This window comes from Streptomyces sp. NPDC048255 (assembly GCF_040652415.1).
Lineage (GTDB): Bacteria > Actinomycetota > Actinomycetes > Streptomycetales > Streptomycetaceae > Streptomyces.
This window is the reverse complement of the sequence record NZ_JBEZMA010000037.1, coordinates 1-55251: the sequence shown is the minus strand read 5'-3', so window position 1 is coordinate 55251 and position 55251 is coordinate 1. Positions and strand designations below refer to the sequence as shown.

Below are 55251 nucleotides of genomic sequence, written 5' to 3'. Positions count from 1 at the left end.
AAGTCCACCGGCTCGGGCAACACGGCCTCCACCCCGGCCAAGGAGAGCGGCAACTACGTCTCCGCCCCGGCCACCGGCTCCGCCGCCGCCATCGTGAACTTCGCCCGCGCCCAGGTCGGCAAGGCGTACGTCATGGGCGGCACCGGCCCGTCCTCGTACGACTGCTCCGGGCTCGTGCAGGCCGCCTACCGCCAGGCGGGCATCAGCCTGCCGCGCGTCTCGGGCGCCCAGTCCTCGATGGGCACCTCCGTCTCGCTGAGCAACCTCCAGCCGGGCGACATCCTGTACTGGGGCAGCCGCAGCAACTCGTACCACGTCGCCATCTACGCAGGCGGCGGCAAGTTCATCGGCGCGCAGAACCCCAGCACCGGCATCGTCGAGCGCACCATGGACTACGACAAGCCGTCGGGCGCCGTCCGCATCCTCTGAGCCCCGCTCGGACCCCAGCACGGCCAAGGGCCGGTACTCCCCCGCTCGGGGGTGGAGTACCGGCCCTTCGGCCTGCCGTGCGCGAGCCGCCGCGGCCCTGCGAAGATGGCCGCGGCGCGCGTTGACCGTTCGACACCTGGAGGTGGTGGTCCATGAGCGCAAGGCCGTACGAGGACCACGGCGCCGGCGACCGCGCGGCCGACCCCACCGCCGCCCCGGCCGCTCTCGGCCTGGGCCTGCTGGCCGCAGGAGGCTGGCTGCTGACCACCGCCCGCCCCTGGCGCGGGCCGGGCCACCCGCTGACCCTGGCGCTCGGCTGGACCGCCTCGGGGGCCCTGCTGCTGTGCGGGCTGCTGCTCGTGGCCCGCTGCGTGCGGGCCGTACACGCCGGGCACCCCGGGGAAACACCCGAAGCGGACGAAGCAGACGAAGCGCACTGCTGACACCGGCCGCCCGCTCCGGCCGACCCGGACGCCGGGCAGCCCGAACCGGCGCGGGCCGGCCGGAGTGGCCCGCCCGCGCCATACACAGCGGGTCGATCAGGCCTTCGGGGCCACCTTGGAGAGGCCGTTGATGATGCGGTCCATCGCGTCGCCGCCCGTCGGGTCGGTCAGGTTCGCCAGCATCTTCAGCGTGAACTTCATCAGCACCGGGTGCGTCAGGCCGCGCTGCGTGGCGACCTTCATGACCTTCGGGTTGCCGATCAGCTTCACGAAGGCGCGGCCCAGCGTGTAGTAGCCGCCGTACGTCTCCTTGAGCACCTTCGGGTAGCTGTGCAGCGCCAGTTCGCGCTGGGCCGGGGTGGACCGGGCGTGGGCCTGCACGATGACCTCGGCCGCGATCTGGCCCGACTCCATGGCGTAGGCGATGCCTTCGCCGTTGAACGGGTTGACGAGGCCGCCCGCGTCGCCGACCAGCAGCAGGCCCTTGGTGTAGTGCGGCTGCCGGTTGAAGGCCATCGGCAGGGCCGCGCCGCGGATCGGCTGCGTCATGTTCTCGGGGGTGTAGCCCCAGTCCTCCGGCATGGACGCGCACCAGGCCTTGAGGACCTCGCGCCAGTCCAGCTCCTTGAAGGCGGAGGAGGAGTTGAGGATGCCCAGGCCGACGTTGGACGTGCCGTCGCCCATGCCGAAGATCCAGCCGTAGCCGGGCAGCAGCCGGTCCTCGGCGCCCCGCCGGTCCCACAGCTCCAGCCAGGACTCCAGGTAGTCGTCGTCGTGCCGGGGCGAGGTGAAGTACGTACGGACGGCGACGCCCATCGGACGGTCCTCGCGCCGGTGCAGGCCCATCGCGAGGGACAGCCGGGAGGAGTTGCCGTCGGCCGCGACGACCAGCGGGGCGCTGAAGGTGACCGGGACCTTCTCCTCGCCCAGCTTCGCGTGCACGCCGGTGATGTGCCCGGTGCGCGGGTCGCGGACGGGCTCGCCGACGTTGCAGCGCTCGTACAGCCGCGCGCCGGCCTTCTGCGCCTGCCGGGCCAGGGTCTCGTCGAAGTCGTCGCGCTTGCGCACGAGTCCGTAGTCCGGGAAGGAGGCGAGTTCGGGCCAGTCCAGCTGGAGCCGCTGCCCGCCGCCGATGATCCGCAAGCCCTTGTTGCGCAGCCAGCCGGCCTCTTCGGAGATGTCGATGCCCATCGCCACCAACTGCTTGGTGGCGCGCGGGGTCAGTCCGTCACCGCAGACCTTCTCGCGCGGGAACGCCGTCTTCTCCAGCAGCAGTACGTCGAGTCCGGCCTTGGCGAGGTAGTACGCGGTGGTCGCTCCGGCGGGCCCGGCACCGACGACGATCACGTCCGCGGAGTGTTCGGAGAGGGGCTCGGTCACGGCTGGGTCTCCCGAAGGCTCGATATAGGGTGCCAGGCGGCACCGGACATGTGCAGTCTATGCAGCGAGAGAGATCGCGATCAGAAGGGTGTCCCCCGTTGACCAGCCCGCCCAGCCCGCCCAGCTCGCCCCCGCCCGCGCCCGGCTCTCCGACCCGGCCGCTCCCCGCCGTTCAGCTCCGCGTGCCCACGGACGAGGACGCGCACGCCTGGCACAGCGTCTTCGACGACCCCGGCGTCATGGAGTTCCTGGGCGGGCCGGCGGAGCTGTCCGCGTACGAGGAGATCACCGCGCGCCAGCGCATGCACGACGCGCAGCTCGGCTACTGCCTGTGGACCCTGCTCGACGCGCAAGGCGAGGTCATCGGCTTCACCGGGGCCCAGCCCTGGCCCCGGGACAAGGACTGGGGTCCCGTCGGGGAGATCGAGATCGGCTGGCGGCTGGGCCGCGAGCACTGGGGCCAGGGGTACGCGTACGCGGCCGCCCTCGCCACCGTCGAGCGGGTCCGGGAGGCGGGCGTACCGCACGTCGTCGCGGTGATCGACGCCCGCAACGCCCGCTCGGTGGCGGTCGCCGAACGCCTCGGGATGGACCTGGCTGAGGAGTTCACGACCCCGCGCGGCAGCCCGGGCCTCTGCTACCGCCTGGACCTCGCCGCGGACCCGGCCGGGGCCGGGACCGAGGTGGGGGCCGGGGCCGGGGTCGAGGTCTAGAAGACGGAGAGGCCGGTGAGGGTCGTGAACCGGTCCAGGGCAGCCACACCCGCGACGGAGTTCCCCTGGGCGTCCAGCCCCGGGCTCCACACCGCGAGCGCGCACTGGCCCGGGACGACCGCGACGATCCCGCCGCCCACTCCGCTCTTGCCGGGAAGCCCGACGCGGTAGGCGAACTCGCCCGCCGCGTCGTACGTCCCGCAGGTCAGCATGACCGCGTTGATCTGCTTGGCCTCGCTGCGCGTCAGCAGCCGCGAGCCGTCGGCCCGCAGCCCGTGCCGGGCCAGGAAGCGTCCGGCACGGGCCAGGTCGGCGCAGCTCATCTCGATGGAGCACTGCCAGAAGTAGTGCTCCAGCAGGGCCGGCACCGGGTTGTCGATGTTCCCGTACGAGGCCATGAAGTGCGCGACGGCGGCGTTGCGGTCCCCGTGCTCCTGCTCGGAGGCGGCCACCTCGGCGTCGAAGGACAGCTCCGGGTTCTGGCTCTCCTCCCGCAGGAAGCCGAGGAGTTCGCTGCTGGCGTCGCCGGTCAGGGTCTGGAGCCGGTCGGTGACCACGAGCGCGCCCGCGTTGATGAACGGATTGCGCGGGATGCCGTTCTCGTACTCCAGCTGCACGAGCGAGTTGAAGGGGTTGCCCGACGGCTCCCGGCCGACCCGCTCCCACAGGCTGTCCCCGCCCTCGGCCAGGGCCAGCGCGAGCGCGAAGACCTTGGTGACCGACTGGGCGGAGAAGGGGACCTGCCAGTCCCCCACCCCGAAGACGTTGCCGTCGAGGTCCGCGAGCGCCATGCCGAACTGGCGCGGGTCCACGGACGCGAGCGCCGGAATGTACTCGGCCGGGGTGCCGCTGCCCACCAGCGGGGCCACGTCGGCCGCGATGCGCTCCAGCAGGGCCACGTAGTTCATCGGCGCAGCGTCCATGGGCGCAGCGTCCCAGGCCCCGGCATCGGGGACGGGATCTGGCACGGGGACGGGGTCCGGGACGGTGTCGGGCACGGCGGTCAGGCCTTGGTGCCCCGGTGCAGCGCGACGATGCCGCCGCTCAGGTTGCGCCAGGCGACCTTGGACCAGCCGGCCTTCGCCAGCAGTCCGGCGAGCGCGGGCTGGTCGGGCCACTCGCGGATGGACTCGGCGAGGTAGACGTACGCGTCGGGGTTGGAGGAGACCGCGCGGGCCACGGGCGGCAGGGCCCGCATCAGGTACTCCGTGTACACGGTGCGGAACGGCGCCCAGGTGGGCTGCGAGAACTCGCAGATGACGACCTGGCCGCCGGGCTTCGTCACCCGGTACAGCTCGCGCAGGGCGGCGTCGGTGTCCTGGACGTTGCGCAGCCCGAAGGAGATCGTCACGGTGTCGAAGACCTCGTCCTTGAACGGCAGCTTCGTCGCGTCGCCGGCGGTCAGCGGCAGCCACGGGTTGCGCTTCTTGCCCTCGCGGAGCATCCCGAGGGAGAAGTCGCAGGGCACGACGTACGCGCCGGTCGCGGCGAAGGGCAGCGAGGAGGTCGCGGTCCCGGCGGCCAGGTCGAGGACCTGCTGGCCGGGGCGGGCGGCGACCGCCTTGGCGACCTCCTTGCGCCAGAGCCGGGCCTGGCCGAGGGAGAGGACGTCGTTGGTGAGGTCGTAGTTCGCCGCCACCCCGTCGAACATGGAGGCGACTTCGTGCGGCTGCTTGTCCAGGGAAGCGCGGGTCACTGGCGTTGGCCCCTCGGGTTGCGGTGCGGATCGTCGGGTACGTCCCCATCCTCTCAGGCCGGACCCCCGCGCCCGCCGGGGGCTCCACCCCGCCGGTCCGCGGGCCCGCACGGCCCCGGATACGGCACGGGGCCACCGCACAACTGGCCCGAAGGACAGTTACGCGCGCCCGGTGGAACCACGTTGACTGGCGGGCGTGCGGCCCGGTGAGGGTCACCCGCCGGGTCCCGCAGGCTCATGGTCCGGCTGCGGCCGCCACGAACAGAGGGCTTCACGATGCCGGCAGGCCATACCACCGGTCGCTCCCGCCTCAGTCCGCGCGCCAGACGCCGGGCGCAGCGGCGCAGGCGGCTGCGGCGGACGATCCTGGGCTCGGCGGCGCTGCTCGCGGTCTCCGCGACCGGCTACGCCCTGGTGCCTTCGCAGGAGACCGCCGCCGTCGCGGGCGGCCGTCCGGGTGCCCCGGCGGAGCCACAGGACGGCAAGGACGCGCCGGACGGCGGCGCGGACGCGGCCCCGCAGGGCGGCAAGCGGTCCCCCGAGCCGGCCCGATCCTCCACCGCCCCCTCCGCGCGCCCGTCGGCCCCGGCCCCGGCCTCGTCCTCGCCCGCCGCCCCCGGTTCCTCCGCGCCCGCCGGGCCGGGCACCTTCACGGCCTCCGGCGCCTCCGGCCAGCCGCAGGGCAAGGGGACCGCGCGGCGCTGGCGGATCGAGGTCGAGGAGGGCAGCGGGGTCGACCCGGACAGCGCCGCGCGGGAGGTGGAGAAGATCCTGGGCGATCCGCGCGGCTGGACCAGGGACCCGGACTACGGGTTCCAGCTCGTCGGGGCCGGACAGCCGGTGGACTTCACCGTCAAGATCGCGACGCCCACGACCACCGACCGGCTCTGCGAGGTGGTCACCCCCGAGCTCATCGGCGAGACCAACTGCCGGGCCGGACACACGGTCGTGGTGAACCTCAAGCGCTGGAAGGAAGGATCGCCGCAGTTCAGCGGCAGCGTGGAGGAGTACCGGGCGCTGATCGTCAACCACGAGGTCGGCCACGAACTGGGCCGCGAGCACGAGACCTGCCCGGGCCCCGGCAAGCCCGCGCCCGCGATGATGCAGCAGATCAAGGGACTGCTCGGCTGCAAGTCCAACGCCTGGCCGTTCGACGGGAACGGAACCTATCTGTCGGGCCCGCGCGTCCCTTAGACAGGGAGAGCCGGGCCGCCAGTGGCCCGGCAGGGGGCGAGGAGTGGTACACCGTGCGCGTCGTCAGCTTCAGCGTCCCGGCGTGGTTCCCGCCCGACGGGGAGCCGGCCCGGCCGCAGGCTCCGCGCACGGCCCAGCTCACCGAGCAGGAGTCGGCCGTCTTCCTGTGCCTGGCCACCGGCGCCTCGAACGCGGAACTCGCCGACGAGCTCCAACTGTCCGTCAGCACGGTCAAGTTCCACGTGGTCAACATCCGGGCCAAGCTGGGCGGGATCAGCCGTCTGCAGGCCTGCCTGCTGGCGGCCCTCGCCCGGGAGTCCGCGGCCGGAGCGGCGCCCCTCAGCGACGGCGGTGGAGCAGCCGGCCCCCGATGACGGTGGCCACGCAGGTGGTCGCGCCCTGCTCCAGCAGCTCCGCCTCGTCCGCCACCGCGAAGACCGCGAAACGGGCCGGCACGCCCGGCTCCAGGACCCCGTGGAAGGCCTGCCCGGCGGTCTCCCGCCCGGCGAACGGGTCCAGCGAGGGCAGCCCCTCGTAGGGGACGGGCGGCAGGACCGTGAGGCCCGAGCGGGTCACCGCCGTCCGCACCGCCGCCACCGTGAAGCGGCCGGTGAGCGCCACCACCCCGCGGGCGAGCAGCTTCTGCGTGCCGCGCCGGGCGCTGTTGCCCCAGCGCGACTCGGTCATCTTCAGCGCGTCCAGCTCGGCCTCCCCGCTGATCGGGTCGGCGCCGAGCTCGGTGACCTCGTAGGGGTCGTCCGGGTAGTACGTCCGCTCCAGCAGCGCGTCCGCCCCCCGCACGAGCAGTCCCGGGGTGAGGACCCCGGGCCAGCGGCGGGCCCGGGCGTGCGGGTAGGCCGCGCCGAGGGACTCGTAGGGCCCCACGCGGGCGATCCGGTCGCCCTCGACGAGCACCGCACCGCCGGGCAGCGGTGCGGACCCCGGCCCGGGGACGAGGAGTTCGGCGGTGTGAAGCGTCAGCACGGCAGGGTCAGTTCGTGGAGATGAGCTTCAGTTCGGGGTGCGCGGTGCCGCCTTCGATGGCGGTGGAGGAGATGTGCGAGACCACGCGGTCGTCGGCCGGGTCGTCCGCCGGGTCCTCGTGGACCAGCAGGTGCTCGTACGTCGTCGCGCGCTGCGCCGGGACCCGGCCCGCCTTGCGGATCAGGTCGATGATCTCCTGACGGTTGGAGCGGTGCTTGGCACCGGCCGAGGAGACCACGTTCTCCTCCAGCATGATCGAACCCAGGTCGTCCGCACCGAAGTGCAGCGAGAGCTGGCCCGCTTCCTTGCCCACCGTCAGCCAGGAACCCTGGATGTGCGCGATGTTGTCCAGGAACAGCCGCGCCACCGCGATCATCCGCAGGTACTCGAAGATCGTCGCCTGCGTACGGCCCTTGAGGTGGTTGTTCTCCGGCTGGTACGTGTACGGGATGAACGCGCGGAAGCCGCCCGTACGGTCCTGGGTGTCCCGGATCATCGCGATGTGCTCGATGCGCTCCGCGTTCGTCTCACCGGTGCCCATCAGCATCGTGGACGTGGACTCCACGCCCAGCTCGTGGGCGATCTCCATGATCTCCAGCCAGCGCTCGCCGGACTCCTTGAGCGGGGCGATCGCCTTCCGCGGCCGCTCCGGCAGCAGTTCGGCGCCCGCGCCCGCGAACGAGTCCAGACCCGCCGCGTGGATCCGGCGGATGGCCTCCTCGGCCGAGACGCCCGAGATCTTCGCCATGTGCTCGACCTCGGACGCGCCCAGGGAGTGGATCACCAGCTGCGGGAAGGCCTTCTTGATCGCGGAGAAGTGGTGCTCGTAGTACTCCACCCCGTAGTCCGGGTGGTGCCCGCCCTGGAACATGATCTGCGTGCCGCCCAGCTCAACGGTCTCCGCGCAGCGGCGCAGGATGTCGTCGAGGTCCCGGGACCAGCCCTTCTTCGTGTCCTTCGGAGCCGCGTAGAACGCGCAGAACTTGCACGCCGTCACACACACGTTGGTGTAGTTGATGTTCCGCTCGATGATGTACGTCGCGATGTGCTCCGTACCCGCGTAGCGGCGCCGGCGCACCGCGTCGGCCGCCTGGCCGAGCGCGTGCAACGGCGCATGACGGTAGAGGTCGAGCGCCTCTTCCTTGGTGATCCGGCCCCCAGCGGCGGCGCGGTCGAGGACAGACTGGAGATCGGCCTGGTCGGTCACCGGTGCGTCACCTTTCGGCGGTGTGTCAAGAGGTCCGGACCGATCCAGCCTACGCCAGGGCCCGGCGGAAGACTTCAGGGGCTGCGGGTCAGATCGCCCTCGGGGTTCCCTGCCGGGCCGTCACCCGACTTGTAGTGCAGGGTCCCGTTCTCGTTGAGGGTGAACCGCTCGTCCGCGGAGCCGTTGGAGCAGATGCCGGGGGCCGGGTTGGGGCCGCCCGCGGTGTCCAGGACGAGCGAACGGTCGGTGGCCGAGGTGAGCTTCCAGTCGCCGCTGCAGTCGGTGCCCAGGACGGGCAGGACCGACTTGTCCCGGGCGACGACCTCGCCGACCTTGCCACCCTTGATGGTGATCTCGAACTCGCTGGAGACCCCCATCCGGGCGGTGGTGACCGTGCCCTTCCAGGTGCCGGTGAGCTCCTTGGGGACGTCCTGCCGGGTCCCCTTCGGGGCATCGCCGCTCGCGCTGCCGCTCGGGGCGCCGCTCGGGGTGGCGGACGGCGGTGTCGCCCCGGGCGCCGGAGCCGAAGTGGAGGGCCGCGCACCGCTGTCGGCCAGGTCCCGCCCCTCCTCCCCCGTCCCGGGCAGCAGGCCCAACCCGTACAGCCCGCCGGACAGCACCGCCAGCACGGCCGCCGACGCGAGGACGAGGGTGCAGCTGAACCTCCGCCCGGCGGCGGTCAGGCTGACCCTGCGTCCGTCGGCCGGAGGCCGCTGCCCGGGCACGCGCCCGTCGGCCGTCTCCGTGGGCACGCCGGGCGGGCCGGCCGGCGTGCCGTACGGCCCCGCCGGCGCGGACGGCGCGCCGCCCGCGCCGGAGGGCGGCCCGTACGGCCCGTAGGTGCCGTAGCTGCCGCCACCCGTCCCGAACGAGGGGTCCGGGGCCCCGAACCCCGGTACGGCCGCTCCCTCACCGGGGGCGGCCCGGCCCCCGTACGAGGGAGTGGTGAAGGGCACCGGGCCCGAAGGGCTCTCCGCGGCCACCGCGTCCAGGTCGAGCAGGGCCACCGCGGCCCGGCTGGCCTCCTCCACCAGGGCCGCGGGCAGCCATCCCGGGGTGAGCAGGGCCCCGTCGAGGGCCGCCGCGACCGCCTCCGGGGCGGGCCGGTCCGCGGCCGACTTGGCCAGGCAGGCCTCGATCAGCGCGCGCAGCGGACCGGCCGGGACGGCGTCGAGCTCGGGCGGTTCGTGGACCACCTTGTAGAGGAGGGTCGCCGAGTTGTCCCCGGTGAACGGCGGCCGCCCGGTCGCCGCGAAGGCGAGCACCGCGCCGAGCGAGAACACGTCGGCGGCCCCGGTGATCCCCTTGCCGAGGATCTGCTCGGGCGACATGTAGCCCGGCGAGCCCACCGAGACCCCGGTGGAGGTGAGCGAGGCGGTGCCGTCCGTGGCCCGCGCGATGCCGAAGTCGATCAGGCGGGGCCCGTCCAGGGTGAGCATCACGTTCGACGGCTTCACGTCCCGGTGTACGAGGCCCAGCCCGTGCACCGCCACCAGGGCCCGGGCCAGCCCCGCGCCGATGGCCCGTACGGAGACCTCGGGCAGCGGCCCGTGCCCGGCCAGCGCCCGGTCGAGGGAGGGGCCCGCCACGTAACCGGTGGCCACCCACGGCACCGGAGCCTCGGGATCCGCGTCCAGCACGGGCGCGGTCCACTCCCCGCCGACCCGCCGGGCGGCCTCCACCTCGCGGCGGAACCGGGCCCGGAACTCCTCGTCGGCGGCGAAGTGCGGGTGCACGACCTTGACGGCGACGGTCCGGCCGCCCTCGCTGCGCCCCAGGTAGACCCGGCCCATACCGCCCGCGCCGAGCCGGCCGAGCAGCCGGTACGCGCCGATGGTCCTCGGTTCGCCCGCTTCGAGCGGCTGCATCGTGTCCCCCATCCCCGGGATACCGGGCCCCGTGCGGCCCGGCCAAGCAGCACCTTAGGGGGTGGCGGGAGGGATCAGTGGTGGATCATGGACGGACGTCATTCCATTCCGCATTCCCGCCAGGCGAACGGAATACGAAAAGGAAGGGAATTGCCAGGAAAGGGCATATCCCTCAAAGCAGTCAGCGTTCCGGAACGGCCACGGGCAGGAGCTCCACCGCGACGTCCGCCGCGTATCCCGTCGTGGCTCCCGTACGGCGTGCGAATTCCCTTACGCCGGCCAGCTGATCGGGACCGAAGCGGAAGTCGAGCGTCGTGAAGTACCGCTCCAGCAGCTCGGCGTCGAATGCCTCCCAGCGGGCCGCCTGCTCGGCCACCTTGGCGACCTCTTCGAGGGAGAGGTCACGGGAGGCGAGGAAGGCCTCGTGGACCTTCTGCACGACGACCGGCTCGCGGGCGAGGTAGTCCTTGCGGGCGGCCCAGACGGCGAAGACGAACGGCAGCCCGGTCCACTCCTTCCACATCTGCCCGAGGTCGTGCACGGCCAGGCCCAGGCGCGGGGCGTCGTGCAGGGCGGCCCGCAGCGCGGCGTCGCCGATCAGCACGGCCGCGTCGGCCTCCTGCATCATCACCCCCAGGTCAGGGGGGCAGGTGTAGTAGTCGGGCCGGACCCCGTACTGCTCGGAGAGCAGCAGCTGGGCGAGGCGTACGGAGGTACGGGACGTCGAACCGAGGGCGACGCGGGCGCCGTCGAGCCGGTCCAGGGGGACCTGCGAGACGATCACGCAGGACATCACCGGGCCGTCGCAGCCGACCGCGAGGTCGGGGAAGGCGACGAGCTGGTCGGCGTTGCGGAGGAACTCGACGAGGGTGATCGGGGCGATGTCGAGCTCGCCCTCGACCAGGCGCTCGCTGAGCTTCTCGGGGGTGTCCTTGGTCAGCTCCAGGTCCAGCAGCGTGCCGGTTCTGGCGAGCCCCCAGTAGAGGGGCAGGCAGTTCAGGAACTGGATGTGGCCGACGCGGGGCCGGCTGCGATAGACGTCCACATCGCGAGACTAGCCCTCGGATCTCCGTACGCCTTCCAGCGGGTCTCACGTCAGCGTTCCGGCGTGGCTCAAACGTCCGGGTGACGTGATCTTTCCCTCTGGTCTCGTCCGCAGGGTGCGTGCTAGGCTCGTCCGCAAGTTGCAGTTTGGTTTCCCTTGCAGTACGAGGCCTGCGGAGAATGTGACCCGCAGGCTTTTGTAGTTTTCAGACTTCTTAGCAGGTTCTGGAGCAGGGCGACCCTTTGGCCCATAGGAGGGCTCATGGCTACCGGAACCGTGAAGTGGTTCAACGCTGAAAAGGGCTTCGGCTTCATCGCCCAGGACGGCGGCGGCCCGGATGTCTTCGTCCACTACTCCGCGATCAACGCCTCTGGTTTCCGCTCCCTTGAGGAGAACCAGCAGGTGAACTTCGACGTCACGCAGGGTCCGAAGGGCCCCCAGGCGGAGAACGTCACCCCGGTCTAACCGCCTGGGCCAACTCTCGCGGTTGGATATGCAGTACCCAAGGAGCCCTGTCACCTTCTGCGCAAGCAGAGCGGCAGGGCTCCTGCCTTTTCCCTCCCGGGTGGGGGGACGGTACGACGAAGCCGCCCCCGGCACCGTTTCCACGGCGCCGGGGGCGGCTTGCTGCGTCGTCGTCCCGCGGACGGGCTACTTCGCCGGGTCCGTGGCGGGGGCCTTGGCGGGGTCCTTCGCCGGGTCCGTCGCGGGGTCCGTCGCAGGGGCCGTGATCTTGAGTTCCAGGATCAGGGTCACGTTCTGCGGGGTGGTCAGACGCAGGAAGTACGTACCCGGGGCCACGTCCTTGGTGAGGAGCTCCGGCACGGCGATCTTGCCGTCGGCGCCGGTCTCGGGCAGCTTCAGGGTGAAGAGCTTCTTGCCGGCCTCGCCCTGGAAGTACGGGCCCTTCGCGGTCGCCGGGTCCACCGGGACCCACTTGCCGGCCGCGTCCTTCTCGACCAGGCCCGCGGTGGTCTCCGTACCGGCGACGGGCTTGCCCTCGGCCGTGGCCAGGACCTCGATGCCCTGGAAGCTCTTGCCGGCGGCCGCCTCCAGCGGCTTCGTGCCGTCGGTACGGACCAGCAGGTCCGCGAAGGGCAGGGGCTTCGGGGTGACCGTGCCGGCGAACTTCACCGTACGCACGCCCACGCGGCCGTAGGCCGAGGCCCGCAGGGTGAAGGTGCCGGCCTTGGTGCCCGCCGTGAGACCGGGCGCGGCCGCGACGCCGTCGGCGTCCGTCTTGACCACCACCGAGTCCTCGGACTTGGCGAAGGCGGTGCCGCCGGTGGTGTCCTCCTCGACCGCGAAGACGACCTCCTGGCCGGCGGCGGGCTTGCCGTCGCTGAGCAGCGCCCTGACCTTGGCCTCCCGCGCGAAGGCCGACCCGGCCTCCGCCGTGAGCCCGGGACTTCCGAGCAGCTCCAGCGCGGCCAGGTGCGGGGCGGGCTTCTCCGGCTCGGTCGGCGGGGTGGTCGGGGGTGTGGTGGGCGGGGTGGTCGGGGGCGTCGTCGGCGGGGTGGTGGGCGCCGTCGGCTTGACCGGCTGCGTCGGCGTGACCGGGGGCCGCGTGGTGACCGGCGGCTGCGGCGTCGGCAGGGTGCCCGGCGGCGGGGTCGGGTAGTTCCCGACGGGCGGGTTCGGCACCTCGGCGGCGCCGCCCTCCTGGTACTGCCGCATGTAGCCGAGCACCGTGTTCACGTACTCGCGCGAGTTGTTGTAGCTGAGGATCGCCGCGTCCAGCCTGGCCGGGTTGCTGAGGTCCTTGTCGCCCGCGCACAGGTAGAGGCCCGCGCCCAGCGCCGCGTCGTAGATGTTGTTGGCGTCGCGCTTGCCGTCCCCGTTGCCGTCGGCCTTCCAGGTGGCCCAGGTGGAGGGGATGAACTGCATCGGGCCGAACGCCCGGTCGTACTCGGTGTCCGCGTCCCACTCGCCCTTGTCCGTGTCCAGGATCTTGGCGAAGCCGTTGCCGTCGAGGCGCGGGCCGCGGATGGGCCTCTCGGTGGAGCCGTCGGCCTTGAGCCCGTAGCCCGAGGCGTGCACCGACTCGACCCGGCCGATGCCGGCGAGCAGCTGCCAGGGCAGCTTGCAGCCGGGGAGCGCGGCCGCCACCGACAGCTCGGCGCGGCGGTAGGCGTCGAGGGCGGTCCCGGGTATCCCGCTGGCCCCCTCGGTCGTGGGTGTCGTGGGAGGCACCTGCGGGTCGGCGACCTCCGCGGGCAGGTCCAGCCGGGCGTCTCCGCGGTCGGTGGCCTGCGGACTGTCCGGGGTGGGCCCGGACTCGCCCGCGTCCGCGGTCGACGGACTGGTCACCACCGCGGCCGTGGTCAGGCTGGCCGCGAGGGCAGCCGTGCACAGGACTTTGCGCGAGGTGCTGACGAGGTGACGGTGAAGCGGCTTCACAGTGCGGCGATCCCCCCAAGGCGGCCATCGACGTCGACAGCCGGACGAGCCGTGAATATCCCCTGTCTATCAGGTATTCGGATACGACTCGCCGTCCCCCCGGGAGATGTGACGCACCATTCGTCTCGGCTTCACCGGGTCCTCACGACCTGACGGACGGAGACCTTCCGCGCATGCCCGAATCACCCCAAAGTCCGCCGCTTTCTTCCTGCTTCACTCCTTCACGCCGCCGCCGGGCGGCCCGCACGCACGCACGTACGCCGAATCTCACAGGACGGCGCACCGGTCGGCCGGACACAATGCGGCCATGCCCGATCATGATCGAACCCCTCCGGCGACCGACTTCCTCACCAAGCCCACCCTCAACGGCGAACTGGTCCTGCTCCGGCCGATCACGGTGAAGGACGTGCCCGCGCTGATGCCGATGTTCCGGGACGCCGAAGCCATGCGGCTGACCGGCGACCACGACTACGCCGAGCCCGACGAGGCGGAGATACGGGCCTGGTACGCCACCCGGCACGACCAGGACGGCCGGCTGGACCTGGCGGTGGTCGACCGGGCCACGGGGGCGGTCATCGGCGAGGTTGTCCTCAACGAGTGGGACAGCGGCAACGAGAGCTGCAGCTTCCGCATCTGCCTCGTACCCGGCACCTCCGGACGCGGCCTGGGAACGGAAGCGACGAGACTGATCGTCGGCTACGGCTTCGAACAGCTGGGCCTGCACCGCATCTCGCTGGAGGTCTACGCCTTCAACCCCCGCGCCCGCCACGTCTACACGAAGGTCGGCTTCGTACCCGAGGGCGTGCTGCGTGACGCGCTGCTGTGGGAGGGCGAGCGGGTGGACGCCCTGACGATGTCCATCCTCGCGCCGGAATGGTCCCACCACCGCGGCCACCCGACGGGGGGCGGGGCGGCGGGGGCGTGACGGGCCGGGAGCCGAGGCGGCGCCGGTCGCCGGACCTGCACGGGCTGCCGGGGCGGCATCGGCTGCCGGACCGGCTGCTAATTTCGGCGCCATGAGAGCACTGGTGTACGACACGGCTTTCCGCGGACGAGCACGGCGCAGGCAGACCTGGGGCTTCGGCCTGCTCGCCTTCTCCGCCGGGATCTGGCTGTGGATCGCTTCCCAGCTGCTGCTCCCCTTCACGGGATCGGGCCGCCACGACGACCTGGACTGCGAATCCCGCGTCTTCTACACCGCCCACGATGACAGGGACCGCCCCTACGACGACTACGCCGACGCCGAGGGCACCCGCTGCTCCGCCGAGCGCGACTGGGCCGGACTCCTCGCCCTGCTGCTGCTCTCCCTGCCGACGGCCGTGGTCGGCACGATCCTCTACACCTCGGGCAGCACCGCCCACCGCCTCAGCGAACACGCGGCCGAGGTGAACCGCCTGACGGAATTCCCGCAGGGCTGAGGGGGGTCGATTCAGCCGGTCGATTCAGCCCGACTGCGCCTTGATGTAGTCGATCACTTCGCCGAACTCCCTCGTCGGCGAGAAGTCCATGTACTCACAGTCCTCAAGCGCTTCCGGAACGTGACCCGGGGGCCAGTAGAACGCCTCGCCGGCCTCGTAGACCTCGTCCCCGTGCTTCGTCCGCATCTTCAGCCGGCCCTTGAAGAGGTACCCCCAATGGGGGCACTGGCACATGTCGTCGGGCAGCCCCTTGACCGCGGGCGCCATGTCCGTGCCCTTGGGAAACCGCACGAACGCGACGGTCATGTCTCCCCCGACCTCCTTCATGCGCAGCTCCACGCCATTGCCTTCGATCGCGACAGGAGCACCGTCGCGCGTCGTCGCCACCATGACTCCTCCGCATCCGGTCCTCCGAGAACCCGGGGACCTGGGGATACTCACCACCTCCAGCCTGTCCCCGAAACCACCGCCCCGCGACCGGGGCGGGGCGGGGCGGGGCGGTGGCTTCGGAGGCCTGTGCCACGACCCACCACCACCGCCCGCCGCCCCCGACTGAGTCGGGGGCGGCGGGCGGCGGGTAGCAGGCAGCAGGCAGCAGGCGGAACAGACGAGAGGAGCCGGAGCTGGAGCAGGAGCGAGCCCGCTCAGTTGCGCGTCACCAGCATCTGGGCGTCGCCGTTGGGCATGCCCGCCAGGGCCACCTTCTGGGAGCCCTGGCCCGTGTTGCCCCAGCCCTGCCAGGAACCGCTCGCGAAGCGGGCGTTGTGGAGGGTGGCGCCGCCCTGGGCCGTGGCGAGGATCTGGGTGTCGCCGTTGGGCATTCCGGTGATCGCGACGCTGCTCGGGGAGGTGATGCCCTCGACGGCGCCCCAGCCCTGCCAGGAACCGCTCGCGAAGCGGATGTTGTGGTAGGCCTTGCCGTCGTTGCCGACCGCCAGGAGCTGGCTGTCGCCGTTCGGCAGGCCGGCGATGGCGATGCTGCCCGCCTGGAACGTGGTGGCGGTGCCCGTACCCGCGACGGCGTTCCAGCCCTGCCAGGCACCGGCGACGGTACGGAGGTTGTGGTAGAGGTTGCCGTCGTTTCCGACGATCAGCACCTGCATGTCACCGTTCGGGAGGGCGGCGGCGGCGATCCGCTGGGCGCCCCAGTTGCCGATCGGGCTCCAGCCCTGCCAGGAGCCGTTCTGGAAGCGGGCGTTGTGGTAGATCTTGCCGTCGTTGCCGATCGCCATGATCTGGGCGTCGCCGTTGGGCATGCCCGCGATGGCCTCGCCCTTCGCGCCGAAGTGGGACGCGCCGTCGTAGCCGGACAGGGCCTCCCAGCCCGTCCACGAGCCGTTCGAGAAGCGGGCCTGGTGGTACAGGTTGCCGTCGTTGCCGGCGCCGAGCACCTGGGCCGAGCCGTCCGGCGTGGCGGTGATGGCTTCCTGTGATCCGTTGAAGAACGGTGCGCCGTCGAAGCCGCCGACCGGCTTGAAGCCCGTCCACGTACCGCTGACCTGGCGGATCGAGTGGTAGAAGTCCCCGGCCTGGCTGACGGGGGTGGTGTCGGCGGGGTACGGGTCCGCGTGGTCCGCGGCCAGGTTGGCCTTGATGGCGCAGCCGCCCCAGGCTCCGGCGCCCTGTCCGGCGAGGATCTTCTCGGCGACGAGGATCTGCTGCTTCTTGGTGGCCTGGTGGGGGTAGGCCGCGTACTGCTTGCCCCCGAAGGCGTCCCAGGTGCTCTTGAGTATCTGGAGGCCGCCGTAGTAGCCGTTACCGGTGTTGATGCTCCAGTTGTTGGTGCTCTCGCACTGCGCCACCTTGTCCCAGGTGGCGACGGAAGCGGCCTGGGCCGAGCCGACGGAGAGGGCGGAGAGGCTGAGGGTGACGGCAGCGGTGGCGATGGCGGCGGCGAGACGCGGGCGGCGCGGGGTGCGGGACATCGGAGGTCTCTTCTCTGGATCTCTGGACACGGGGGAGGGCGGCGGCGTACGGGGCCGGCCCGCCTGAGCGGCGGGCCGGCCCGGGGGCGCTGAGGGCTAGTTGCGGGTGGCGAGCATCTGCGTCTCGCCGTTGGTCAGACCCGCGATGGCGACCTTCTGGGCGCCCATGCCCGTGTTCCACCAGCCCTGCCACTGGCCGTTGGAGTAGCGGGCCGAGTGGTACGCCTTGCCGTCGTTGCCGACCGCAAGCATCTGGGTGTCGCCGTTCGGCATGCCGGTGATGGCGATGCTGCTCGCCGCGAAGCTCGCGGCCCCGCCGAAGCCGGCCACCTTGCCCCAGCCCTGCCAGTGGCCGGCGACGGTGCGGATGTTGTGGTGGACGGTCCCGTCGGCGGTGGTGGCCAGGAACTGGGCGTCCCCGTTCGGCATTCCCGCGACCGAGATGTTGCTCGCCTGGAGGGTCGCGTCCGTGCCGATGCCGGACACCGCGTTCCAGGCCTGCCATTCACCGTGCACGGAACGGATGCTGTGGTAGACGTTGCCGTCGTTGCCGACGATGAGCACCTGCATGCTGCCGTCGGGCATCGGAGCGGCCGCGATCTTCTTGGCGGACCAGGTGCCGACCGGGGCCCAGCCCTGCCAGGAACCGTTCTGGAAGCGGGCGTTGTGGTAGATCTTGCTGTCGTTGCCGATCGCCATGACCTGGGCGTCGCCGTTGGGCATGCCGGCCATCGTCTGGCCCTTGGCCCCGAACTGCGCCGCGCCGTCGTAGCCGGGCAGCGCCCCCCAGCCGGTCCACGAGCCGTCCGGGTAGCGGGCCGTGTGGTAGAGGTTGCCGTCGTTGCCCGTGGCGAGCGTCTGGGTCGAGCCGTCCGGCGTGGCGGCGATGGACTCCTGCGAGGCGTTGAAGTAGGTCGCACCGCCGAAGCCGTTCAGCGGCTGGAAGCCCTCCCAGTTGCCGTCGGGCAGACGGGTGGCGTGGAAGATGTCGCCGGCCTTGCTGACCTGCGGCGCGGGGGTCTCGCTCAGACCGGCCGGGCCGATGAAGGCGAGGGCGCGGCCGGCGCCGACCGGGGAGGAGTTGGTGCGCCAGTTGAACCAGCCGCGGAAGCGCACGCCGCCGCTCTCGTTTCCGCCGACGGTCTGGATCTGGTCACCGGAGACGGCGACCACGATGTTGACGTGGTTGGCCTCGCCGTCGTTCAGGTTGCCGTCGTTGTCGTAGAGGACCGCGTCACCGACCTGCGGGGTGCTGTGGAGCGTTCCCTTGTTCTTGCCGTACTCGTAGAGGCTGACGGCTCTGGCGTCGATGCCGGAGACGTTCGCGCCGGCCTTGTTCCAGACCCAGCGGGTGAACTCGGCGCACCAGGCGCTCGGGTGCTGGCAGTTGTAGTCGCCGCAGGTGTTGCCGACCTGAGCTCGGGCGATGGACGCCACGGCCTGGGATTCGGCGTTCGCCAGCCCGGCGGGCAGGACGGCCATCAGGGGTGCGGCGACGAAGGCGGCGAGGGCGATGGACAGGGTGCGGGTACGGCGTGCGGACATGATGCTCTCCAGAGGCATGGTGGCCCTGGGCATCAGGGCCGAGACGGTGTGGCGGGAAGGTGTTGCGAAGCTGGGATCCGCCCGTTGGCAGGTGGGCGGGGAAAGGCGGGCGGCGCGGTGGCCGTGCCCGGCGGTGTGACGGCTCTACGGCGGGTCACTCCGTGATGGACAGCTGCCCTGCAGGAGCAGCGGTCGGCGACGGGTGAGCGGCGGGCCGGTCGAACGGGTGGAGCGGGTACGGCTGTTGGTGCGGGTACGACTGCCGGTGCAGGTCGTGCAGGTCTTGTAGGTGGTGCGAGTGGCTCAGGTGTGGTGGAGGGAAGCGTCGGGCCGTGTTTCACCGTGGCCCTCCCCTCACCGCGGGGGCGAGGCAGTACCCACGGGCGGCGCCCGATCCGAGTGCGGCCGCGAGCAGGCTGCGGGCCTTGGTCCTGGCGGCGGCGAGGTCGTCGGCCCGGACGAAGAGGGCGACGTTCATGCCGTGCTCGACGGGGCGGACCCTGATGTGTTCCAGAGCGTGCTGCGGGCCGGCGTGGGCCCATACGGCGTCCTGGAGCAGGGCGGCTTCGTTCTCCGTGCCCGCTAAGCCGGTGTCACTGGCCAGGGGCAGGTGGACGAGGAGCATCCAGATCAGTCCCAGCCGATGCCGTTGGCCACGACCGAGCCCTTGGCGCTGACCGAGGCGGGAGCCGCGTCCCAGCCGATGCCGGTTCCGGCGGCGAGGGCGCCGCCCAGGAGGGCGGAGGCGATGGCGGTGGTGATGCGGCGAGTGGTTCTGGACATGGCTGTGCCCCCGAAGTGACGACGTGGATTTTGGATCCGGTCGGGCTGCAGGCCGGGCCCTGGGGCCTGGCCGGGGGTTTTTCGTTTCCCCCGCCGTTCCGGTGTGATCACCATCTTGGTCGGGCCGGTAAGGCCTCGGAAGGGGTTCGGTCCGGCACCAAGCGGCCTGGCACCTTGGTGCCACCTCGCCGCGTTTTCCGCTCCGCGAGACCCATTGATTGCGGCGTCTGCGCAGGTCCTGCGATGATCACGTGCAGAACAAGAGTGTTCGCTTGTCAGTCGGGGGGCTGGGACATGCTGGCAGTACTGGGTTTGGGCACCGCATCGGAAGCCGTCTACCGCGCGATGCTCGCGGACCCGCTCGGCGGGGTCGGCGACCTCTGCGAGCGGCTGGGGATGCCCGAGGCTGCCGTACGGGCGGCTCTGGACGAGCTCGCCGACCTCGAACTCCTGCGCGCCTCACGGGACATACCCGGTGCGCTGCGCCCGGTCAGTCCGGAGGTGGGGCTGGAGCTGATCCTGCGCCGCCAGGAGGAGGACCTGCTGCGCCGCCAGCAGGAGCTCGCCCGCAGCAAGGCGGCCGCGGCGCGGGCCGTGGCCGAGTACGCGGACCTGCGGCCGAACGTGCAGGCCGACACCACGGAACGCCTCGTCGGGCTCGACGCGATCCAGAGCAAGCTCGAAGTGCTCGGGAAGGCGGTCACGCGCGAGTGCCTGGCCGTGATGCCGGGCGGCGCGCAGTCGCAGGCGAGCCTGGACGCCTCGCGCCCCCTGGACGAGGACGCGATGAGCCGCGGCGTGTCGCTCCTTACCCTCTACCAGGACAGCGTGCGCAACGACCCCGCCACGCTCGCCTACGCCCGTTGGATGACGCAGGAGGGCGGGCTGGTCCGCACCCACCCGACGCTGCCTCCCCGGCTGCTCGTCTTCGACCGCGAGGTGGCCGTCGTACCCGTCGACCCGGCGAACACCCGCCTCGGCGCCCTGTGCACCCGCGAGCCGGGCATCGTCGCCTCGCTGACCGCGCTGTTCGAGCAGACCTGGCACTCCGCGGTGCCCCTGGGCGCCGACCGGCCCCAGGACGAGGTGACCGGGCTGGCCCCCGGTGAGAAGGAGCTGCTCAAGCTCCTCGCCTCCGGCATGACGGACGAGGGCGCGGCCAAACGGCTGGGCATCTCCCTGCGCACCGTACGGCGCCAGATGGCGGCCCTGATGGAGCGCCTGGACGCCTCCAGCCGTTTCGAGGCGGGACTGAAGGCGGCCCAGCGGGGCTGGCTCTGAGGGGTGTCGTTGCGGCCCGGCGAACCTTTCCGGTCACAGCGCTAGCCGCCCAGGGGCTCGTCCCCGTACAGCTCCGCGATCTGGGCCGCGTACCGCTGCGCCACCGCTCTGCGGCGGAGCTTCAGCGTCGGGGTGAGGGTGCCCGCGTCCACCGAGAGGTCCTCCGGCAGGACGTGGAAGGCCCGGATGCGGGCGGGGCGGGAGACCGTGGCGTTGGCTTCCGCCACAGCGGCCCCGACCAATGCCTGGACGGCCGGGTGGGCGGACGGGACGGGTCCGAGGTCGAGGCCCTCCCGGGCGGCCCAGGCGGTGATCTCCTCCGCTTCCAGGGTGATCAGGGCGACCGGGTGCGGGCGGCGGTCGCCGATCAGGACCGCGCGGGAGACGTAGCGGGAGCGCTGTACGGCGAATTCGACCTCGGTCGGGGTGAGGTTCTTCCCCGCGGAGGTGATGATCAGCTCCTTCTTCCGGCCGGTGATGCGCAGGTAGCCCTCGGCGTCCAGTTCCCCGAGGTCTCCGGTGTGCAGCCAGCCCTGCGCGTCCACGGCCTCCCCGGTGGCCGTCTCGTTCGCGTGGTAGCCGGGGAACACCATCGGGCCCCGGGCCAGGACCTCGCCGTCCGCCGCGATCCGTACCTCGCAGCCCGCGATCGGGCGGCCGACCGTGCCGTGGCGAACCGCCCCGGGGTGGTTGAGGGAGATGACCCCGCCCGACTCCGTCATCCCGTACCCCTCGAACACCGGGATCCCGCAGGCCCGCAGGAAGTCCAGGGTCGCCGGGGCGATCGGGGCGCCGCCGGTGAGCGCCCACTTCAGCCGGCCGCCGAAGGCGTTCCGGACGAGTGAGTAGAGCGAGGTCTCCGCGGCCTCGTACGCCGCCCGCGACTCCTCCGGCAGCCTGCCCCCGGCCGCCAGTACGCCGAGCCGCACGGCCTCCTCGAAGCGGCCGCGGCCGCCCTCCTGGGCCTCCGCCAGCGAGAGGACCACCGAGTGCAGCTTCTCGAACAGCCTAGGCACGGAAGGGAGATGGGTGGGACGCACCTCAGCCAGCTCCGACAGCACGTCCTCGATCCGGCCGCCGAAGTAGCAGAGCTCCCCGCCCTCCAGCAGGGTGGTGAACTGGATCAGCTGGGCCAGCAGGTGCGCGAGCGGCAGGTAGAGGTAGGTGCGGTCCCCCGGGCCGCCCCTGATCAGCGGGAGGGTCGCGTCCTGGATCGCGCCGAGGTTGCCGTGGGTGAGGCGGCAGCCCTTGGGCAGGCCCGTGGTGCCGGAGGTGTAGACGATGGACGCGTCCGCGCCGGGGGCGACGGCCGCCGCCCGGGCCAGGAGCGCCGATTCCGGGGCGAGTTCGCCTGCCGGCAGTACGGGCAGCTCGTCCATCAGTACGGCCGCCCGCAGCGCCGGCAGTTTCGCCCGCAGCGCCTCGACCCGGGCCCGCTGCCGTTCGTCGTCGCACACCACGAGCACCGCCTCGGAGTCCGACAGGACCCAGGCGAGCTCCTCCTCCCCCGCCGTCGGGTACACGGGGACGAGGACCGCGCCCGCGGCCAGGACCGCGAAGTGGGTGCGGGTCCATTGCGGACGGGTCTCGGCCAGTACGGCCACCCGCTCCCCCGCCGCGACCCCCAGCCCGAGCAGCGCCCGCCCGGCGGCCCGTACCTCCGCGCCCAGTTCGGCGTAGGTGCGGGTCTGCCATCCGCCGTCCGCCGCCCGGAACCTGAGCGCCGGCTGCGGCCCGTACCGCTCCTCGGTCCACTGGGTGAACACCGCCAGCGTGCTCGGCCGACCGTCCATCGCATGCCTCCCCGGGATTGGTGACCCTCGACGCTAAGCACTCGCGGCGGCCCGTCGGCATGACCGGAAGCGTCACCACCGCTGACCTCAGCGCTCAATGGGGCTACCGTCGGACCCATGGGGAGGCGGACGATCACCGTGCACCACGTGCGCGCCGTGCTCGCGGGGGCCCGCGGCAGCGGCATCGACACCGTGCCGCTGCTCCAGGAGGCGCAGATCCCGCCGCTGCTGCTGGGCGACGACCGGGCGCGGATCACGCCCGCGCAGTTCGCCCGCCTGTTCCGGGCGCTGTACCGGACCACGCAGGACGAGTTCCTCGCCCTGAGCGCCGTCCCGAGCCGCCCGGGCACCTTCGCGATGATGTGTTACGCGTCCCTCGGCTGCCCGGACCTCGGCGCGGCCACACAGCGGGCGGCCGCCTTCTACGGGCTCTTCCCGGGCGGGCCGGAGCTCGCGCTGGACGTGGAGGGCGGCGAGGCCCGGTTCACGGTGGCCAACGACTTCGCCCGGGACGAGGAGCGCTTCCTGACCGAGTGCGTGCTGGCCATCTGGCACCGGCTGAGCAGCTGGCTGATCGGGCGGCGCATCCCACTCGCGTACGCCTCCTTCAGCTATCCCCCGCCCCCGCACGAGGAGGAGTACGAGATCCTCTTCGACTGCCCGGTCCGCTTCGGGGCGGGCCGTACGGCCGCCGCCTTCGACGCGCACTGGCTGAACGCCCCGCTCGTACGGGACGAGCCCGCGCTCGACGCGATGCTGCGCCGGGCCCCCTTCGACCTGCTGTCGCGGCCGGAGTACGGGACCACGGTCGCGGAGCAGGTGCGCCGGACCCTGACCCAGCAGTTGCGCGGCTCGCCGCGGCTGCCCGCGCTCGGGGAGGTGGCGGCGCGGCTCGCGGTGTCCCCGGCGACGCTGCGGCGCCGGCTTCAGCAGGAGGGGACCTCCTTCCAGCAGCTCAAGGACCATGTCCGGCGGGACGCGGCTATCGCGGGGCTGGCGGAGAGCGGTGAGCCGATCGCGGAGCTCGCGGCCCGGCTCGGCTTCTCGGAGGACACCGCCTTCCACCGGGCGTTCCGCCGCTGGACGGGTACGACCCCGGGCGCGTACCGGGTCGCCTCCGGCGGTTAGGTCCTGTCCGGGCGATCTTCGTGGATCAGCCCGCGTCGTCTTGTGCGGTGCATCGCAAGGCGGAGGAGCGCAGCTCGTACTCGGCCGTACTCGCGCGGTCCGACAACGCGGCGAGGTGCCGTGCCAGGCGGCGCGGGCCCGCGAAGATCGCCCGGACAGGGCCCAGCGGGTCCCCGTCTGCGGCGCCGCCGCGCGGGCGCCCCGGTCTCTGCGAGCGGGCCTCCTGGGGCTCCGCCCCGGACCCCGCGCCTCAGACGCCGGCGGGGCCGGGTGGTGCCCGCGGCCAGGAAAGGTGAGCTGCACGGTCAGCGACCTTCCTACCGGTCGGTCACTACGGTCACCTCACCCACCCCCACACGGACCGTCTTCGGGAGAGCCGCCCATGCGAATCCGCAGCACCGCCCTCGCCGCCGTGGCCGCCCTGGCCTTCTCGGCCTGGATCCCCGCCACCGCCCGGGCCGAGGAGACCGCCGCCCGCCCCGGTGACGTCGTCAGCAGCGCCCCCTCCGCCTTCCACCCCCTGCCGGGCCAGCCCACCCGCACCAAGGCCTGGAAGATCCACTACCGCTCCACCACCGCCGACGGCGCCCCGAACCTCGTCTCCGGCACCGTGATCGTCCCGCAGGACGGCCGCACCGGTCCGCGCCCGCTCATCACCTACGCCGTGGGCACCGTCGGCATGGGCGACTCCTGCGCGCCGAGCAACAACTTCCCGTACGGGACCGGCCTGGAGGCCAACCTCATCCAGCAACTCACCCTGCGCGGCTGGGCCGTGGTCGTCACCGACTACGAGGGCCTCGGCACCCCCGGCGTCCACACCTACACGGTGGGCCCCTCCGCCGGACACGCCGTCCTCGACGCGGCGCGCGCCGCCCAGCGCCTGCCGGAGGCCGGGCTGTCGGCGACCGGCCCGGTCGGCATCATGGGCTACTCCCAGGGCGGCCAGGCCAGCAGCTGGGCCGCCGAGCTGCAGGGCTCGTACGCCCCGGAGCTCCAGGTGAAGGGGACGGCGACCGGCGGGGTCCCGGCCGACCTGATGAAGGTGGCCGACTTCAACAACGGCTCCTTCGGCTCCGGGCTCATCTTCATGGCGGCGGCCGGGCAGGACGCGGCCTTCCCGGAGCTGAACCTGAACTCCTACCTCAACCCGGCGGGCAAGCTGCTCGTCGCCGGGATGAAGGAGAACTGCGTGGCGATCGACGCGATCGCCGGCTCCTTCAAGCGGATCTCCGACCTGACGACCAGGAACCCGCTCGCCCAGCCGGACTGGCAGGCCCGGCTGAACCAGAGCAGGCTCGGGCGGACCGCCCCGGCCGCGCCGGTGTACCAGTACCACGCGCTCGCCGACGAGCTGATCCCCTACGGGGTCGGCCGGCAGCTGCGCTCCGAGTGGTGCGCGAAGGGCGCCGACGTCGAGTTCGACACCATCTGGCTCGGTGAGCACGTCAGCGGGGTGATCACCCACTCGCTGGAGGTCGGCAACTGGCTGGCCGACCGCTTCGCCGGGCGTCCCACCAGCGCCAACTGCTGAACGCGGCGCCCGCGGCCGGCCCCCGCTGACCCGGCCCGCAGCCCGCAGCCCGCAGCCCCGCCGGGTCAGTCCCCGGCGGGGCAGGAGCGCGTCCCGGACGGCAGCCGCCCGTCGATCAGGAAGTGGTCCACGTAGCCCCGTACGCAGGCCGAGGACACGTACCCGGTGTGGCCGTCGCCCTTGTGGTCCACGACCACCGCCGAGCCCAGCCGCGCGGCCGTCTCCTCGGTCCACTCGTACGGGGTCGCCGGGTCGCCGCGGGTGCCGACCAGCAGCATGGGCGGGGCGCCCGGGTGGTCGATCTTCCGGATGAAGTCGGTGCCGGCGGGGCGCCCGTAGCAGGAGAGCACGGTCATCAGCTGGAGCGGCCCGAAGATCCTGGAGACCCTGAGGAACTCCTCCTGGAGGCCCATCACTTCCTTCGCTACGGCCGCCGGCGTGGCCTTGTCGTTCGACCGGTCCGGGTCGTCGGCGCAGTTCACCGCGGCGAGCGCGGCGTCGCCGTTGTCGGCGGGCACGGGCGCCGACGCCTGATCCTGCTGGTCCCCCTCGTCCTGCTCGTCGGGCGGGTCCGTCGGGCCGCCGAGCTGGAGCAGCCCGACCGGGTCGCGGGAGCGCTCGGCCGTCTTCAGCGCGTCGGCGAGCGCGGGCCACGTGTGCGGGGAGTACAGGGCCGCGGCGATGGAGCCGGCCGCGTCCTGCCCGGTGACGTACGAGCCGTCGTGGCCGACCAGCGGCGCCTCGTCGAGCCGCGCCACCAGGGCTTCGACCTTCTCCTTGGCGGTGCGGGTGTTGGTCCCGTAGACACAGCCCGGCTGGTGGGCGCACCAGGCCAGGAAGTTGTCGAGGGCCCGCTGCTGGCCGCGTGCCGAGGCGAGGGCCTGCTCGGCCAGTGGTTCGGCGAGGGTGTCGACGCCGTCGAGGACCATCCGGCCGGTCTTCCCGGGGAACTGCGCGGCGTACACGGCGCCGAGCCGGGTCCCGTAGGAGAAGCCGAGGAAGTTGAGCTTCTCGTCACCGAGGACCTGGCGCATCACGTCCATGTCGCGGGAGACGTTGACGGTGCCGATGTACGGGAGGACCGGGCCGGAGGCCAGTTCGCAGCGCCTGACCACGGCGCGCAGGGCGGCCAGCTGCTCCGCGGCGGAGCCGACCGCCTCCTCCTCGACCTGCTGGGAGCCGCCGCAGGAGACGGGCTCGCTGTGGCCGACGCCGCGGGGGTCGAAGGCGACGAGGTCGTAGCGCTCGCCGAGGTCGGCCAGCAGCTCGGGGTCGGCGGCGAGGCCGGCGATGCCCGGGCCGCCGGGGCCTCCGTAGTTCAGCAGGAGCGAGCCGATCCGCTTCTTCCGGTCGGTGGCCGGTATCCGGGCCAGGGCCACATCGACCGTGCCCTTGGCGGGGGCGGCGTAGTCCAGCGGCACCTCGACGGTCGCGCACCGCATCCCGGCGGGCACCCGCTTCTCGGGGCAGTCGCCCCAGCGCAGGCGCTGCCCGTGGAACCGTTCCAGCGGGTCGCCGCCGGTGGGGGCGGCGGCCTGGCCGGGCTGCGCCGGCGCGGCCCCGAGCGGGGCCAGGACGAGGACACAGGCCGCGGCGACGGCCTGCGCACCTGACCGGACGCGCGACCGGGAACGGAGACGCAGACGATGGGAGCGGGAACGGTGCACTGCACCCTCCTCGGGTGGCCCCCCGGACCGGTCAGCCCACCATAAACGCGCTCCCGCGGCCCCGCCCGCCCAGAGCGGCGGCCCGACGGCGGAGCCCGGCCCTTGATCCGCCGGGTCACGGGACACCCCCTACGGGCGCCGGCGCGGGCCCCGGTACAGCTCGTCGATCTGCGCCCTGTGGTCGCGGGCGATCGCGGCCCGCTTGAGCTTCATGGACGGGGTCAGGTGGCCGCCCGCCTCGGTGAATTCCGTCGGCAGGACGGCGAAGGCGCGGATCGACTCGGGCCGGGACACCAGCTGGTTCGCGTCGTCGACGGCCTTCTGGAGCTCGGCCCGCAGCTCCTCGTCCCGCACCAGCTGCCTGAGGGACAGGGACTCCTTCTTGTGCATGCGGCGCCAGTGCGCCAGCCCCTCCGGTTCCAGGGTGATCAGGGCCGCGACGTACGGCCGGTTCTCGCCGACGACCATGCACTGCCCGACCAGCGGATGGGCCCGCAGCCAGTCCTCCAGCGGCGCGGGGGCCACGTTCTTGCCGCCGGAGGTGATGATCATGTCCTTCTTGCGGCCGGTGATGGTGAGGTACCCGTCGGCGTCGAGCTGTCCGATGTCGCCGGTCGCCAGCCAGGTCCCGGGCACCACCGCCTGCGCGGTGTTCCAGTACCCGGCGAACACGTGCCGCCCGCCCAGCAGCACCTCGCCGTCGTCGGCGATCCGTACGGCAGTGCCCGGCAGCGGCCATCCCACCGTCCCCAGCCGGGGCCGCTGAGGCGGGGTCACGGTGCTGGCCCCGGTCGTCTCGGTCAGGCCGTAGCCCTCGAAGACCTCGATGCCCGCGCCGGTGTAGAAGGCGGCGAGGCGGTGTCCCAGCGGGGAGCCGCCGCTGAGGACGTAGCGCACGCGTCCGCCGAGCGCGGCCCGGATCCGCCGGTAGACCAGCGGGTCGTACAGGGCCCGCGCCGCACGCAGGACCAGCCCCGGCCTCTTGCCCTCCACCACCTGGGCGAAGCGGCGCGCGATGCGGGCGGCCCGGTCGAAGGAGGAGGCGCGGCCCATGTTCTCGGCGGTCGCCCGGGCGGTGTTGTAGACCTTCTCCAGGACGTACGGGATCGCCAGCAGGAAGGTCGGCCGGAAGCCGGCGAGGTCCTCCAGGAGGTCTTCCGTACGGATGCTGGGCGCGTGCCCGAGCTTGACGCGGGCGCGCAGGCAGCCGACGGCGACCATCCGTCCGAAGATGTGGCTGAGCGGCAGGAACAGCAGCGTGGAGGCCGGGTCCTTGCTGACGGACTTGAAGACGGGGTGGAGCAGCTCCACCGCGTTGTCCACCTCGGCGAAGAAGTTGGCGTGCGTGATCACGCACCCCTTGGGCTGCCCGGTGGTGCCGGGGGTGTAGACGAGGGTCGCCACGGATTCCGGTGTGCGGGCGGCCCGCCGCGCGTGCACCAGCGCGTCGGGGATGCGCTCCCCCGCCTTGACCAGGCGGGCCACCGCGCCGGTGTCGAATTCCCACAGGTGGGCCAGCCAGGGCAGGTTGGCCCGCTCGGCGCTGATGATGCGCGCCTGGGCGGTGTCCTCGACGGCGCAGGCCACGGCGCCGGAGTCGTGGATGATCCAGCGCGCCTGGTGGGCGGAGGAGGTCGGGTAGATGGGTACGGTGACCAGCCCGGCGGCCCATCCGGCGAAGTCGAGCAGGGTCCACTCGTAGGTGGTGCGGGCCATGATGGCGAGCCGGTCCCCTTCGCGCAGCCCTTCGGCGATCAGCCCCTTGGCCACGGCGAGCACCTCGGCGGCGAACCGGGCGGCGGTCACGTCCCGCCAGACGCCGTCCCGGTCCTTGCGCGCCAGCACCGCCTCGCCGGGGGCCTCGCGGGCGTTGTCGAAGGGGATGTCCCCGAGCGAGCCCTGGGTAGGGGCCGTCGCCAGCTCGGGGACCCACACCTCGCGCACCACCCCGTCGACGAGGGTCTTCACGGGTTCGACGGGTTCGGCGGGCGCGCCCGCTGCGACGGGCGCGCCCGGCCTCGGCCTCAGTTCGGCTCCCACGGGCGCACTCTCCTCGGCTCGACGGGCGTTACCGCCGGTAATCTACGTACCGGTATCCCGCTCCGACCAGCCCCCGGGGCCCTTCTTCACCGACGCTCCACCAGTGGTACCGGTCAGAGCCACACGCCGTCGCGGCGGTGACCCTGACCAGGGTGCCTTGTGGTGGGCGCCGGCTCGAGGGTGACCGTGGCGGAGTAGTGCTCCGCACCGTCCTGCCGCATCACGATGCCGACGCGCGTGCGTCCCAGCGCGTCATCGGACAACAGCTGCGCCTCGACATGGCAGGGGGTGTCGAACTCGACGTAGCGGGAGAAGTGGTTGTCCATGGCCACCGCCACCATGGGCTGCTGGTGGCACACGTCCTGGGAGGCCTGCCGGGCGGCTTCCAGCAGCAGCATTCCCGGGACGTGGTCCAGGGGGTGGTCGAAAAGTACGGGGTGGCGGTTGTCGACCCTCAGCCGCCAGCGGTGCGCGGTCTCGGTGGGCGACAGGACGACGTCCTGGCACGAGGTGCGGCCGAGCCGGGACGGCGGCACGGGCGAGGGAAGGGGAAGCTCGGGCACCAGGCGGATCTCGCCGTGCTCGGCGCGCAGCCGCCGGTAGATCGCGGGGCTCTGCACGGTGAACCGGGTACGGGCCGTTGCGAGCGGCAGGCCGCCGCGGACCGCATCGATGCGCAGGGTCAGAGCGGTGACCCGGTTGCCCCGGCGGACCGCCTCCAGGCAGGTGACGTGCAGGTCGAGGGCGGCGGGCAGGTGCTCGGCGTGCAGGGCGTCACGGGTCAGCGAGTAGTGGTAGTAGTCCCACAGCAGGTGGTGCCCGAACGGGACGTCGTAGGCGGCGTGCGAAAGCAGCGGGAAGACCTGGCGGATCGTTTCGCTGAGCAGGAGCGGGTCGTGGAGCGCGTGACGCACGGCGTAGAAGCGGTGGTCGGTGGGCCAGTGGGCCGAAACGGTGAAGGCGTCCGGCGCGGTGCGGCGCCAGCCCGTCAGGAGCACCTCGTCGGCCCGTCGCTTGTGGACGAGCTCGCTCGGGACGCGGATGGGGCGGGACAGAGGGGCTATGGAGGCAGGCACGGGCAGCATGGCGTACTCCTCAAGCAGCGTCAGGGAAGGGCAACAGCGGTCGAGCACTACGGGAACGGCGCCTATGAGCTGCGAAGACAGAGGCGGGCGTGGCAGTCGAACTCCGCTGGGCACTGCGGTGCTACATGGATCGGCAAGTACGTCATGGGGCCCCCCGAGGCTTCCTTGAGACAGACGGTGCGATGTGGTGGCACTGGCACCGATCTTCGATAACATAAATGGTGTTCTTTTTTTTGTCGAACGATCTACCAATCAGAGGACGGCGGGCATGCCGCGACTCAAGCAGGACCGGGCGGTACGCACCCGTGAGGCACTTCTCCACGCAGCAGCGGAGGAGTTCGATGAGAAGGGCTACACCGGCGCGCTGGTCAACAGCATCCTGGAGCGGGCCGGACTCACGGCCGGTGCGATGTACTTCCACTTCAAGTCCAAGGAAGCCCTCGCCGTAGCGGTGATGAACGGCCAACAGCAGGCGATCGAGCCGCGCGTGACCTCGCGGGGGCTGCAACGGCTGGTGGACATCACGCTGGTATGGGCCCACCAGCTCCCCGTCGATCCGATGCTGCGGGCGGGCGTACGGCTCGCCGTGGAGCAGGGCAGCTTCGGCATGCGCGACGCCACGACCTTCCTCAACTGGCAGGCGTCCATGATCGAGTGCTTGCGGGACGCCGAGGAGGACGGTGAACTCCTGCCCGAGGTCGTCCCCGAGAACATCGCGGAGTTCGTCGTGGGCGCTTGTACGGGCGTGCAGCTCTACGCCCAGCTGGTCAACGGCAGGGCGGACTTGTGCGAGCGCACCGTGCGGATGTGGGAGCTGCTGCTGCCGGGCATCGCCGTTCCCGCCACCGCCCGCCGCATCTCCCTGGACCTGGATCGGACGACCATCGCATGACGGCGCCCGCCTGGCCGGACACCACTTCCCGCGCGGACAGGGCACGCGGTCTGCGCATCGTCATCACGGGAGCGAGCGGCACGATCGGCAGCCGGGTGGCCCGTCTGCTGGCGCCCGCCCACCAGGTGCGCTCACTGACCCGGGATCCGGTCCGCGCCGCACGTGACGGGGTGGCCGGCCAGATCACCGCCGCGGACCTCGCCGACCGCACCGGGTTGAAGGAGGTCATGGAGGGCGCCGACGCCCTGCTCCTGGTCACGTTCGACCCGGCGCGGCCCGCCCACGACGCGAACGCCCTGGCCGCCGCGCAGGCGGGCGGAGTCCGGCACGTCGTCAAGCTCTCCGCGTCCGCGGTCGACGACCCCGGGTCCCAGGACCTCATCACCGCCTGGCAGCGGGAGTCCGAGGAGCGGCTCAGGGCAACCGGTCTGTCGTGGACCCTCCTGCGGTCGCGCGCCTACATGTCCAACAGCCTGGGCTGGGCCTCCTCCATCCGCACCGAGGGCGTCGTACGAGCGCTGTACGGGTCGTCCAGGAACGCCTGCGTCGACCCGCAGGATGTGGCGCGAGCGGCCGCCCGGGCCCTCACCGCGCCGGAGCACGCCGCCGTCCACAACCTGACCGGACCTCAGGCGCTCTCCGCGCAGGAGCAGACCCGTCAACTGGGCGAGGTACTGCGACGGCCCCTCACGTACGAGGAGCTGACCGAGGAACAGGCCCTACGGCGGTGGCGCGAGCGGTTCCCCGAGCCGGTCGCCGAAGCGATGCTCACGCGCGCCCGACGGCAGGCCGAAGGCGCCAAGGCCGAGGTGACCACCGGCGTGCAGCAGGCCACCGGCCGGCCGGCGGGCACTTTTCCGGCCTGGGCCGCACGCCACACGGCGGACTTTCGCTGACGGGGAACGGCCCGGGCCCGGCACCCGGGCGCGGGCGCGGGCGCGGGCGCGGGCGCGGGCGCGGGCGCGGGCGCGGGCGCGGGCGGATGACCGTACGAGAAGAGGGGCCCCTGGCGTGGGCCATCGCCTCCCGACGGCGACCGCCGCGGGAGGACAACGCAGCAAGCGTCGGCCGACGGCGGACGCGAGAGGAATGACATGACCAATGCGCAAGGCATGCTGGCGGGCAAGACCGTTCTGATCACGGGAGCCTCCAGCGGCATCGGAGCGGCAGCGGCCAGGCTGTTCGCCCGCGAAGGGGCGGCCGTGGCGCTGATGGCCCGCCGCGCGGACCGGCTGCACCAGCTGGTCGGGGAGATAACGGACGCGGGCGGCAGCGCGCTCGCGGTGCCGGGCGATGTGGTCCGTGAACAGGATGCGGCAGACGCCGTCGCGGCTACGGTGAAACGTTTCGGCACCCTGGACGCCGCGTTCAACAACGCAGGCTGGGCCTCAGCGGGCACCACGATCCACGAGACGGACACAGCGGTCTTCGACCGCATCATCGACGTGAACCTGCGAGGGGTCTGGAACTGCCTCCGTCACCAGATCCCGGCGATGCTCGACGCCGGCGGCGGATCCGTGGTGAACACCTCCAGCGTCGCGGGGGTCCAGGCCACCGGGGCCTCCGCCGCGTACGTGGCCGCCAAGCATGCGGTGCTCGGCCTGACCCGCTCGGCCGCGGCCGAGTACGGCGAGCGCGGGATCAGGGTGAATGCCCTGGTGGTGGGCAGCACGCGCAGCGAGCTGATGGAAGAGGTCCTGTCCGCGACCCCGGCCCTGGAGGAGAGCTTCGTGTCGCGGTCGGTGCAGAAGCGGATGGCCGATCCGGTGGAGATCGCGCAGGCCGCGGCCTGGCTGTGCAGCGACCGCTCCACGTTCGTCACCGGTGCGGCGATGCCGGTGGACGGCGGCTGGACCGCGGCCTGAGGGCCGTTTCCGCATTCCCCGGCGGGGTCCACCGCGCCGGGGAACGCGGATGAGCGGTCGCCCTCCCCGCTCCGTGTGACCATCCGTCAGCCGGCGGGCGTCCCCGCCGTGCTCCGCGCCCCGGCGGGGACGTTCGCTACCGGCCCGGTCCTGGCGCGAAGGCCGGCCGAGGGCGCCGCCGATGCGGTGCGCGGGCGGTGATTGACGCGCACGGTGGCGAGATAGGCGGCCACCGCGTCCCGGTTGCGGATCAGGCCTTGGATGCGCTCCGTCATCTGATCCCGCTCCAGCTCCAGCGTGGCGATCATCTCCGGTGTCGCGCCGGAGACATGGATGGCCCGCGGCTCGTCCAGGCACGGGAGGATCTCCTTGATGATGCGGGTGGGCAGTCCCACGTCCAGCAGTCCCCTGATCTGCAGGACGCGGTCCACCAGGACTTCGTCGTATTCGCGGTAGCCGTTGGACGAGCGGTCAACGGCGATCAATCGCTGTTCCTCGTAGTAGCGCAGCAGTCGGCGGGGCGTGCCGGTGCGCTCCGACAGCTCTCCGATACGCATGTGATGCACCTCACGTCTCATCGCATTGACCTTCACATATGTGTGATGGTTTGAGCATTCACACCATGTCAATAAGCGAGACGCAGACCTCAGTTGATCCCGGATCCGGGGCCCAGAATCAAAAAGAACAGAAACTGCCGTGGCTGGCCCTGCTGGCCCTGGCCACGGCCGTCTTCATCACCTGCCTGACCGAGACGCTGCCCGCCGGACTGCTTCCGGCGATGAGCAGTGACCTCGACGTGAGCGAGTCCGCGACCGGCCAGACGGTGACGATCTACGCGATCGGTACGGCGCTCACGGCGATCCCGCTGACAGCGGCGACCGCGGCATGGCGCCGCAAGCGGCTGCTGCTGACGGCCATGGCGGGATTCGCGGTGGCCAACACGGTCACGGCCCTCTCGGACGACTACTCCCTGACGATGGTGGCCCGGTTCGTGGCCGGCGTCGCGGCGGGTCTCGCATGGGCCCTGCTGGCGGGCTACGCCCGGCGCATGTCACCCCCGCACCTGCAGGGCAAGGCGATCGCGATCGCGATGGCGGGCATCCCGCTCGCCCTGTCGCTCGGCGTGCCGGCGGGCACCTTCCTGGGCAAGACGTTCAGCTGGCAGACCGCGTTCCTGGCCATGACCGGGCTGACCGTGCTGCTGCTCGGCTGGATCGCGGCGGCGGTCCCCGACTACCCGGGACAGCGGGCCGAGGCCCGTACCCCGATGCTGGGGGCCCTGCGCGTGCCGGGCGTGAAGCCCGTCCTGTTCGTCACCCTGGTGTTCGTCCTGGCCCACACCGTTCTGTACACCTTCATCGCCACGTTCCTGGACGAGCTGGGGATGGGGGACTCCATCGACCTGGTGCTGCTGGTCTTCGGCGCCGCCTCCCTGGTGAGCATCTGGATCGTGGGCGCGCACATCAACCAGCGGCTGCGGGGTCTGATGATCGGCGCCACGCTGCTGATCGCGGTGGCCGCCGCTCTGCTGGCGGTGCTCTCCGACAGTCCCGCCATGGTCTACGTCGCCGTGGTGCTGTGGGGTCTGGGCTGGGGCGGTGCGCCCACCCTGCTGCAGACGGCCGCGGGCGACGCGGGCGGCGAGCAGGCGGATGCCGCGCAGGCGATGCTGGTCACCCTGTGGAACGTGGCCATGGCCGGTGGCGGAATCCTCGGCGGCATCCTCCTGGACGCCGTCGGTTCGGACTCCTTCCCCTGGACCATCCTCCTGCTCCTGGCCCCCGTCCTCATCGTCGTCGTGGGCGCCCGTGCCCACGGCTTCCCTGCCAAACGCACCAGCGTCGGCTCGTGAACACCCGCACGCACGTCGGCCCGGCCCGCGGGGTCCCTACCGGACCCCGCGGGGCGGCGGCCCTCTCCCACCGCCGTCACCGCATCACGGCGTGCACCCGACGGGAGAGCCGACGCGGATCGGCACGGTGACCGGCCCGTGCTCATCGGAGCGATGGCCCGCCACACCGGGGTCAGCGAACGGCTGTTGCGCTACTACGAGGAGCAGGGCCTGCTCAAGCCCCACCGTCGTTCCAGCGGGTTCCGCGAGTACTCCCAGGAGGACGTACTCACCGTCCGGTACATCCGCACCTTGCTGGCCGCCGGGCTCAGCACCCACGCGATCGCCGAACTGATGCCCTGCATGATCGGAGACGGCGGGCTGCCGGAGCCGATCTGCACCGACATGCTGTTGGTCCTGCACCGCGAACGCCAGCGGATCAGCGACACCGCGGCCGGACTCATGGCCGCGCGCGATGTACTGGACACCGTCATCGTCGCCGCGCGTCCGCAGGACACCGCGTCGCCGGACGACCGCCGGGCATCCGGCACCAGCGCGCCCTGACAGGGCGCGCCCCTCGACTCTCTGCGTCCAATCCCCCGGGACGCAGAGACGGCCGGCTTGTCTCGGGTGCGGCGCACACCGCATCGGAGACGAGCCGGCCTTGCTTCGGCGGCGGCGAGAACCGGGACTCCTCACGCTTCCCGGGCGGTCGTGCGGGCGTAGTGCTCGGCGATCTCGTCGCTGGTCGTCAGCCACACTCCGGGATGGTTCGCCAGGTAGGCGAGTGCCCGGTCCAGGTACTTGTGCCGGAACGGCTGGTTGATGATGAACGGGTGCAGGACCAGCGCCATCACCCGGCCGCTGTCCGCGGAATCGGCGTAGAGCTGGTCCAGCTGGTCCTTGACGATCGTCACGAAGTCGGCCCCGCTGAGATGCTGCCCGACGAACAGGCTGACGTCGTTCACCTCGATCGAATAGGGCACGCTCAGCATCCCGGGCACGTTCAGCCGGTAGGGCTGGTCGTCGTTCGACCAGTCCAGCACGTAGCGCAGGCCCAGCTCGGCCAGCAGCTCCGGCGTGGCGAAGGTCTCGGTGAGCGCGGGCCCCAGCCAGCCGCGCGGCCGGCGGCCCGTTGCCCTCTCGATGGTCTCCACGACGTCCGACAGGTAGGAGCGCTCCTCATCGGTGGGCATGCCGGCCTGGAGGGTGGAGTTGTCCCTGCCGTGGGCCACCCATGCCCAGTCGCGGGCGAGCCCCGCCCGGATGATCTGCGGGTACCGCTCGCAGACGGCGGAGTTGAGCATCACGCTGGCGCGCATCCGATACCGGTCGAGGCTCTCGATCAGCCGCCAGATGCCCACCCGTGGCCCGTAGTCTCGCCAGCCGTAGTTCAGCGGGTCGGGAGCCAGTTGCGCGGTGCCCGCGAAGATGCTCGTGGAGGGCCGGTCGACCTGGTAGTGCTCGACGTTCACCCCGATGTAGCAGGCCACGCGCGCACCGCCCGGCCAGTGGATCGGCTCGCGCTCGGTGATCGGGCTGTAGTCGAAGAGCTCGTTGTCCATCGTCTCCCACCTCATGGTTCCCGTGCCCGTGGGTCAGACGGTCGACTGCTGTGCGGCGGGGGCCAGGCCGCGGCGGCGCCCGTAGTCCGCCAGCAGCTCCCCCAGGCGCCGGCGCCCCCGGTGCAGCCGGGAGGTGACGGTGCCGCACGGGATGCCGAGCAACTGGGAGATCTCGCGGTAGGGCAGGCCCTCGACGTCGGCGAGGTAGACGACCCTGACGAAGTCCTCCGGGGTCTTGCGCAGCGCTTCGAGCAGTTCGGGGTCAGGTATGCGATTGAGTACCTGCGCCTCGGCGGAGGCCAGGCCGCTCGAGGTGGGGCCGGCGGCGCTGACGCGGGCCAGCTGCCAGTCCTCGATCTCACGGCCGGAGCGCTGGGGTTGGGTCCGCTTCTTGCGGTACGAGGTGATGTACGCGTTGGTCATGATGCGGTGCAGCCAGCCCCACAGGTTGGTGCCGGCCCGGAACTGATGGAAGTCCTTGTACGCCTTGGCATACGTCTCCTGTACGAGGTCCTCGGCATCCTCGGGGTTGCGCGTCAGGCGCAGTGCCGCCGAGTGCATCCGGCCCCGGTAGGCCAGGGCGTCGCGCTCGAACCGGCGCGCGCGTTCCTCATCGGTTTCCACGGGCGTGCAGGGCTGCAAGGCCATACCTTCTGTGTCGGCCGGTGGTGAAAACATCGTTGTCCTTTGCCGTATGGCGGCCATGCGCCTTGGGATCAGACGGCTGCGGGCCGCCGCGCGAGGTGCGGCAGGCGGCTGTACGCGTACGCGGCGGAAGACATCGTCATGTGGTGGTGCCAGCCGGGGAACGAGCGTCCTTCGAAGTCCAGGAGTCCGAAGTCGTCCTGGAGCCTTCGCACCGTGGCGTGGGTCAGGGTGGGCCTGCGCATCAGCGCGAGCACTTCGTCCACCCGCCGGTCGACGAGGCTGGTGATCCAGAATCGGGTCGGCCCGCGGTGGCCGGGTGACCGCTCGGCCAGCAGCCGGTAGACCCGCTGCGCGCTGGGCGCACCGGGGCGGAGGCCCGGGAGGCGGACCAAGGCGGAGAACACGTTCAGGTGACGCGCCTGACCGTTGTGCTCGACGGAGACCACGTACGGGTAGCGCGCTCCGCCGTCGCGCAGGAGTTGCTGGGCACTCACCGGCTGGTTGGTGTGCGGTGCCCGGACCCCGGAGGCGGCGGCAAGCGCCGGCACGAGGGGCTGTTCGGGGCGGATCTCGATGAGGAAGTCCCGTTCGCGCACGTTGAGGTGGGCAGCCAGCAGGCCGACGTCGGTGGCGCAGTGCCGGTCGACGATGAGCGGGGCGAGACCGGACAGTTTGAGGTCGGTGAGCCGGTCGGCGAGATCGAGCACGTGCGCCCAGATCGGCTGTGCCCGGACCGATTCAGGAACCCGTGCCCGCCGGCGCCGCAGTTCGTCGCCGGACCACGCCTCGTTCATCAGCAGCCGCCAGTCGACCGGCAGGCTCTCCGAGCCGGAGGTCAGGAACAGACCGATGCCGACCTGGCAGTTGAGCGTGCGACCGGCATCGGGGACGAACCGGCGGTGGACCCCGACCGAGTGCTCGCCCCGCTTCTCGGCCAGCGCCAGACCGATGGTCCAGGCGTGGGAGGGCAGCTGGGTGGAGACCCTGCGGGCCAGGGCCTCGCGGGCTTCGTCCCAGTCCCAGGGGCTGGCGCTGATGAACTGCTGAAGGGCCTGGGGGGCGCCGGCCGAGAGCGACACGGCCTTGGCCATCTGGCGGATGGTCTTCTTGCCCGGCACGGTGAGCAGCCCGCGCAGGTACGCGTCGGCCCATCTGCGCTGGTCAGCCCGGGGAAGGTAGCCGAACACCTCCTCCACGAAGTCCGAGAAGTCAGCCGCGAGGCCGTTCGGGCCGTGCGTCTGTGGCAGAACTGCTCGGTGCTGTACGGCCATGGTGGTCCCCCTCAAGCGTCGATAGCCAGCCCGACCCCTGAAATATACAGAATGCTTTTTATGTTTCCTGCGGGACAGGGGGCGAAGAGCTCCTACTTCGGCAAGTCGTCGTTGCCGCACCCCGCCTGCCTGGACAAAGTTGCGTCTCATCAACGGAAACGGGCGAGAGGTGTTTGAGCTTGATGCGCACCCGACGGTGCGAGGCGCATCGTCGGTGGATACCTGACCACCTGCAGGTTTCCGCCATCCGCCCCCGTCGCACGACCTCCTGCCCCGGGCCACGTACCAGGGACCGGAGATGGTGACGCAGCCCCGGGCGCTTCGCACCCGTCGCGCGCTGATGCGCGAGGCCGCCGCCCAGATCGACCGCCATGGCTACGAAGGCACCTCCCTGCTCCGCATCTGCCGAGCGGCCGAGATCTCCATGGGCGCCTTGACCTTCCACTTCCCGACCAAGGCCAACCTCGCCGACGCGCTGGAGGAACGCGGAAGCAGGGCCATCCAGGCGGTGGTGAACCAAGCCCTGTCCGTCCCGGCCTCCCCGCTCCGCCGGGCCAGGGTGATGGTCCTCGCGATCGCCCGCCTCCTGGAGAACGAGACCGAGGTGCGCGCGGCGGCCCGGCTGACCAGGGAGCGCCCCTCCGCTCGCAGCGAGTGGACGGTGAACTGGCTTTCAGGGCTGCGCGAACTCCTGGACCAGGCCCATGCGGAGGGTCAGCTGCCGACGGCGGCCGACGTCGAGACGGTGACCGTGATGGCCGGATATCTCCTCGCCGGCGTCGACGCACACGTGCGCCACCGGGCCTACGCGACGGCGCCGGACGCGCCTCACTCCGACGCCGTGGGCCAGCTCGCCCGGGTGTGGGACCTTGTCCTGTACGGGGCGCCGGTCGCCACCGGGTCATCGGAGAACCCGCCGCAGGGCGACGGAACACCGAGCGTGCCGCCCCCGCGCTGACAGCTCACATGTGACTTATTCAAGTCTGCATTTGCTGCCTGTCGCATCCATCGCAAGATGACCGTGCGAGCCCGAGCCCAGAACGTGGTGGGCGCGAGGCGACGCCCCGGTTCCGGGCTCCACAGCGCCCGCAGCACGTGCGATCCGTACTGCGGAGGGGCACTCGCATGCCCCCGCGCGGGGCGGGGGCACGGGGCCTCGTCGGCAGCTACTCAGGGGGAGGCGGCATCGCATGCCCGAAACAAGCGTCCGGAAGGAACTTTCCAGGCCGATGGCCGAGGTGGAGCTGAAATGGACCTGAAGGACCCTCACATATCGTTCCCCCGGCCCGCCGCCGGGGGCACACAACGGCCCGCACAGGGCGTCGCCGCCACCGGGCCGATGCCGCATCGGCCGCCCACTTCCTGGCGGCTGCTCGTGGTGGAGAACAACGCCGATGACGCCGAGACGCTCGTCCGCGGGCTCACCCGGCACGGTCACACCGTCGACAGGGCGGCGACCGGGCAGGCGGCACTGCAGGGCTACCAGCAGGCCGACCTGGTGCTCCTCGATCTCGAACTTCCCGACCTGGACGGCCTGGAAGTGTGCCGGGAGGTGCGATCGGCCTGCGACGTCCCCGTGATCGCCGTCACCGCCCGGGGAAGCGAACTGGACCGTGTTCTCGGTCTCCAGGCCGGGGCGGACGACTACCTGGTGAAGCCGTACGGGTTCCGCGAGCTGATGGCGCGCATCGAGGCCGTCATGCGCCGCATGCGGATGCAGTCGTCCGGCGGTCAGGTCGTGTCACACGGCCCTTTGAGGATCGATTCGTTCTCGCGTGAGGTGAGCCTGCACGGCAGGCCGGTGGATGTCACCCCGAAGGAGTTCGACCTCCTGCACCTCCTCGCCTCGCACCCCGGAACCGTCGTCTCGCGGAATCGGATCATGCGGCAGGTCTGGGGCGATTCCTGGTCCCGCCGCACCATCGACACGCACGTGAGCAGCCTGCGCAAGAAGCTGGGGGCGGGCGACTGGATCACCACCATTCGCGGCGTCGGCCTGCAGTTCAGCCATCGCTGACGCTGCCGGGCGCGCCGCGGTGCCTCACTCGGGCCGCGGCGCGCCCAGGATCACACCGCGCGGGCCGCCGGCTGCTTCAGCAGCGCGTGGCCCTCGAGCCCCCAGCCCTGTGCTCCGGCCCCGGCCTGCGCCCACCAGGCACTGGCCAGGTTCGAGGACAACAGCACCCGGTCCGGGGCGCTGCCGAGCTTGTCCATCGCGTCCAGGGTGAACATCCCGGTACCGGTGAAGAGCACCGCCGCGTCCTCGGGGAGATCGTGCTGCCCCACCCGCTCCAGGATGTCCTCGGTGGTCACCTGGTAGGGGTCGAAGTGGTCACCGGCCGGTACGGGCACCACCTGGTGCACCGTGAGTCCGGCCTGCTCCCAGTACTCCCGGGAGAGATCGGTGAGCCACGGCTCGTAGGGGGAGACCAGTGTCAGTCCGGTCACGCCGAGGGCTTCGCACGCCGCGAGGGTGGCCAGCGTCGAGGAGAGCACCGGGAAGCCCGCACGGTCGCTGAGTTCGGCGCAGAACTTCCGGTCGCCATCGGGAGACAGGAGGTAGTGCGAGGCGCTGCAGGCCACCACCGCGGCATCGAGGCGCAGGCGGCCGAAGCCGTCCAGCACATCGGGAAGTACTTCGTTGTACGTTTCGAGCATCTCCCGCAGTCCCGCGCCCGGGAGAACCGGGAAGCGGGACGTGTAGAGATTCATTCCGGAGCCGAGGAAGTGACGGAACTCAGGCTCGGCTGTCGGGTTTTCCGGAGGTACCACAAGCCCGAGTCGCGGCACGGAAGGAATACTCACGGCAACAACACCCATCTGTCGAAGGTTCTCCTCGAAGATATCGCCCGGCCGCACCGCCCGACACTACGGGAAACCGTAGTCGTCACGTTTGACGAAGGCGCAATCCACCGAGCCGATTCAGGGCTGGAGCCAGTTGGGCACGGCTCCGTATCGACAGCTTGATGTAAATCCGGGTGATATGGAGTTCCACGGCACGCGTGGAGACCGACAGCAGTTCGGCAATTCTCCGGTTGGTCATGCCGTCGACCATCATCGCCGCGATGCGTTCCTCGTGTGCGGTCAGCCCGTCGGCGGCTTCGGCGCGGCGCCGGTCCGGAGCGGCGGCCCGCCCGCCCTGTGCGGGAGGGGCCGCCGCGCCGCGTGCGGCCGGCAGGCAGTGCCCGGTCACCATGTCCCACTCCCGGACCTTCATGCGGGTGACCATCCGGGCCCGGACGTAGGGGTCCGCGTGCAGCACCCGGAGCAGGGCGCTCCGGTCAGGTGCCTCGCAGAGCAGCAGCTCCCCTGAGCCGTCCTGCCACGGCCCACCGCCGATCAGCACACCGGACCGGGCCTTGTCTTCCCAGTAGTCGCGATGCTCCTGCAGCCTCCCCGGGCGGTCCTCCGCACCCGCCCGGAAGGTCAGCTCAACAACGAAGGCCATCCTCTTCCTTTCACCGGCCGGCCCGCGCCGCCGCAACAAGCACACTAATGGCGAACTGCCTCCATCGGCAGGTAGCTCATGCGAATCAATGGGCCTCTGACGTTACGTGACATTCCCTGACCGTGTCTGACACGGCAGGCCTTGACGTTGGTCACCCCAGGCGAAGAAGCTGATGACCAGCGTCCGTCGCAATGCCCTGGGTAAAGCGCCTGTCGGCCTCGACAACCAGAACCCACAGCAGGTTCTGGAGGAAAGAGTGCATGCAATGTCAGCAGTAGAAAATCGAGGAAGCATACAACCCCGCATTTCCGATGCGACTCTGCGGGACTCCGCACACATGGCAGGCGTGGAATTCAGCGCCAAGGATGCGGCGGTCATTTCCGACCTGCTGGTGAAGACGGGTGTGGAACTGGTCGAGGTGGGCATGGTGTCCGGCCCTTCCTCGAAGGACGCCGACCTCATCCTGGCCACGCACGAGGCCGTAGGCCCCGAGCGCAGCCTGACCCTGGTCGTGGTGAGGGACCGCCAGCAGGTCGCGACGGCGCTGGACGAGGCACTGCGCCTGGGCGTCAAGTCCGTCATGTTCTCGATCCCCACGTCGCAGGAGCACGCGCAGCTCAAGCTGGCCTCGCCGAGCGCGAAGTACCTGACCTCGGTCGCCCGCGCCGCCATCGAGGGGGCCAAGGAGCGCGGATTCCACGTCACCTTCAGCGGTGAGGACGGCGCCCGCACGCCCAAGGAGCGGCTCGTCCCCTACGTCGCCGCCGGCTTCGAGGCCGGAGCCGACCGCTTCCGGCTGGCCGAGACCGTCGCGTACCTCTCGCCTTGGCAGATGGAGGAGAAGATCGCGGACCTCACCGCGATCGACGGCTCCGAGATCGAGATCCATTCGCACAACATGCTGGGCATGGCCGTTGCCAACTCGCTGGCCGCCGTCCGGGCCGGCGCCCAGTGGATCTCGGCGACGGTCGGCGGCATCGGCGAGCGGGGCGGCAATGCGCCGCTGGCCGAACTGCTGACCTCGCTGCGCGTCATCCACGGCGACACCCGCTTCGACCTGTCCCACCTCACCGAACTGTCGAAGGTGGCGCTCGCCGGAGCAGGGCTGGGCGAGGCCTTCCAGCCGGGCCCCACCTCCCCGCACGCCTTCGCCTACGAACTGCCCGGGCAGCTCACCAGCCCGCAGGCGTACGAGACCCTGCCCGCCGAACTCGTCGGCAACTCCCGGGAACTGCGCGTCCGTTCCCGCCTGACGGCCCCCCTCGTGACCTGGGCGCTCGCCGACGACGGCCTCGACATCGACATCGACGCCTTCACCAAGTGGCTCACGGCGCGCCAGGAGCAGGACGGACGGCCCCTGCTCGACCAGGACGCCATCCGCAAGGCCGCCATCGACTTCCTGTCCGTCTGAATCCCCGCAAAAACAGCTCTGGAGGAACCATGTCCACTCCCACGTCCACGTCCATGCTCACCGGTGAATGCCCCGAGTGCGAGACCGACCTCACGACCCCGCCGATGGTCCAGGGCGAAACCATCGCCTGCCCCGAGTGCATGCTCACGCTCCGCGTCGAGGACGTCCAGAACGGCACGCTCGCGCTGCAGATGGTCGAAGTGACGCTCCGCGACTGGGGCCAGTAGGAGCGACCGAAGCAAGGAGTAGGAATCCCTCAATGGGCAACAAGATCGCCATCGTGGCGGACCGGATCAGCTGGGAAGAACGCCAGCTGATCCAGACCGCCCGCGAGTACGGCCTGGACGTCGAGTGGGTCAACGACGAGTCCCTGTGCCTCGGGCACCCGGACGCGCCGTCGATCAACAGCTACGACGCCGTACTCGTCCGCAGTCGCAGCTACACCCGCGGAGGCCTGCTGGCCACCCAGGCCGAAGCATCGAACATCCGCACCCTGAACTCGGCCGCGGCCATCCAGGCCTGCGAGAACAAGCTGACCCTGCGCACCGTGCTGCGCAAGGCGCAGGTGCCGGTCACGGATTTCCGTCTCGTCCTCTCCCGCAAGGATTTCGAGAAGGCGCTGGAGGAAATGCCCCTGCCCGTGGTGCTCAAGCCCGTCTTCGGCGGCATGGGCAAGCGGGTGACGCTCATCCGTGACGCCGACACGGCCCAGTCCGTCTACGACTACATCGAGGACCTCGGGCACGGCTTCGAGCAGGCGTCCCTCATGGAGCCGTTCCTGGACGGCGGCACGTCGATCCGCTGCTTCGTCGTCGGGCGCGAACTGGTCGCCGCCGCGGAGTTCGCGAGCGCCGGGGGCGACTGGCGCAGCAACGCCGCCCTCGGCAACCGCAACCGGGCCCTGGACCACGACCCGGCGCTCCTGAAGATCGTGGACAGCGTCGTGGACGAGCTCGGCGAAGGCATCTACGGCATCGACCTCTTCAACACGCCCGAGGGCTATGTCGTCAACGAGGTCAACCACGCGCCGGCCTTCCGCACCGTCGCCCAGGCCACCGGAGCGGACATCCCGTCGGCCATCAGCCGCTATCTGCAGGAGATCCTCGCATGATCCGCGTAGGCATAGTCGGCGCCTCAGGCTTCGCCGGCGGTGAACTGATCCGCCTGGTCAGCCAGCACCCCGAACTGGAACTGACCTTCCTGGGGGGCTCGTCGAACATCGGCCGGCGCCCGGCCGAACTGCACCCGGCCCTGCGCCAGGACCTCGGCCTGACCATCGAGGCCGCCACCACGGACCTCTCCGACCGGTGCGACGTGGTGTTCCTGGCCACGCCCGCCGAGGTCTCGGCCGAACTCGCCCCGGCCCTGGCCGAGCAGGTCGCCTGCGTGATCGACCTCAGCGGAGCCTTCCGCATCCGCACCCCCGAGCTCCACGAGCGGTGGTACCCCAAGGTCGCGCGGCAGGCCGAACTGGCCGAGCGCTTCGTCTACGGTGCCCCCGAACTCGTCGGGGACCAGATGGTCGGCGCTCCGCTGATCTCGCTGCCCGGCTGCTACGCGACCGCGATCACCCTGGGGCTCGCCCCGCTGACCCTCGCCCTCGGCCTTGACCTCAAGACCGTGCTCGTGGACGGCAAGAGCGGTTCCAGCGGCAGCGGCCAGGCACTGCGGACCCCGGGCCTGCACCCGTACCGCAACGGCGCCATCACGCCGTACGCACCCGTCGGACACCGTCACGCCGCCGAGGTCAGCGACTTCCTGGAGCGCAGCAAGCCGGGCCACATCGGGTCTCTGACGATGTCGGCCTACGGGGTGTCGCACGTGCGGGGACTGCTCGCCAGCACCTACGTGCTCACCGACGACGAGGTGGACGGCCGCGAGCTGCAGCGCGCCTACCTGCGCTTCTACAAGCAGCACCGGTTCGTCCGCGTCCGCAGGCACAACGAGACGATGATCCCCGTCCCGGACCCGCAGGCGGTCCTGGGGTCCAACTACTGCGACGTGACCGTGATGCACGACCCCGAAGGGGGCCGCATCGTCGTCCTTTCCGCACTGGACAACCTGCTCAAGGGCGCGGCGGGACAGGCCGTCCAGGCGCTCAACAAGCGCTTCTCGCTTCCGGAAGAAATGGGGCTGACGATGCAGCCGCTGGTGCCGGCATGAGCAACATTCCTACGGTCGTCAAACTGGGCGGAAGCTGCCTCGACGACATGTCGCCCGCCTGGTGGGACGACCTCGCCCACCACGGCCGGAGCCACCCGCTGATCCTGGTGCACGGCTGGTCCAAGCCGCTGAAGCAGCTGAGCTCCCGCTACAGCGAGCCCTCGGCCATCCTGCGTGACCGCTACGGCAACCAGAGCCGGTGGACCACGCCCGAAGTGATCGCCGACATCAAGACGGTCAGCGCCGCCATGGGTGAGCAGGTCTTCGGACTGCTGGAGCAGCGCGGCATCACCGCCGAGCGCGTCCTGGGCAGCGACGGCCTGGTCCGAGCGGGGCAGGGCGAGCGCTGGTGGTGGCGCGACAAGCAGCTCGTCGAACTCGACAACCTCGTGGGTCCCATCACCGAGGTGGACCCCAGCGCGCTGAAGAACCTGCAGGCCGGCCACTGCTACCTCGTCACTCCGCTGGCACGCAACAGCGCCGGCCAGGAGGTGAACACCGACGCGGACCGGGCCGCCGCCGCCATCGCGGGTGCCACCGAGGCCACGTCCCTGACCCTCGTCACCGACGTCGCCCACCTCCTCATCGACGGGGAACCGGTCAGGCAGATCAGCGCCCAGGCCGCGGCCGAGTTCCGCGACCGCGGCGCCACCGGCGGCATGCGCAAGAAGCTGCGCGCCGCGGGCGAGGCCCTGGACCGAGGAGTCGACCGGGTCGTCATCGGCAGCGCCCCCATCTCGGACCTGCTCGCCGGAACCACCGGCACCGTCATCACCAGGACGTGAGCCACCGCCCCTAGGGGGTGTCCGGTGGATCAGGGCCGGGCCCGGGTCCACCGGACACCCCCTAACCGCCCCCGGCGGCGGGGCGGTGACACCCCACACACCTCAGCGACAGGAGCAGAGCACGTGGCGACATCCCGGGTTCTCGTAGTCAACAACGGGACCCTCTCCCTCAAGCAGCTGCGCAAGCGCTTCGAACAACTGGGCTCCGAAACCGACACCATCGACGCCGCCTCGGCACCCGCCCGGCTGGACCCGCGCTACCAGGCCATCGTCCTCAGCGGCACGAAGGTGCGGGCCTTCGACAGCGACTACTACCGGCCTCTCATCGACCTCGTCATGGGAGCCAAGGTTCCGGTCTTCGGAATCTGCGGCGGCATGCAGATCATCGCCGTCGCCAACGGCGGCCAGCTGGCCGAGGGTCCGCAGCGCGTCGGCGGATACGACGTACAGGTCGACAAGGAGGAGCCGATCTTCTCCTACGTCAAACCGACCGTGACCGTCTTCCACCGCCACACCCTGTACCTCCAGGCGGCGCCGGCGGGCTTCCGCTCCATCGGACGCTCCGAGCACGCACCCGTGGAGTTCCTCCGCTCGGACGACGGCCGGATCTTCGGTGCGCAGGCCCACCTCGAATTCCGCAACGACGGCATGGAGATCCTGCGCGGCTTCGCCGAGATCTACCAGTGATCAGCGGCCGTGTGCCGCAAGACCCCCGGCACACGGCCCCGGCCCGCGCGTACGGCTCCCACTGCACCTCATCACTACCCACACAACCGCTTCGAACCGATCACGAGGTCCATGGCAATGAGCACTCCGAGTGAATACCCGCACGTGGAAGAGGCCGAAAAGCCTGCTTTCACGGTGTCATTGAACGGCAGCGGCGGCCCCCTCAAGGGCTGGGTCGTGGTCGACTCGCTTTACGACGGCCTTGCCATGGGCGGCACCCGGATGACCACCGGGGTCACCGAGGAGGAGGTGGCCGGTCTCGCCCGCGACATGACGCACAAGTTCACGCTCGCCGGGCTGCCCATCGGTGGTGCCAAGGCCGGCATCGTCTCCGACGGCACCAACCGCGAGGAGACCTTCCGCACCTTCGGCCGTACCGTCAAGCCGCTGCTGCACGGCGGCATCCACCTCGGCATCGACATGGGCGTCACCCCTGGCGACCGCGCCGTCTTCTTCGACGAGGCCGGCTACGACCCCCGCTACCGCCTGGGCGCGCCGGACATGCCGATCGACTGGCGCACGTACTACGAGCCGCTGATCGACTGCACCGGTCACGGCGTCGGGGTCGCGGCGGTCACCGCCCTGGAGGCCAGTGGCCGCACCGAGTCGGCCCGGGTCGTCGTGCAGGGCTTCGGCGCGGTGGGGCGTGCGGTCGCCCGGTTCCTCGAGGACCGCGGGCACGTGATCGTGGGCGTCGCCGACATCGGCGGCACCCTCAGCGCGGACCGGCTCCCGGTTGCCGAACTGATCGCCATCACCGACGAGTTCGGCCGGATCGACCGCTCCCGGCTTCCGCAGGACGTGACCGTGTCCACGGAACCCGACGCCTGGCTCGACATCGACGCCGACCTGCTGATCCTCGCCGCGCAGAAGTACGCGCTCAACGCGGACAATGCGCACCGCCTGCGCACCGGCCTGGTGGTCGAGGGCGGAAACCTCGCCTCCAGCGACGAGGCGAAGGACAAGGCGCGGGCCTCCGGCGCCACCCTGGTCCCCGGAGTGATCGCCAACATCGGCGGCGCCGCCTCGGCGGCCCTGGCCGTCACCCGGGTCGTCCCCTTCGACCTGTCGGCAGGGGCCCGCAAGGCGTGGGTCTTCGATTGGGTCGGCAACCGGGTGCGGCAGAACACCCAGGACCTCCTGGAGATCGCTGCGGCGAGCGCCGGCGACCCGCTGCCGGAGCTGCTCGTGGCCCGCCGGAAGGACCGCCGATGACCACCGCGACGAACACGGCCGCGCCCACCGCCCCCGTAGCGGACCCCTTCGAGGACCGTGCGGCCGAGTACCGGCGGCGCGGATGGTGGCGGGACGAGACCTTCCTCGACGACCTGCGCCACCAGGCGAGCAAGCGCCCGCACAAGCTGGCCGTCGCCGGCCGCCGGGTCAATCAGGGCCGCACCGACACGCTCGACTACACCGAGCTCGCCCAGATGACCGAACGCTTCGCCGGCGCCCTGCTCGAACTCGGCGTGCAGCGCGGTGACTTCGTTGCCGTGCAGCTGCCCAACCGGTGGGAGATGGCGCCCCTGCTGTTCGCCTGCATACGCGTCGGCGCGGCCATCTGCCCCATCTCGCCGATCTGCGACGAGGAGGAGCTGCGCCACCGGCTGGAACTCACCGAGGCCCGCGTGTGCATCACCGTCCCGGAGTGGGACGGCACCCCGCTGGCCGAGATCACCACCCGCCTGAGCGCAGAAGTCCCCAGCCTGGAGCACGTGCTGGTGGTCGGCGGCCACGCCCCCGAGGGTGCCCGCGACTTCCACGAGCACTTCGTCGGCATCAACTGGGAAGAGCGCCACGCCGAGGCCCTGGACGGCCGCGAACTCAAGCCCGACGACCCGTTCGTCGTGCTGTTCACCTCCGGCACCACGGGCCTGTCCAAGGGCGTGCTGCACAGCCAGAACACGATCCATTCGGCGGTGCGCGGCTACGTCGACACCTTCCTCCTCGACGAGACCCTGGTCGCCGCCGTCTCCACACCGCTGGTGCACTACTCCGGCTTCGGCCAGGGCATCCTCGCCAGCGTCATGCTGGGCGGCACCATCGCCTTCCAGGACGTCCGCAAGAACGAGGTCCTGCTGGACCTGGTGGAACGGTACGGCGCCACTCTGCTGTACGGGCCGCCGCCGACCCTGATGGACATAGCCGAGTCGCTGCGCGCGGACAAGCGGGAGGTCAGCACGCTGCGGCATGTGGTGACCGGTTCGGCACCCGTGCTGCAGCCCCTCGTGGACGAGCTCCGCGACACCCTCGGAGTACGGACCTACTCCCTGTGGGGCATGTCGGAGAACGGCCCGGTGACCATCACCAAGCTCGACTACGACCAGGACTGGGCAGCACACAGCAACGGCCGGCCCATCGATTCGATGGAAATCCGGATCGACAACTGCAAGAACCCCGACGAACGTGCCTCCGTCGGCCGTCTGCGGGTGCGCGGCGCCTCACTGGCCCTGACCTACCACAAGCACGACGACCTGTTCGCGGCCGAACTCACCGAGGACGGCTGGTTCGACACCGGCGACGTGGCGCGCGAGGACGGCCGCGGCGGGATCCGCGTACTGGGCCGGGCCAAGGACGCCATCATGCGCGACGGCGTGGTCGTTCCCATGGCCGAGCTCGAGTCCACCATCGCCCGGCATCCGCGGGTGTCCGAGGCGGCTCTGGTGGGCCCGACCGGACAGGTGACCGACGAGATCCTCGCCGTGCTCGTACCCCGCGGCGGCGACGAGCCGACGCTGGACGAGATCCGCGAGCACCTGCGCGCGGCGGACCAGCCCGAGCGTTTCTGGCCGGATCGTCTGGTGGTGATAGCGGCGCTGCCCAAGACCCTCACCGGCAAGGTCCGCAAGGCCGAACTCCGCAAGCTCTACGGCTAGGCCCTGTCCGGGCGATCTTCGCGGGCCCGCGCCGCCTGGCACGGCACCTCGCCGCGTTGTCGGACCGCGCGAGTACGGCCGAGTACGAGCTGCGCTCCTCCGCCTTGCGATGCACCGCACCAGACGACGCGGGCTGATCCACGAAGATCGCCCGGACAGGACCTCGAGGGCCGAAGCCCCGCCGCTGGAAATCCCCTGGAAATCCCCCTCTACCCGACCGTTGGAGTCAGTCATGCCCCAGCCCACACCGGTGACCATGTCGGCGACTCTCGCCGCCGACGAGGCCATCGCCCGCCGCCGCCTGGCCGGACAGCGCGTGATTTCCATGGCCAGCGGCGAGATCGGTCTGCCTGTTCTTCCCGTGCTGAAGGCGAAGCTCGCCGAGGCCGCCGGCCACAACGCCTACGGACCCGTCGCCGGCAGTCTCGCCCTGCGCACCGCCGCCGCCGGCTACTGGCAGCGGCGCGGGCTGAGCACGTTCCCCGACCAGGTCGTGTGCGGGCCGGGGAGCAAGCCGCTGCTCTTCGCACTGCTGCTGGCCGTCGGCGGCGACGTGATCGTTCCCTCGCCGAGCTGGGTCAGTTACGCGGCCCAGGCCAAGCTGATCGGTGCCCGGCCCGTCGCCGTCCCGATCCTGCCCGGCCAGGGCGGAGTGCCGGACCCGGACCTGCTCCGCGAGGCGGTCACCGCCGCCAGGGCCGCCGGCTACGACCCGCGGTCCGTCATCGTCACCACGCCGGACAACCCGACCGGCACCATCGCGGCACCTGACACCGTGCGGCGCCTGGGCGAGGCCGCCAGGGAACTCGACCTCGTCATCATCTCCGACGAGATCTACTGCGACCTCGTGTTCGACCCGGCCGCAACCCCGGCCATGTCCCCGGCATTCTTCGCACCCGAACGCACCGTGGTCACCACCGGGCTCACCAAGAACCTGGCCCTCGGCGGCTGGCGGACCGGAGTCGCCCGGCTTCCCGACAACGAGGCCGGAAGCGCTCTGCACGCACGGCTGACCGGCATCGCCAGCCAGATCTGGTCCAGCCCGGCAGCGCCGGTCCAAGCAGCGGCTGCCTACGCCTTCAGCGAGCCGCCCGAGGTCGTCGAGCACATCGCGGCCGGCCGCCGGCTGCACAAGACGGTGGCCGACGCGATGGCGGAGCGGTTTGCCGCCGCGGGCGCCCTGCTGGCCCCGGTGACGGCCACCTGCTACCTGTACCCCGACTTCGAGCCGTTGCGCGACCACCTCGTGCAGACCCACGGGGTGAGCACCGGAGCCGAGCTCGCCCAACTCCTGGTCGAGCGCTACGGAGTGGGGCTCCTGCCGGCGAGCGCCTTCGGCGAGCCCGCGCACTCCCTGCGGCTCCGGGCAGCCACCAGCCAGCTCTACGGTGACACCGAAGAGCAGCGCACGGCCGCCCTCGGCGCAGCCGATCCCCTCGCCCTCCCCTGGATCCGGGAATCGCTCGACCGTGTGGAGGAGGTCCTGACCGATCTCCTGGGACGGACCGCCGCCCACGGGGCAAGCCCTCTCGAGGCCTGACCGACCGTCACTGCGCACGCCCGGCCGTCACTCCGCATGCCCCGGCCGGCTCCCGATGACGGGCTTCGACTTCAACTACAGCGCGGCCTTCGGCCGCCCATCCCCATAGGAAGGCCCACCACCATGTCAATCCTGTTCGAGTGCGAGTACAAGGGCGGGCGGTACGCGGGCTTCGGCAAGCCGGTCGCCGGTGAAGAGCAGACCCTGTACCGGGTGTCCGACGGACAGCTCCAGGCGCAGTTCCTCGTGGCCGACGGCCCCGAGGAGGTCATCGCCGCCATCACCGCGGAAGCCGAACAGATCACCGTCACCGCCGGTGACCCCGAGCTGCGCTACCTCCCTCCGCTGCTGCCCGGCACCGGGAACGCGCTGCTGAGCGGTTTCATGCGGACGCACAAGTCCAAGTTCGACACCGAGCCCACCGAGGACGAGGAGTTCGTCGCCCCGAACTGGTTCTTCAAGGGCTTCGGCTCCTGGCTGCGGATGCCCGGCGAGACCCTGGTCGTCCCCGAGAAGCCGGTCGCACTGATCGAAGAGCCCGAGATGGCCCTCGTGTACGTCAACGACGACGAAGGCAACCCGAAGTACGTGGGCTACACCTTCGGAAACGACCTGTGCGACATCGGACTGCACCGGCAGAACCCGGGCTGGAACCCGTACTGCAAGCTCTGCGACACCTCCATGGCCCCCTGGCTCTTCCTCGACGAGCCGCCCCAGTCCGTGACCGGCCGGGTCACCATCGAGCGGGACGGCGCGGCGGCCTGGGAGGGGAAGTTCTCCTGCGGCGGCGACTCGCTGTACTTCAAGGTGAAGGACATGGCGGACCACCTGTTCACGTACCCGGCGGTCCGCCGTCCCGGGATGGTGAACTACGTGCTCCTGGGTGCGGACGAGGCCAGCTTCCACGACGGTTTCCGCATCGCTGACGGAGACCGGGTGACCATCGAGGTGGAGAGCCACGAGGTCGTCCTGTCGAACGTCATCCAGTACGGGGGCCGGCCCGCGTCGGTGTGAACCCCGGCGCACCGCGCGTCCGACCACGGTGAAGAGGACCTGCCCGGCACTTCGGTTCCGGGCGGGTCCTCTCGTTTCCACCCCGTGACGGTTGCTCGAACCGTTCGGCACGGTGGCCCGGCTGGGACTACGCTGGGCAGGGTTTCATCCCGGCATTTCGGTGTGACCAGAGCCAGTTGCCCCACCGGGGTGCGCTGTGCGACACCCAGTGGGTCGGTCAATCCGTACAGGTGCCGGGCGACCCGAGGGAAACGAGGTAGGTCACATGCGCATAGGCGAGCTGTCAGAGCGCACCCAGACGTCCAGACGGCTCCTGCGCTACTACGAAGAGCAAGACCTGATCTCCTCGGAGCGTTCCGCCAACGGCTACCGTCAGTACGACGAGCGCCTCGTCGACCGGGTGATGCAGATCAGGGGACTCCTCGACGCCGGGCTGCCCACCCGGATCATCAAGCAGATCCTTCCGTGTCTCGACAAGCCACGGGCCATCCACTTCCCCGACGCCACCGCAGAGATGCTGGCCGCCCTTGAGCGGGAACGCGACCGCATGACCGAGCGCATCGACTGCCTGGTCCGCAACAGGGACGCGGTGGCCAGTTACATCGACGTGGTGCAGAACGGCGGCGCGCAGAGCGTTGCATGACGTCGCCCCGCCGATCAGAAGACCGGCGGGGCGAGTACGGGCGGGGGCGCGGCCGGGTCAGGCGGGGACCGGGACCGGCTCCTGCGCGGCGGCGGCCGGGGCGGTCTCCTCCAGCGGGGAGGACGAGGCCGAGGCGTAGGCCTCCTTGTCCAGGATTCCCTCGCGGGCCGCGACGATGACCGGGACCACGGCCTGGCCGGCCACGTTGGTGGCGGTGCGCATCATGTCCAGGATCGGGTCGATCGCCATCAGCAGGCCGACGCCCTCGAGCGGCAGGCCCAGCGTGGACAGGGTCAGCGTCAGCATGACCGTGGCGCCCGTGAGTCCGGCGGTGGCGGCGGAGCCGACGACCGAGACGAAGGCGATGAGCAGGTACTCCTTGATGCCCAGCTGCACGTCGAAGATCTGCGCGATGAAGATCGCGGCGAGCGCCGGGTAGATCGCGGCGCAGCCGTCCATCTTGGTGGTGGCGCCGAAGGGGACCGCGAAGGACGCGTACTCCTTCGGGACGCCGAGGCGCTCGGTGACCTTCTGGGTGACCGGCATGGTGCCGACGGAGGAGCGGGAGACGAAGGCCAGCTGGATCGCGGGCCAGGCGCCCTTGAAGAACTGGATCGGGTTGACCTTGGCGACCGTGGCGAGGAGCAGCGGGTAGACGCCGAACATCACGAGCGCCGAGCCGATGTAGACGTCGGCGGTGAAGGTCGCGTACTTGCCGATCAGGTCCCAGCCGTACGTGGCGATCGCGGTGCCGATGAGGCCGACGGTGCCGATCGGGGCGAGGCGGATGACCCACCACAGGGCCTTCTGGAGCAGCTCCAGGACGGACTCGGCGAGGTTCAGCACCGGCTGGGCCTTGCTGCCGAGCTGGAGGGCGGCGATGCCGGCGACGGCTGCCAGGAAGACGATCTGCAGGACGTTCAGCTCGGTGAAGGGCGTGATGATGTCCTTCGGCACGATGCCGGTCAGGAAGTCGATCCAGGAACCGGTGCGCTTGGGCAGCTTGCCGTCCTGCGGGGTGAGGCCGGTGCCCGAGCCCGGGTTGGTCAGCAGGCCGATCGCGAGGCCGATGCCCACCGCGATCAGCGAGGTGATCATGAACCAGAGCAGCGTGCGGGAGGCGAGCCGCGCGGCGTTGTTCACCTTCCGCAGGTTGGTGATGGAGACCAGGATCGCGAAGAAGACGAGCGGGGCCACGGCCAGCTTCAGCAGCTGGACGAAGATGTCACCGACCTGTTCGAGGGTGGTCTTCAGCCAGCTGACGTCCTGGCTGCGGGCTATCCAGCCGAAGAGGACGCCGAGCACGAGACCGGCGATGATCTGGGCCCAGAAGGGGAAGCGGAACGAGGCCTTGGCGGGGGCCTGGGGGGACGCGGACACGGGGGCACTCTCCGGGGACGACGCACGGGGAACTGGCGGGGGTTTCTGCGGTGGTGATGCGGTGCGGCAGCCAGGAGGGGCCGGCCGGGACCGCTGCCGTATCGATTCCGCTCAAGGGCGGGCGGGATTCAGCGACAACAGCAACAGGCCGCGGACACGCGGCGGCAGAGGTCGACGTGCAGGCGCGCCACGAGCGGGACGCTCGTGGTCATCGGGTGCGCGGGTGGGGTCGACATGTTGAACACGCTAACACTTGGCCTTTGAGAATCTCAAAGTCATTCTTTGGGTTGCCGCTACGCGCACCCTCGCGGCCCGGCCCCGGGAACGCCGAAGCCCCAGCGTTACGGGCGGTATTCCCGGCGCTGGGGCGGTTCGGTGTGAGGAACCCAACTGGTCCGTTACGGGCTCACGCGTGCGGCGTCGTCGGCCGCGTCCTCCTGGTTGCGGTTCGCGGCGAGCTTCTCCTTCGCACCCGCGACGCGTCCGGAGATCTGCTGGGACATCTCGTCGCGCTGCTTGCGCAGCAGGACGAACGACAGCGGCGCGGACAGGATCAGGGCGAGCAGCACGATCCAGGCGAAGTTGGCGTCGCCGAGCCCGGCGGGCACCGCGCCGAGACGGACCAGGAGCGCGACGGCGACGAGGCACCCGAGGAAGATACCCAGCCGCATGGCGGTGTAGCGGATCGTTGCGCTCGGCTTGAGGGACACGGTGACCCCTTCTCTCTCGTCGTGGTCGTACGTCGGCACGTGCCCGTGCCGGTGCCCGTCCAGTGAAGCACGCCGGACCCCCGCCCCCGCCCGGGGGGCCGCGGGGCGGCGGACACGGCGATACGGCGGATACGGCGGTTACGTCAGCGCCGGCGCAGCGGCAGCAGCATCGTGATGTCCTCGCGGTCGTCGCCCGGGGCCACGCGGATGGCGTCGGGGACGCGGCCGACCTCCTTGTAGCCGCAGGCCGCGTAGAAGTGCTCCAGACCGAGACCGCCGCGGCAGCCGAGGCGGATCGCTTCGATGCCCTCGATGGAGCGGGCCGCGTCGGCCGTCGCCTCCATCAGGTCGCGGCCGTAGCCCTTGCCCTGGTGGCGGGGGTGGACCATCACCGTGTACGCCCACAGCCAGTGCAGTTGGAGGTGGTGCGTGTTGTGGGTGAGGAAGGCGGTGGCGGCGACCGCCCCGTCCGCATCGTGCCCGACGAGCAGCCGGCTGCTCCCGTCGGCGACCGCGGCGAGCTGCCTGACCAGGGCCGGGCGGATGTCGTCGGCGGTGACCGGCGGTACGAAGCCCACGGCGCCGCCCGCGTTGCTGACGTCGGCCCACAGCTCCAGGATTCCGTCACGGAGGGCGGGGTCGACGACGGGGTCCAGGGTGAAGGTAAGGGTCATGAATCAAGGTTAGCCATTACGCGCCCGCTCGGGCAACGACTTTCACCCCCGGAGGCAAGCCCCCCGGACACGACGGAGCCCCGGTCCACGGGTGGTGGACCGGGGCTGCCGGAAGTTCACGTACGCGCGCGCTTGCGGGGCGCGTACGTGCGACGGCGCGTCAGACGCGCATGGCCTGCGGGGTCTCGCGCAGCCCCGCGTCGGGACCCGGATACTCGCGGATCACCTCGTACCGCGTGTTGCGCTCCACCGGA

The 55251-nt window shown here is 71.2% G+C and carries 55 protein-coding genes (1 of these 55 only partly in view); 29 read left to right on the top strand and 26 right to left on the bottom strand.

Translation table 11 applies throughout. From position 1 onward, the window contains the following. Positions 1–429, top strand: the 3' portion of a protein-coding gene (locus tag AB0D94_RS25640) for an NlpC/P60 family protein (protein WP_362055970.1). 426 nt of this gene lie to the left of the window's left edge; 429 of the gene's 855 nt are visible here — the last part of the coding sequence; its start codon lies off the left edge, out of view; it ends in the stop codon at positions 427–429. A 152-nt stretch (positions 430–581) separates the two neighbouring features. Continuing rightward, positions 582–872 (top strand): hypothetical protein, encoded by a 291-nt coding sequence (locus AB0D94_RS25635; RefSeq protein WP_362055968.1) that lies wholly within the window; start codon positions 582–584, stop codon positions 870–872. 96 nt (positions 873–968) lie between these two features. Here the strand turns inward: AB0D94_RS25635 and AB0D94_RS25630 are convergent, their stop codons facing one another. Further along, complete coding sequence (locus AB0D94_RS25630) at positions 969–2252, bottom strand: geranylgeranyl reductase family protein (protein WP_362055966.1); 1284 nt, start codon at positions 2250–2252, stop codon at positions 969–971. Between the two features lie 182 nt (positions 2253–2434). Between AB0D94_RS25630 and AB0D94_RS25625 the strand changes: the two genes are divergently transcribed. Then, the gene (locus AB0D94_RS25625; RefSeq protein ID WP_362055964.1) at positions 2435–2965 is read left to right on the top strand and encodes a GNAT family N-acetyltransferase; all 531 of its coding nucleotides are present in this window, start codon (positions 2435–2437) and stop codon (positions 2963–2965) included. Here the strand turns inward: AB0D94_RS25625 and AB0D94_RS25620 are convergent. After that, positions 2962–3873, bottom strand: coding sequence for a glutaminase (locus AB0D94_RS25620; RefSeq protein ID WP_362056004.1), 912 nt, complete (start codon positions 3871–3873; stop codon positions 2962–2964). The two genes, AB0D94_RS25625 and AB0D94_RS25620, sit on opposite strands and share 4 nt — an antisense overlap. A gap of 95 nt (positions 3874–3968) precedes the next feature. Then, positions 3969–4661, bottom strand: coding sequence for a demethylmenaquinone methyltransferase (locus tag AB0D94_RS25615; RefSeq protein WP_362055962.1), 693 nt, complete (start codon positions 4659–4661; stop codon positions 3969–3971). A 276-nt stretch (positions 4662–4937) separates the two neighbouring features. On the opposite strand from AB0D94_RS25615, the gene AB0D94_RS25610 reads away from it, so the two are divergent. After that, positions 4938–5855: a DUF3152 domain-containing protein gene (locus AB0D94_RS25610; RefSeq protein WP_362055960.1), complete on the top strand. Its 918-nt coding sequence runs from the start codon at positions 4938–4940 to the stop codon at positions 5853–5855. A gap of 53 nt (positions 5856–5908) precedes the next feature. Next, positions 5909–6229, top strand: a complete 321-nt coding sequence (locus AB0D94_RS25605; protein WP_362055958.1) for a helix-turn-helix transcriptional regulator — start codon at positions 5909–5911, stop codon at positions 6227–6229. On the opposite strand, the gene AB0D94_RS25600 is transcribed toward AB0D94_RS25605, so the two are convergent. From AB0D94_RS25600 to AB0D94_RS25585, 4 genes are all read right to left on the bottom strand, one after another. Then, complete coding sequence (locus tag AB0D94_RS25600; protein WP_362055956.1) at positions 6195–6839, bottom strand: hypothetical protein; 645 nt, start codon at positions 6837–6839, stop codon at positions 6195–6197. The genes AB0D94_RS25605 and AB0D94_RS25600 overlap by 35 nt on opposite strands. Before the next feature lie 7 nt (positions 6840–6846). Continuing rightward, positions 6847–8046: a cyclic dehypoxanthinyl futalosine synthase gene (mqnC, locus tag AB0D94_RS25595; RefSeq protein WP_362055954.1), complete on the bottom strand. Its 1200-nt coding sequence runs from the start codon at positions 8044–8046 to the stop codon at positions 6847–6849. A gap of 74 nt (positions 8047–8120) precedes the next feature. Continuing rightward, positions 8121–9914, bottom strand: a complete 1794-nt coding sequence (locus AB0D94_RS25590; protein WP_362055951.1) for a protein kinase — start codon at positions 9912–9914, stop codon at positions 8121–8123. A 181-nt stretch (positions 9915–10095) separates the two neighbouring features. Beyond that, complete coding sequence (locus AB0D94_RS25585) at positions 10096–10959, bottom strand: menaquinone biosynthesis protein (protein ID WP_362055949.1); 864 nt, start codon at positions 10957–10959, stop codon at positions 10096–10098. A 261-nt stretch (positions 10960–11220) separates the two neighbouring features. Here AB0D94_RS25585 and AB0D94_RS25580 point away from each other — a divergent pair, with 261 nt between their 5' ends. Next, a complete protein-coding gene (locus AB0D94_RS25580; protein WP_003984261.1) occupies positions 11221–11424 on the top strand; it encodes a cold-shock protein in 204 nt (67 codons plus the stop codon). A gap of 186 nt (positions 11425–11610) precedes the next feature. Here AB0D94_RS25580 and AB0D94_RS25575 read toward each other — a convergent pair whose 3' ends face one another. Then, entirely contained in the window at positions 11611–13359 is a 1749-nt protein-coding gene (locus AB0D94_RS25575) for a hypothetical protein (protein ID WP_362055946.1), read from the bottom strand. 307 nt (positions 13360–13666) lie between these two features. On the opposite strand from AB0D94_RS25575, the gene AB0D94_RS25570 reads away from it, so the two are divergent. Together AB0D94_RS25570 and AB0D94_RS25565 are read left to right on the top strand one after the other, a co-directional pair. Then, the gene (locus AB0D94_RS25570) at positions 13667–14284 is read left to right on the top strand and encodes a GNAT family protein (protein WP_362055944.1); all 618 of its coding nucleotides are present in this window, start codon (positions 13667–13669) and stop codon (positions 14282–14284) included. Positions 14285–14375: 91 nt separating this feature from the next. Next, the gene (locus AB0D94_RS25565) at positions 14376–14777 is read left to right on the top strand and encodes a hypothetical protein (RefSeq protein WP_362055942.1); all 402 of its coding nucleotides are present in this window, start codon (positions 14376–14378) and stop codon (positions 14775–14777) included. 24 nt (positions 14778–14801) lie between these two features. On the opposite strand, the gene AB0D94_RS25560 is transcribed toward AB0D94_RS25565, so the two are convergent. The 5 genes from AB0D94_RS25560 to AB0D94_RS25540 all read right to left on the bottom strand — a co-directional run bounded on the left by AB0D94_RS25560 (position 14802) and on the right by AB0D94_RS25540 (position 19030). Beyond that, the gene (locus tag AB0D94_RS25560; protein ID WP_362055940.1) at positions 14802–15167 is read right to left on the bottom strand and encodes a hypothetical protein; all 366 of its coding nucleotides are present in this window, start codon (positions 15165–15167) and stop codon (positions 14802–14804) included. Between the two features lie 254 nt (positions 15168–15421). Beyond that, positions 15422–16702 (bottom strand): transglycosylase family protein, encoded by a 1281-nt coding sequence (locus AB0D94_RS25555; RefSeq protein ID WP_362055938.1) that lies wholly within the window; start codon positions 16700–16702, stop codon positions 15422–15424. Positions 16703–16798: 96 nt separating this feature from the next. Then, positions 16799–18247, bottom strand: a complete 1449-nt coding sequence (locus AB0D94_RS25550) for a hypothetical protein (RefSeq protein WP_362055936.1) — start codon at positions 18245–18247, stop codon at positions 16799–16801. Between the two features lie 337 nt (positions 18248–18584). Next, positions 18585–18872, bottom strand: a complete 288-nt coding sequence (locus AB0D94_RS25545; protein WP_362055934.1) for a hypothetical protein — start codon at positions 18870–18872, stop codon at positions 18585–18587. Positions 18873–18877: 5 nt separating this feature from the next. Further along, positions 18878–19030: a hypothetical protein gene (locus tag AB0D94_RS25540; RefSeq protein WP_362055932.1), complete on the bottom strand. Its 153-nt coding sequence runs from the start codon at positions 19028–19030 to the stop codon at positions 18878–18880. A gap of 294 nt (positions 19031–19324) precedes the next feature. Between AB0D94_RS25540 and AB0D94_RS25535 the strand changes: the two genes are divergently transcribed. After that, a complete protein-coding gene (locus AB0D94_RS25535) occupies positions 19325–20311 on the top strand; it encodes a helix-turn-helix transcriptional regulator (RefSeq protein WP_362055930.1) in 987 nt (328 codons plus the stop codon). A gap of 41 nt (positions 20312–20352) precedes the next feature. Here AB0D94_RS25535 and AB0D94_RS25530 read toward each other — a convergent pair whose 3' ends face one another. Next, positions 20353–22104, bottom strand: coding sequence for an AMP-dependent synthetase/ligase (locus AB0D94_RS25530; protein ID WP_362055928.1), 1752 nt, complete (start codon positions 22102–22104; stop codon positions 20353–20355). Positions 22105–22221: 117 nt separating this feature from the next. Between AB0D94_RS25530 and AB0D94_RS25525 the strand changes: the two genes are divergently transcribed. After that, positions 22222–23232, top strand: a complete 1011-nt coding sequence (locus AB0D94_RS25525) for an AraC family transcriptional regulator (RefSeq protein WP_362055926.1) — start codon at positions 22222–22224, stop codon at positions 23230–23232. Positions 23233–23614: 382 nt separating this feature from the next. Next, entirely contained in the window at positions 23615–24763 is a 1149-nt protein-coding gene (locus tag AB0D94_RS25520) for a lipase family protein (RefSeq protein ID WP_362055924.1), read from the top strand. Between the two features lie 65 nt (positions 24764–24828). On the opposite strand, the gene AB0D94_RS25515 is transcribed toward AB0D94_RS25520, so the two are convergent. The 3 genes from AB0D94_RS25515 to AB0D94_RS25505 all read right to left on the bottom strand — a co-directional run bounded on the left by AB0D94_RS25515 (position 24829) and on the right by AB0D94_RS25505 (position 29555). Further along, positions 24829–26430, bottom strand: a complete 1602-nt coding sequence (locus AB0D94_RS25515) for an alpha/beta hydrolase (protein ID WP_362055922.1) — start codon at positions 26428–26430, stop codon at positions 24829–24831. A 129-nt stretch (positions 26431–26559) separates the two neighbouring features. Continuing rightward, complete coding sequence (locus tag AB0D94_RS25510) at positions 26560–28398, bottom strand: long-chain fatty acid--CoA ligase (RefSeq protein WP_362056002.1); 1839 nt, start codon at positions 28396–28398, stop codon at positions 26560–26562. A gap of 185 nt (positions 28399–28583) precedes the next feature. Next, the gene (locus AB0D94_RS25505; protein WP_362055920.1) at positions 28584–29555 is read right to left on the bottom strand and encodes a ScbA/BarX family gamma-butyrolactone biosynthesis protein; all 972 of its coding nucleotides are present in this window, start codon (positions 29553–29555) and stop codon (positions 28584–28586) included. Positions 29556–29823: 268 nt separating this feature from the next. Between AB0D94_RS25505 and AB0D94_RS25500 the strand changes: the two genes are divergently transcribed. The 3 genes from AB0D94_RS25500 (at position 29824) to AB0D94_RS25490 (ending at position 32312) form a co-directional block, all read left to right on the top strand. After that, positions 29824–30447 carry a ScbR family autoregulator-binding transcription factor gene (locus AB0D94_RS25500; protein ID WP_362055918.1) on the top strand — a complete coding sequence of 208 codons (624 nt, stop codon included), beginning with the start codon at positions 29824–29826 and terminating at the stop codon, positions 30445–30447. Then, a complete protein-coding gene (locus AB0D94_RS25495; RefSeq protein ID WP_362055915.1) occupies positions 30444–31343 on the top strand; it encodes an NAD(P)H-binding protein in 900 nt (299 codons plus the stop codon). Before AB0D94_RS25500 ends, AB0D94_RS25495 begins: the two co-directional genes overlap by 4 nt. Before the next feature lie 198 nt (positions 31344–31541). Next, complete coding sequence (locus AB0D94_RS25490) at positions 31542–32312, top strand: glucose 1-dehydrogenase (RefSeq protein WP_362055913.1); 771 nt, start codon at positions 31542–31544, stop codon at positions 32310–32312. 86 nt (positions 32313–32398) lie between these two features. On the opposite strand, the gene AB0D94_RS25485 is transcribed toward AB0D94_RS25490, so the two are convergent. Then, positions 32399–32869 (bottom strand): MerR family transcriptional regulator, encoded by a 471-nt coding sequence (locus AB0D94_RS25485; protein ID WP_362055911.1) that lies wholly within the window; start codon positions 32867–32869, stop codon positions 32399–32401. Positions 32870–32934: 65 nt separating this feature from the next. Here AB0D94_RS25485 and AB0D94_RS25480 point away from each other — a divergent pair, with 65 nt between their 5' ends. Then, positions 32935–34164 carry an MFS transporter gene (locus tag AB0D94_RS25480; protein ID WP_362055909.1) on the top strand — a complete coding sequence of 410 codons (1230 nt, stop codon included), beginning with the start codon at positions 32935–32937 and terminating at the stop codon, positions 34162–34164. 138 nt (positions 34165–34302) lie between these two features. After that, positions 34303–34707, top strand: coding sequence for a MerR family transcriptional regulator (locus AB0D94_RS25475; protein WP_362055907.1), 405 nt, complete (start codon positions 34303–34305; stop codon positions 34705–34707). 131 nt (positions 34708–34838) lie between these two features. Here AB0D94_RS25475 and AB0D94_RS25470 read toward each other — a convergent pair whose 3' ends face one another. From AB0D94_RS25470 to AB0D94_RS25460, 3 genes are all read right to left on the bottom strand, one after another. Beyond that, positions 34839–35708: a polysaccharide deacetylase family protein gene (locus tag AB0D94_RS25470; protein WP_362055905.1), complete on the bottom strand. Its 870-nt coding sequence runs from the start codon at positions 35706–35708 to the stop codon at positions 34839–34841. Positions 35709–35741: 33 nt separating this feature from the next. Next, the gene (locus AB0D94_RS25465; protein ID WP_362055903.1) at positions 35742–36356 is read right to left on the bottom strand and encodes a sigma-70 family RNA polymerase sigma factor; all 615 of its coding nucleotides are present in this window, start codon (positions 36354–36356) and stop codon (positions 35742–35744) included. A 68-nt stretch (positions 36357–36424) separates the two neighbouring features. Then, complete coding sequence (locus tag AB0D94_RS25460; RefSeq protein WP_362055901.1) at positions 36425–37627, bottom strand: transposase; 1203 nt, start codon at positions 37625–37627, stop codon at positions 36425–36427. 298 nt (positions 37628–37925) lie between these two features. On the opposite strand from AB0D94_RS25460, the gene AB0D94_RS25455 reads away from it, so the two are divergent. Together AB0D94_RS25455 and AB0D94_RS25450 are read left to right on the top strand one after the other, a co-directional pair. Beyond that, on the top strand, positions 37926–38585 hold the full coding sequence (locus AB0D94_RS25455; protein WP_362055899.1) for a TetR/AcrR family transcriptional regulator: 660 nt from the start codon (positions 37926–37928) through the stop codon (positions 38583–38585). A 381-nt stretch (positions 38586–38966) separates the two neighbouring features. Next, complete coding sequence (locus AB0D94_RS25450; protein WP_362056000.1) at positions 38967–39644, top strand: response regulator transcription factor; 678 nt, start codon at positions 38967–38969, stop codon at positions 39642–39644. Between the two features lie 50 nt (positions 39645–39694). Here the strand turns inward: AB0D94_RS25450 and AB0D94_RS25445 are convergent, their stop codons facing one another. Both AB0D94_RS25445 and AB0D94_RS25440 read right to left on the bottom strand, forming a co-directional pair. Further along, positions 39695–40339 (bottom strand): arylmalonate decarboxylase, encoded by a 645-nt coding sequence (locus AB0D94_RS25445; protein ID WP_362055897.1) that lies wholly within the window; start codon positions 40337–40339, stop codon positions 39695–39697. Positions 40340–40514: 175 nt separating this feature from the next. Then, positions 40515–41075 carry a LuxR C-terminal-related transcriptional regulator gene (locus AB0D94_RS25440; RefSeq protein WP_362055895.1) on the bottom strand — a complete coding sequence of 187 codons (561 nt, stop codon included), beginning with the start codon at positions 41073–41075 and terminating at the stop codon, positions 40515–40517. Between the two features lie 265 nt (positions 41076–41340). Between AB0D94_RS25440 and AB0D94_RS25435 the strand changes: the two genes are divergently transcribed. From AB0D94_RS25435 to AB0D94_RS25385, 11 genes are all read left to right on the top strand, one after another. Further along, positions 41341–42486, top strand: coding sequence for an isopropylmalate synthase (locus tag AB0D94_RS25435; RefSeq protein WP_362055998.1), 1146 nt, complete (start codon positions 41341–41343; stop codon positions 42484–42486). 29 nt (positions 42487–42515) lie between these two features. Next, a complete protein-coding gene (locus AB0D94_RS25430; protein WP_362055893.1) occupies positions 42516–42713 on the top strand; it encodes a lysine biosynthesis protein LysW in 198 nt (65 codons plus the stop codon). Between the two features lie 32 nt (positions 42714–42745). Next, a complete protein-coding gene (locus tag AB0D94_RS25425; protein ID WP_362055891.1) occupies positions 42746–43597 on the top strand; it encodes a RimK family alpha-L-glutamate ligase in 852 nt (283 codons plus the stop codon). Then, positions 43594–44649 (top strand): N-acetyl-gamma-glutamyl-phosphate reductase, encoded by a 1056-nt coding sequence (gene argC / locus AB0D94_RS25420; protein ID WP_362055889.1) that lies wholly within the window; start codon positions 43594–43596, stop codon positions 44647–44649. Before AB0D94_RS25425 ends, argC begins: the two co-directional genes overlap by 4 nt. Continuing rightward, positions 44646–45434, top strand: coding sequence for an acetylglutamate kinase (locus AB0D94_RS25415; RefSeq protein ID WP_362055887.1), 789 nt, complete (start codon positions 44646–44648; stop codon positions 45432–45434). Before argC ends, AB0D94_RS25415 begins: the two co-directional genes overlap by 4 nt. A gap of 123 nt (positions 45435–45557) precedes the next feature. After that, positions 45558–46121: a gamma-glutamyl-gamma-aminobutyrate hydrolase family protein gene (locus tag AB0D94_RS25410; protein WP_362055885.1), complete on the top strand. Its 564-nt coding sequence runs from the start codon at positions 45558–45560 to the stop codon at positions 46119–46121. 117 nt (positions 46122–46238) lie between these two features. Further along, positions 46239–47375, top strand: a complete 1137-nt coding sequence (locus AB0D94_RS25405) for a Glu/Leu/Phe/Val dehydrogenase dimerization domain-containing protein (protein WP_362055883.1) — start codon at positions 46239–46241, stop codon at positions 47373–47375. Continuing rightward, positions 47372–49036: an AMP-binding protein gene (locus AB0D94_RS25400; protein WP_362055881.1), complete on the top strand. Its 1665-nt coding sequence runs from the start codon at positions 47372–47374 to the stop codon at positions 49034–49036. Before AB0D94_RS25405 ends, AB0D94_RS25400 begins: the two co-directional genes overlap by 4 nt. A 232-nt stretch (positions 49037–49268) precedes the next feature. Then, the gene (locus tag AB0D94_RS25395; protein ID WP_362055879.1) at positions 49269–50576 is read left to right on the top strand and encodes a pyridoxal phosphate-dependent aminotransferase; all 1308 of its coding nucleotides are present in this window, start codon (positions 49269–49271) and stop codon (positions 50574–50576) included. 123 nt (positions 50577–50699) lie between these two features. Further along, entirely contained in the window at positions 50700–51590 is an 891-nt protein-coding gene (locus AB0D94_RS25390) for a fumarylacetoacetate (FAA) hydrolase (RefSeq protein WP_362055877.1), read from the top strand. A gap of 265 nt (positions 51591–51855) precedes the next feature. After that, complete coding sequence (locus AB0D94_RS25385) at positions 51856–52233, top strand: MerR family transcriptional regulator (protein WP_362055875.1); 378 nt, start codon at positions 51856–51858, stop codon at positions 52231–52233. A gap of 57 nt (positions 52234–52290) precedes the next feature. Here AB0D94_RS25385 and AB0D94_RS25380 read toward each other — a convergent pair whose 3' ends face one another. The 3 genes from AB0D94_RS25380 to AB0D94_RS25370 form a co-directional block, all read right to left on the bottom strand. Beyond that, positions 52291–53613: a dicarboxylate/amino acid:cation symporter gene (locus tag AB0D94_RS25380; RefSeq protein ID WP_362055873.1), complete on the bottom strand. Its 1323-nt coding sequence runs from the start codon at positions 53611–53613 to the stop codon at positions 52291–52293. 398 nt (positions 53614–54011) lie between these two features. After that, positions 54012–54323 (bottom strand): DUF4229 domain-containing protein, encoded by a 312-nt coding sequence (locus tag AB0D94_RS25375; protein WP_362055871.1) that lies wholly within the window; start codon positions 54321–54323, stop codon positions 54012–54014. Positions 54324–54466: 143 nt separating this feature from the next. Next, positions 54467–54997: a GNAT family N-acetyltransferase gene (locus AB0D94_RS25370; RefSeq protein ID WP_362055869.1), complete on the bottom strand. Its 531-nt coding sequence runs from the start codon at positions 54995–54997 to the stop codon at positions 54467–54469. Positions 54998–55251 lie beyond the last annotated feature (254 nt).

Bases quoted from the DNA above. Each gene is read 5' to 3' on its own strand.
- AB0D94_RS25635 (WP_362055968.1), top strand. From the start codon at position 582: ATGAGCGCAAGGCCGTACGAGGACCACGGCGCCGGCGACCGCGCGGCC.
- AB0D94_RS25620 (WP_362056004.1), bottom strand. From the start codon at position 3,873: ATGAACTACGTGGCCCTGCTGGAGCGCATCGCGGCCGACGTGGCCCCG.
- AB0D94_RS25610 (WP_362055960.1), top strand. From the start codon at position 4,938: ATGCCGGCAGGCCATACCACCGGTCGCTCCCGCCTCAGTCCGCGCGCC.
- AB0D94_RS25590 (WP_362055951.1), bottom strand. From the start codon at position 9,914: ATGCAGCCGCTCGAAGCGGGCGAACCGAGGACCATCGGCGCGTACCGG.
- AB0D94_RS25580 (WP_003984261.1), top strand. From the start codon at position 11,221: ATGGCTACCGGAACCGTGAAGTGGTTCAACGCTGAAAAGGGCTTCGGC.
- AB0D94_RS25570 (WP_362055944.1), top strand. From the start codon at position 13,667: ATGCCCGATCATGATCGAACCCCTCCGGCGACCGACTTCCTCACCAAG.
- AB0D94_RS25565 (WP_362055942.1), top strand. From the start codon at position 14,376: ATGAGAGCACTGGTGTACGACACGGCTTTCCGCGGACGAGCACGGCGC.
- AB0D94_RS25560 (WP_362055940.1), bottom strand. From the start codon at position 15,167: ATGGTGGCGACGACGCGCGACGGTGCTCCTGTCGCGATCGAAGGCAAT.
- AB0D94_RS25555 (WP_362055938.1), bottom strand. From the start codon at position 16,702: ATGTCCCGCACCCCGCGCCGCCCGCGTCTCGCCGCCGCCATCGCCACC.
- AB0D94_RS25550 (WP_362055936.1), bottom strand. From the start codon at position 18,247: ATGTCCGCACGCCGTACCCGCACCCTGTCCATCGCCCTCGCCGCCTTC.
- AB0D94_RS25545 (WP_362055934.1), bottom strand. From the start codon at position 18,872: ATGCTCCTCGTCCACCTGCCCCTGGCCAGTGACACCGGCTTAGCGGGC.
- AB0D94_RS25540 (WP_362055932.1), bottom strand. From the start codon at position 19,030: ATGTCCAGAACCACTCGCCGCATCACCACCGCCATCGCCTCCGCCCTC.
- AB0D94_RS25535 (WP_362055930.1), top strand. From the start codon at position 19,325: ATGCTGGCAGTACTGGGTTTGGGCACCGCATCGGAAGCCGTCTACCGC.
- AB0D94_RS25530 (WP_362055928.1), bottom strand. From the start codon at position 22,104: ATGGACGGTCGGCCGAGCACGCTGGCGGTGTTCACCCAGTGGACCGAG.
- AB0D94_RS25525 (WP_362055926.1), top strand. From the start codon at position 22,222: ATGGGGAGGCGGACGATCACCGTGCACCACGTGCGCGCCGTGCTCGCG.
- AB0D94_RS25520 (WP_362055924.1), top strand. From the start codon at position 23,615: ATGCGAATCCGCAGCACCGCCCTCGCCGCCGTGGCCGCCCTGGCCTTC.
- AB0D94_RS25505 (WP_362055920.1), bottom strand. From the start codon at position 29,555: ATGCTGCCCGTGCCTGCCTCCATAGCCCCTCTGTCCCGCCCCATCCGC.
- AB0D94_RS25500 (WP_362055918.1), top strand. From the start codon at position 29,824: ATGCCGCGACTCAAGCAGGACCGGGCGGTACGCACCCGTGAGGCACTT.
- AB0D94_RS25495 (WP_362055915.1), top strand. From the start codon at position 30,444: ATGACGGCGCCCGCCTGGCCGGACACCACTTCCCGCGCGGACAGGGCA.
- AB0D94_RS25490 (WP_362055913.1), top strand. From the start codon at position 31,542: ATGACCAATGCGCAAGGCATGCTGGCGGGCAAGACCGTTCTGATCACG.
- AB0D94_RS25485 (WP_362055911.1), bottom strand. From the start codon at position 32,869: ATGCGTATCGGAGAGCTGTCGGAGCGCACCGGCACGCCCCGCCGACTG.
- AB0D94_RS25480 (WP_362055909.1), top strand. From the start codon at position 32,935: ATGTCAATAAGCGAGACGCAGACCTCAGTTGATCCCGGATCCGGGGCC.
- AB0D94_RS25470 (WP_362055905.1), bottom strand. From the start codon at position 35,708: ATGGACAACGAGCTCTTCGACTACAGCCCGATCACCGAGCGCGAGCCG.
- AB0D94_RS25465 (WP_362055903.1), bottom strand. From the start codon at position 36,356: ATGGCCTTGCAGCCCTGCACGCCCGTGGAAACCGATGAGGAACGCGCG.
- AB0D94_RS25460 (WP_362055901.1), bottom strand. From the start codon at position 37,627: ATGGCCGTACAGCACCGAGCAGTTCTGCCACAGACGCACGGCCCGAAC.
- AB0D94_RS25455 (WP_362055899.1), top strand. From the start codon at position 37,926: ATGGTGACGCAGCCCCGGGCGCTTCGCACCCGTCGCGCGCTGATGCGC.
- AB0D94_RS25450 (WP_362056000.1), top strand. From the start codon at position 38,967: ATGCCGCATCGGCCGCCCACTTCCTGGCGGCTGCTCGTGGTGGAGAAC.
- AB0D94_RS25445 (WP_362055897.1), bottom strand. From the start codon at position 40,339: ATGAATCTCTACACGTCCCGCTTCCCGGTTCTCCCGGGCGCGGGACTG.
- AB0D94_RS25440 (WP_362055895.1), bottom strand. From the start codon at position 41,075: ATGGCCTTCGTTGTTGAGCTGACCTTCCGGGCGGGTGCGGAGGACCGC.
- AB0D94_RS25435 (WP_362055998.1), top strand. From the start codon at position 41,341: ATGTCAGCAGTAGAAAATCGAGGAAGCATACAACCCCGCATTTCCGAT.
- AB0D94_RS25430 (WP_362055893.1), top strand. From the start codon at position 42,516: ATGTCCACTCCCACGTCCACGTCCATGCTCACCGGTGAATGCCCCGAG.
- AB0D94_RS25425 (WP_362055891.1), top strand. From the start codon at position 42,746: ATGGGCAACAAGATCGCCATCGTGGCGGACCGGATCAGCTGGGAAGAA.
- argC (WP_362055889.1), top strand. From the start codon at position 43,594: ATGATCCGCGTAGGCATAGTCGGCGCCTCAGGCTTCGCCGGCGGTGAA.
- AB0D94_RS25415 (WP_362055887.1), top strand. From the start codon at position 44,646: ATGAGCAACATTCCTACGGTCGTCAAACTGGGCGGAAGCTGCCTCGAC.
- AB0D94_RS25405 (WP_362055883.1), top strand. From the start codon at position 46,239: ATGAGCACTCCGAGTGAATACCCGCACGTGGAAGAGGCCGAAAAGCCT.
- AB0D94_RS25400 (WP_362055881.1), top strand. From the start codon at position 47,372: ATGACCACCGCGACGAACACGGCCGCGCCCACCGCCCCCGTAGCGGAC.
- AB0D94_RS25395 (WP_362055879.1), top strand. From the start codon at position 49,269: ATGCCCCAGCCCACACCGGTGACCATGTCGGCGACTCTCGCCGCCGAC.
- AB0D94_RS25390 (WP_362055877.1), top strand. From the start codon at position 50,700: ATGTCAATCCTGTTCGAGTGCGAGTACAAGGGCGGGCGGTACGCGGGC.
- AB0D94_RS25385 (WP_362055875.1), top strand. From the start codon at position 51,856: ATGCGCATAGGCGAGCTGTCAGAGCGCACCCAGACGTCCAGACGGCTC.
- AB0D94_RS25370 (WP_362055869.1), bottom strand. From the start codon at position 54,997: ATGACCCTTACCTTCACCCTGGACCCCGTCGTCGACCCCGCCCTCCGT.